The organism is Caulobacter sp. 05L422, assembly GCF_056397765.1.
Genome location: NZ_JBFTOB010000014.1, coordinates 1 through 57671, shown reverse-complemented (window position 1 = coordinate 57671; position 57671 = coordinate 1). Strand labels below are relative to the sequence as shown.

Annotated in this window: 45 protein-coding genes and 1 pseudogene (1 of these 46 running past the window's edge); 12 read left to right on the top strand and 34 right to left on the bottom strand. The window is 67.9% G+C overall.

What is annotated here, in order from left to right; genetic code table 11:
* The 5 genes from AC1DMQ_RS14500 to AC1DMQ_RS14480 form a co-directional block, all read left to right on the top strand.
* Positions 1–3908: the 3' portion of a hypothetical protein gene (locus AC1DMQ_RS14500; RefSeq protein WP_477034261.1), read on the top strand. 466 nt of this gene lie to the left of the window's left edge; 3908 of the gene's 4374 nt are visible here — the last part of the coding sequence; its start codon lies off the left edge, out of view; it ends in the stop codon at positions 3906–3908.
* Positions 3909–4017: 109 nt separating this feature from the next.
* Positions 4018–5286: a phospholipase D-like domain-containing protein gene (locus AC1DMQ_RS14495; protein WP_477034260.1), complete on the top strand. Its 1269-nt coding sequence runs from the start codon at positions 4018–4020 to the stop codon at positions 5284–5286.
* A gap of 238 nt (positions 5287–5524) precedes the next feature.
* Positions 5525–6925 (top strand): hypothetical protein, encoded by a 1401-nt coding sequence (locus AC1DMQ_RS14490; RefSeq protein WP_477034259.1) that lies wholly within the window; start codon positions 5525–5527, stop codon positions 6923–6925.
* The gene (locus AC1DMQ_RS14485) at positions 6922–7437 is read left to right on the top strand and encodes a hypothetical protein (RefSeq protein WP_477034258.1); all 516 of its coding nucleotides are present in this window, start codon (positions 6922–6924) and stop codon (positions 7435–7437) included. The genes AC1DMQ_RS14490 and AC1DMQ_RS14485 overlap by 4 nt, the downstream gene beginning before the upstream one ends.
* A 105-nt stretch (positions 7438–7542) precedes the next feature.
* A complete protein-coding gene (locus AC1DMQ_RS14480) occupies positions 7543–8430 on the top strand; it encodes a hypothetical protein (protein WP_477034257.1) in 888 nt (295 codons plus the stop codon).
* A gap of 79 nt (positions 8431–8509) precedes the next feature.
* Here AC1DMQ_RS14480 and AC1DMQ_RS14475 read toward each other — a convergent pair whose 3' ends face one another.
* The 3 genes and pseudogenes from AC1DMQ_RS14475 to AC1DMQ_RS14465 all read right to left on the bottom strand — a co-directional run bounded on the left by AC1DMQ_RS14475 (position 8510) and on the right by AC1DMQ_RS14465 (position 10834).
* On the bottom strand, positions 8510–8923 hold the full coding sequence (locus tag AC1DMQ_RS14475) for a ribbon-helix-helix protein, CopG family (protein WP_477034256.1): 414 nt from the start codon (positions 8921–8923) through the stop codon (positions 8510–8512).
* A pseudogene (gene traG, locus AC1DMQ_RS14470) lies at positions 8920–10188 on the bottom strand (IncP-type conjugal transfer protein TraG); the annotation flags it as partial. The pseudogene traG and the gene AC1DMQ_RS14475, both read right to left, overlap by 4 nt.
* Before the next feature lie 277 nt (positions 10189–10465).
* Positions 10466–10834 (bottom strand): MmcQ/YjbR family DNA-binding protein, encoded by a 369-nt coding sequence (locus AC1DMQ_RS14465; RefSeq protein WP_477034255.1) that lies wholly within the window; start codon positions 10832–10834, stop codon positions 10466–10468.
* Between the two features lie 409 nt (positions 10835–11243).
* Here AC1DMQ_RS14465 and AC1DMQ_RS14460 point away from each other — a divergent pair, with 409 nt between their 5' ends.
* Positions 11244–13328: a hybrid sensor histidine kinase/response regulator gene (locus AC1DMQ_RS14460; RefSeq protein ID WP_477034254.1), complete on the top strand. Its 2085-nt coding sequence runs from the start codon at positions 11244–11246 to the stop codon at positions 13326–13328.
* Positions 13329–13474: 146 nt separating this feature from the next.
* Positions 13475–15457, top strand: a complete 1983-nt coding sequence (locus tag AC1DMQ_RS14455; protein WP_477034253.1) for a methyl-accepting chemotaxis protein — start codon at positions 13475–13477, stop codon at positions 15455–15457.
* 112 nt (positions 15458–15569) lie between these two features.
* Here the strand turns inward: AC1DMQ_RS14455 and AC1DMQ_RS14450 are convergent, their stop codons facing one another.
* The 23 genes from AC1DMQ_RS14450 to AC1DMQ_RS14340 all read right to left on the bottom strand — a co-directional run bounded on the left by AC1DMQ_RS14450 (position 15570) and on the right by AC1DMQ_RS14340 (position 39214).
* Positions 15570–16589 (bottom strand): YncE family protein, encoded by a 1020-nt coding sequence (locus AC1DMQ_RS14450; RefSeq protein WP_477034252.1) that lies wholly within the window; start codon positions 16587–16589, stop codon positions 15570–15572.
* Positions 16590–16630: 41 nt separating this feature from the next.
* Entirely contained in the window at positions 16631–19726 is a 3096-nt protein-coding gene (locus AC1DMQ_RS14445) for an efflux RND transporter permease subunit (RefSeq protein ID WP_477034251.1), read from the bottom strand.
* 3 nt (positions 19727–19729) lie between these two features.
* Positions 19730–20623 carry an efflux RND transporter periplasmic adaptor subunit gene (locus tag AC1DMQ_RS14440; RefSeq protein ID WP_477034250.1) on the bottom strand — a complete coding sequence of 298 codons (894 nt, stop codon included), beginning with the start codon at positions 20621–20623 and terminating at the stop codon, positions 19730–19732.
* Positions 20620–21978 carry a TolC family protein gene (locus tag AC1DMQ_RS14435; protein ID WP_477034249.1) on the bottom strand — a complete coding sequence of 453 codons (1359 nt, stop codon included), beginning with the start codon at positions 21976–21978 and terminating at the stop codon, positions 20620–20622. The genes AC1DMQ_RS14440 and AC1DMQ_RS14435 overlap by 4 nt, the downstream gene beginning before the upstream one ends.
* 92 nt (positions 21979–22070) lie before the next feature.
* Positions 22071–23393 carry a sensor histidine kinase gene (locus tag AC1DMQ_RS14430; protein WP_477034248.1) on the bottom strand — a complete coding sequence of 441 codons (1323 nt, stop codon included), beginning with the start codon at positions 23391–23393 and terminating at the stop codon, positions 22071–22073.
* A complete protein-coding gene (locus tag AC1DMQ_RS14425; protein WP_477034247.1) occupies positions 23394–24071 on the bottom strand; it encodes a winged helix-turn-helix domain-containing protein in 678 nt (225 codons plus the stop codon).
* A gap of 38 nt (positions 24072–24109) precedes the next feature.
* Complete coding sequence (locus tag AC1DMQ_RS14420; protein ID WP_477034246.1) at positions 24110–24418, bottom strand: PepSY domain-containing protein; 309 nt, start codon at positions 24416–24418, stop codon at positions 24110–24112.
* Positions 24419–24490: 72 nt separating this feature from the next.
* The gene (locus AC1DMQ_RS14415) at positions 24491–25747 is read right to left on the bottom strand and encodes a class I SAM-dependent methyltransferase (RefSeq protein ID WP_477034245.1); all 1257 of its coding nucleotides are present in this window, start codon (positions 25745–25747) and stop codon (positions 24491–24493) included.
* Positions 25744–26865, bottom strand: coding sequence for a glycosyltransferase family 4 protein (locus tag AC1DMQ_RS14410; protein ID WP_477034244.1), 1122 nt, complete (start codon positions 26863–26865; stop codon positions 25744–25746). The genes AC1DMQ_RS14415 and AC1DMQ_RS14410 overlap by 4 nt, the downstream gene beginning before the upstream one ends.
* On the bottom strand, positions 26865–28097 hold the full coding sequence (locus AC1DMQ_RS14405; RefSeq protein WP_477034243.1) for a hypothetical protein: 1233 nt from the start codon (positions 28095–28097) through the stop codon (positions 26865–26867). Before AC1DMQ_RS14405 ends, AC1DMQ_RS14410 begins: the two co-directional genes overlap by 1 nt.
* A 62-nt stretch (positions 28098–28159) precedes the next feature.
* Positions 28160–28447, bottom strand: coding sequence for a hypothetical protein (locus AC1DMQ_RS14400; protein ID WP_477034242.1), 288 nt, complete (start codon positions 28445–28447; stop codon positions 28160–28162).
* 74 nt (positions 28448–28521) lie between these two features.
* Entirely contained in the window at positions 28522–29196 is a 675-nt protein-coding gene (locus tag AC1DMQ_RS14395) for an ABC transporter ATP-binding protein (protein ID WP_477034241.1), read from the bottom strand.
* Positions 29193–30377: a TolC family protein gene (locus AC1DMQ_RS14390; RefSeq protein WP_477034240.1), complete on the bottom strand. Its 1185-nt coding sequence runs from the start codon at positions 30375–30377 to the stop codon at positions 29193–29195. The genes AC1DMQ_RS14395 and AC1DMQ_RS14390 overlap by 4 nt, the downstream gene beginning before the upstream one ends.
* Before the next feature lie 137 nt (positions 30378–30514).
* On the bottom strand, positions 30515–31414 hold the full coding sequence (locus AC1DMQ_RS14385; protein WP_477034239.1) for an HlyD family secretion protein: 900 nt from the start codon (positions 31412–31414) through the stop codon (positions 30515–30517).
* An 8-nt stretch (positions 31415–31422) separates the two neighbouring features.
* On the bottom strand, positions 31423–32553 hold the full coding sequence (locus AC1DMQ_RS14380) for an ABC transporter permease (protein ID WP_477034238.1): 1131 nt from the start codon (positions 32551–32553) through the stop codon (positions 31423–31425).
* Positions 32550–32966 carry a DMT family transporter gene (locus tag AC1DMQ_RS14375; protein ID WP_477034237.1) on the bottom strand — a complete coding sequence of 139 codons (417 nt, stop codon included), beginning with the start codon at positions 32964–32966 and terminating at the stop codon, positions 32550–32552. Before AC1DMQ_RS14375 ends, AC1DMQ_RS14380 begins: the two co-directional genes overlap by 4 nt.
* On the bottom strand, positions 32963–34075 hold the full coding sequence (locus AC1DMQ_RS14370) for a GNAT family N-acetyltransferase (protein WP_477034236.1): 1113 nt from the start codon (positions 34073–34075) through the stop codon (positions 32963–32965). The genes AC1DMQ_RS14375 and AC1DMQ_RS14370 overlap by 4 nt, the downstream gene beginning before the upstream one ends.
* Positions 34068–34904 carry an alpha/beta hydrolase gene (locus AC1DMQ_RS14365; protein ID WP_477034235.1) on the bottom strand — a complete coding sequence of 279 codons (837 nt, stop codon included), beginning with the start codon at positions 34902–34904 and terminating at the stop codon, positions 34068–34070. Before AC1DMQ_RS14365 ends, AC1DMQ_RS14370 begins: the two co-directional genes overlap by 8 nt.
* On the bottom strand, positions 34901–35821 hold the full coding sequence (locus AC1DMQ_RS14360; RefSeq protein ID WP_477034234.1) for a fatty acid desaturase family protein: 921 nt from the start codon (positions 35819–35821) through the stop codon (positions 34901–34903). Before AC1DMQ_RS14360 ends, AC1DMQ_RS14365 begins: the two co-directional genes overlap by 4 nt.
* Positions 35822–35847: 26 nt before the next feature.
* On the bottom strand, positions 35848–36216 hold the full coding sequence (locus AC1DMQ_RS14355; RefSeq protein ID WP_477034233.1) for a DMT family transporter: 369 nt from the start codon (positions 36214–36216) through the stop codon (positions 35848–35850).
* On the bottom strand, positions 36213–37121 hold the full coding sequence (locus AC1DMQ_RS14350; RefSeq protein ID WP_477034232.1) for an arginase family protein: 909 nt from the start codon (positions 37119–37121) through the stop codon (positions 36213–36215). The genes AC1DMQ_RS14355 and AC1DMQ_RS14350 overlap by 4 nt, the downstream gene beginning before the upstream one ends.
* A gap of 7 nt (positions 37122–37128) precedes the next feature.
* Positions 37129–38520: an aspartate aminotransferase family protein gene (locus AC1DMQ_RS14345; RefSeq protein WP_477034231.1), complete on the bottom strand. Its 1392-nt coding sequence runs from the start codon at positions 38518–38520 to the stop codon at positions 37129–37131.
* A 16-nt stretch (positions 38521–38536) separates the two neighbouring features.
* Positions 38537–39214: an MtnX-like HAD-IB family phosphatase gene (locus AC1DMQ_RS14340; RefSeq protein ID WP_477034230.1), complete on the bottom strand. Its 678-nt coding sequence runs from the start codon at positions 39212–39214 to the stop codon at positions 38537–38539.
* A gap of 283 nt (positions 39215–39497) precedes the next feature.
* On the opposite strand from AC1DMQ_RS14340, the gene AC1DMQ_RS14335 reads away from it, so the two are divergent.
* The 3 genes from AC1DMQ_RS14335 to AC1DMQ_RS14325 all read left to right on the top strand — a co-directional run bounded on the left by AC1DMQ_RS14335 (position 39498) and on the right by AC1DMQ_RS14325 (position 43511).
* Entirely contained in the window at positions 39498–39995 is a 498-nt protein-coding gene (locus AC1DMQ_RS14335) for an RNA polymerase sigma factor (protein WP_477034229.1), read from the top strand.
* A gap of 112 nt (positions 39996–40107) precedes the next feature.
* Positions 40108–41082 (top strand): FecR family protein, encoded by a 975-nt coding sequence (locus AC1DMQ_RS14330; protein WP_477034228.1) that lies wholly within the window; start codon positions 40108–40110, stop codon positions 41080–41082.
* A gap of 2 nt (positions 41083–41084) precedes the next feature.
* Complete coding sequence (locus tag AC1DMQ_RS14325; RefSeq protein WP_477034227.1) at positions 41085–43511, top strand: TonB-dependent receptor; 2427 nt, start codon at positions 41085–41087, stop codon at positions 43509–43511.
* Between the two features lie 9 nt (positions 43512–43520).
* Here the strand turns inward: AC1DMQ_RS14325 and AC1DMQ_RS14320 are convergent, their stop codons facing one another.
* A complete protein-coding gene (locus tag AC1DMQ_RS14320) occupies positions 43521–44363 on the bottom strand; it encodes a phosphatase PAP2 family protein (RefSeq protein ID WP_477034226.1) in 843 nt (280 codons plus the stop codon).
* Between the two features lie 350 nt (positions 44364–44713).
* Positions 44714–45115: a VOC family protein gene (locus tag AC1DMQ_RS14315; RefSeq protein WP_477034225.1), complete on the bottom strand. Its 402-nt coding sequence runs from the start codon at positions 45113–45115 to the stop codon at positions 44714–44716.
* A 456-nt stretch (positions 45116–45571) separates the two neighbouring features.
* Between AC1DMQ_RS14315 and AC1DMQ_RS14310 the strand changes: the two genes are divergently transcribed.
* Positions 45572–46396, top strand: coding sequence for an alpha/beta fold hydrolase (locus AC1DMQ_RS14310; protein ID WP_477034224.1), 825 nt, complete (start codon positions 45572–45574; stop codon positions 46394–46396).
* On the top strand, positions 46389–47537 hold the full coding sequence (locus AC1DMQ_RS14305; protein ID WP_477034223.1) for a PAS domain-containing sensor histidine kinase: 1149 nt from the start codon (positions 46389–46391) through the stop codon (positions 47535–47537). The genes AC1DMQ_RS14310 and AC1DMQ_RS14305 overlap by 8 nt, the downstream gene beginning before the upstream one ends.
* 1108 nt (positions 47538–48645) lie before the next feature.
* On the opposite strand, the gene AC1DMQ_RS14300 is transcribed toward AC1DMQ_RS14305, so the two are convergent.
* From AC1DMQ_RS14300 to AC1DMQ_RS14275, 6 genes are all read right to left on the bottom strand, one after another.
* Positions 48646–50187, bottom strand: a complete 1542-nt coding sequence (locus tag AC1DMQ_RS14300; RefSeq protein WP_477034222.1) for an arylsulfatase — start codon at positions 50185–50187, stop codon at positions 48646–48648.
* A gap of 448 nt (positions 50188–50635) precedes the next feature.
* A complete protein-coding gene (locus AC1DMQ_RS14295) occupies positions 50636–52132 on the bottom strand; it encodes a tyrosine-type recombinase/integrase (RefSeq protein ID WP_477034221.1) in 1497 nt (498 codons plus the stop codon).
* 452 nt (positions 52133–52584) lie between these two features.
* Complete coding sequence (locus AC1DMQ_RS14290; RefSeq protein WP_477034220.1) at positions 52585–52872, bottom strand: hypothetical protein; 288 nt, start codon at positions 52870–52872, stop codon at positions 52585–52587.
* A gap of 86 nt (positions 52873–52958) precedes the next feature.
* The gene (locus AC1DMQ_RS14285) at positions 52959–53993 is read right to left on the bottom strand and encodes a family 8 glycosyl hydrolase (protein WP_477034219.1); all 1035 of its coding nucleotides are present in this window, start codon (positions 53991–53993) and stop codon (positions 52959–52961) included.
* 13 nt (positions 53994–54006) lie between these two features.
* On the bottom strand, positions 54007–54498 hold the full coding sequence (gene bcsD, locus AC1DMQ_RS14280; protein WP_477034218.1) for a cellulose biosynthesis protein BcsD: 492 nt from the start codon (positions 54496–54498) through the stop codon (positions 54007–54009).
* A partial coding sequence (locus tag AC1DMQ_RS14275; protein ID WP_477034217.1) for a cellulose synthase subunit BcsC-related outer membrane protein occupies positions 54495–57671 on the bottom strand: 3177 nt, incomplete at its 5' end. The genes AC1DMQ_RS14275 and bcsD, both read right to left, overlap by 4 nt.

Here is a 57671-nt window from a genome sequence, read left to right as displayed (position 1 = left end):
CAGCCTTTCCCTTGCCATTGCAACTACAAGGCTTCGATGAGCCGCTGACCACTGAGGCACTGGCCAAGGCCGGAACTGCCCTCCAGGACATGATCCTGGTCGCGCCGCCCGGCATGGGCAAGACGACAACCCTGCTGCAGATCGCCGAGGGCCTGCTTGCCAACGCCACTGGCACGCCGCTCTTCGTTGCCCTCGGCGAATGGGCCGCCCAGAACGAGACACTGCTGGAATCGATCCTGCGGCGCGGCGCTTTCGCTGGCCTATCCGACCAAGAACTGCGCGAGGCGGCCGGCGCCCAAGGCGTGTGGCTGTTGCTGGACGGCTGGAACGAGCTGGATGCCGCTGCCGCTAAACGCGCCCGGATTCAGGTCGAAGACCTTAAGGCCGAACTCCCCGCTCTGGGCCTCGTCGTCTCGACCCGTCGCCAGGCCCTGGACGTACCGTTCTCGGGCGCTCTCCTCGACATCCTGCCGCTCAATGAGGACCTGCAGGCCAATATCGCCCGAGCCATGCGCGGCCAAGTCGGCGTGGACCTCGTCGATCGCGCCTGGCGCACCGCCGGCGTCCGCGACCTGATCACGATCCCGCTCTATCTGACCGCTTTGCTCTCGCTGCCCGATGGCGCGCCGTTTCCCGAGACCAAGGAGGCCGTCATTGGCCTCTTCGTCACGGCGCACGAGCGCCAGCCCCAGCACGCCGAGACCCTGCGCGCCGTGCTCGACGGTTTCCAGTCGGACTATCTGGAAGCCCTTGCCGTCCAGGCCACCACGACCGGTAACACCACCCTGGCCGAGACCGACGCGCGGCCCTGCATCACCCGGACGGCCAAGGCGCTGGAAGACGACGGACAGATCGGGGCACGGCCCGCGCCCCACCTTGTCCTCGACACCCTCGTCAGCGACCACCTGCTGACCCGCAGTGGCGACAGCGCCGGCTTCACCTTTCAACACCAGCAATTCCAGGAATGGTACGCCGCGCGCTGGGTGCAGCGCCGAATTCTGGACGATCTGGAGGACGCCGCGCGGCGGGCCGATCTTCTCGCCCGAGTCTTCGACCTGCCGGTTTGGGAAGAAGCCATCCTCTTCTCCGTCGACCGACTGGCGCGCGGCGACGAGGCCCACCGCCGCGCCTGCGCCAGCGCGATCCTGGCCGCGTGGGACGTCGACCCGATGCTCGCTGCCGAGATGATCTACCGGGCGACCGACGCGGTTTGGGCCCTGGTGGCGCCCACCCTCGAGCCGCGTGTCAGGCGCTGGCGTCGGCCAGGCCGGCCCGACCGCGCGCTGCTCTTCATGTTGGCGTCGGGCCGCCCGGATTTCCGGGACATCCTTTGGCCAGTGTTGGCGAGCGAGGATCAGCAGGATGCTCTTTGGGCCATGCGGCAACGGGTTCGATTCAGGCCTGGTGTCCTGGGCCCGGGCGCCGCCGCCGGGGTAGCCGCGCTTCCCGTCGAACAGCGCACTATCCTACTTTACGAACTGGCGGCGCGCAGCGGCGTGGATGGCATGGATTTGGCGACCGAAATCGCCGTCGCCGACACCGACCCGCAGGTGAAGATCCGGGTAATCGAGGCCCTGTCGTTTCGCCGGGGCGACAACCACGTCGCGCGCATTCTGGGCAGCGCCAATGACGAAACCATCGCCATGGCCGCCGATCGGGACATCATCGACATCGTCGAACATGAGGGCGTTCGCGAGATGGTCKCACGGGCTCGCGAGCGCTTGCCGGTCGAACCGCAAAGCCTGGTCAGCCGGCTGCGCGCGATCGTCAACCCATTGCCTGGCGTGGACCTCACCGAGGACCTGATCGCGATCATCGCTACCGAGGATCTGGGCGCAAACGATTTCGCCGCCTCGCTCGTTCACGACGCCATCCGCATGTATCCGAAGGCTGCGGCAGCCGGGCTCCTGGCGCGAGTGCGGGCCGGACTTCCCTTGCCGTACGGCAGCGACGACACCCTGGCCGCCGCCCAGCTGAGCATCGACGATGACGATGCGCTGCTGACGCTCGCGCTGAGCCCGACGCGCGACCACGGGCGCGACGCCCATGCGGCGACGTCGGTGCTCGGCCCGGCGGGCGTGGCGCGCCTCGTCGATGCCTACCTGGAAACCGTTCCAACTGTGCGGACCGAAATAGAGGCATCGCGACGGTACAGCGACCTGCAGGGGCGGCTCGGTTGGGCGTCGATCGATCACCTATTAGCGTCGGTCATTGCTCGCGCCCACGGCGCGGACAACGAAATCCTCTTTCGTCTGGCCGATCTGCTCCGACACAGGCTGTCCCAGCCGGGGCAGCGCGGGCAAGCTCTGACTACCGACGTCCCGGCGACGGTCGCGGCGTTGATCGCGGCATGGGCCGAACAGATGCTCGCCACCGACGCCAGCCGCCAACAAACCGCGAGCCTGGCCCGGCTCGCGACGGTCGAGCCATCGCCAGCGCTTTTGCCGATCGTCAAACGCCTGCTCGACGACGAACTGCGGCGCTACCGGGGATTCCGCGAGGCCGCGATCGCGCTGCACTGGCGTCCATCGCAGGCCGTGCAGGAAGCCCAAAGCCCGCTGTCTCATGACTATCAGGCCGCGCTTACGGCCATTGGAACGCCGGACGTCGTCACCCTCTTGGCCGAATACCTCACCGATGGCGAGTTCGGCGACAAAGCGGCGCTGATCCTCGCCGACCTTTGGCGCCGGGCCAACGATCCGCCCCGGCCACATCACTTTGGCCTTGATATCTCGCGCGTAGCCGAACGGCGGGCTGAGCGCGCGGCCCGGCCCGATGCGACATGCCCGGAAGCTGAGACCATCCTGGCGGTCGTCGAACAGATCTTGACCTCCGCGCCCGACGAGGCCCAGCAGCAACGGGCGGTCAGGCTCGCCGCAACCGCACTGCGCCTTCCTCACGGCCAACGGCCCGCACTGCTTCGGACGCTCATCGATCTGGCGCCGCGCGAACACCGCGCCAACCTGCTGCTGAGTCTGGTGCTATCGGGAGAGATCATCGCTTTTGACGATGTCGCCACGGGCGTGGCTGAGACCTACGAGGCGGCCAAGACACAGACCTGGATCCTGATCGACGGCAACGGCTGGGCGCTGCGCGACTGGCTTCGCCTCCTGCCTTTCGTTGATCGACCGCTCGAGATTTTGGGCCTGGTTGCGGGCCTGCCCGAAGCGCAACGCCGTCCCCGGTTCCTTGAAGAGGTCGTCGGCGGACTTGCACAAGCGCCTTCGCTCGACACCGAGACGGTACTTTTTGCCCTCCCGCAGCAGGACCCGGCCTTCTACGAGGAGCGCCACTGGCGCGACACTGTTCTTGCCTTGGACACCCACTCGTCCCGTTGCCGCCTCATCGACCTGATCGCCGACGGAACCTACCTGCGCGACGCTGGCGACCATTGGCACATGGTGCGCACCATCGCGGGCCTTGTCGCGGAGGCGCCGGATCTGCGCGCCTATATCTATCAGCTGCTCGATGGGCTCCCGCAGTTTCCCGGACTGCCCAGCCTGGCGGCGATCGTGGCCGCATGCGCCGACGACAACGGCGTACTGATCCTAGTTCGGCTGGAAAACGCGCTCGGGCGTCGGTTCCTCGACCAGCGCGCGATCGAGGAAGCCGTCACCGAGCGTCGTCCGCACGAAGGCATGCAGAACGCGTATGACATCGTCCCTCGGCCGGCCGCGGCGCTGCGCGCCAACCTGCTGGCGATGGTCGCCGACGGCGGGTCGCGCGATGCGGCGGCCCGGCGCCTGGCCGATATCGACCTGGTCCGCGACGAGTACGGCTGGCCCGAGTACGATCCCCGTCACCCCGATCTCGCTTCAGGTCGCGCTTGGCCGATCATTCCCGCCCCGGCTGTTCTGGGCGCAGACGCCCTGTCCGGTGCGCCGGCCAAAGATGATCTGTCACAGTAGCCCGTTCGACAGCATTGAGTTGCGTACCTTCGACACCTCCGGGTGGGACAGAACAGTCGGCCCGTTCGGTCATCACCGGAACTCAACCAGACACGAAAGAGGGGGCAACATGCGGCGGGTGTTTTCCAATGGCGGCAAGTTCGACTACGTCCGCAATCCGTTCGAACGTCTGGCCGGCAAGGCCTCACGCCTGCATCTGGCAGCCCCCTATTTCACGGCGTCCGATCCAGTCGTCGAAGCGGCCTCGGCGGGCAAAACCGTGCAGCTTCTCGTGGGCTTGAATAGCGCGACCCATCCGGAAGCCCTGGCCGCCGTGCTCAAGGCGCCGAACGTGGCGGTCCGGTTTCTGACGCATCGTTTCCACGCCAAGATCTACATCTTCGACGATTGCGCTCTTCTCGGCTCTGCCAACCTCACCGACGGCGGCCTCAGCTCCAACCGCGAGGCAGCGATTTGCCTTGATCAGGCGGAGGACTTCCAGGCCATCGAAGAAGTGCGCGCACTGTTCCTGGAACTCTGGGAGCAGGCCAAGGTTCTGACGCCAGCGATCCACGAAGCCTTTGCCCGCGCCTGGCGCGCCGGCCAGCCCAAGGGTCCTGGTCCCGACGAACTGATCGAAGAGGCTGTGGGGCGGGCCCAGCCCCGCAGCATCACCGTCGGCAGCGAGTCCAAGTCCAAGGAGCGCCTGTTCCAGGATGGTCTCCAGCGCCAGATCTACGAGCAGTACCGGCCAGCCTTCTCCGAGGTCAGCGACGTCCTGTCCGAAAATGGCTTCCGACGTCCCGAACTCGAGGTCATCGGCCTCGCGAACGAAGCCAACCGTTTTCTGAACTGGGTGAGGCTGAGCTACGTCATCGGAGATGAAGCGTGGCGAGCTGCTCCCCAGCTGCCGGCCGCTGAGCGCCGCGAGCGCCTTCTCCACCTTGGCGCCGAATGGGCCAAGACCACCGACAACATGGTGCCGGCGACCTACGTCGGCTGGCTGCGGACCGTGGACCAGACTTTCGGCTCCTCTGCAGCCTTGGAGGCCGCCTCCAAGGAGCAGATTACCCAGGGCCTGCTCTCGCTGCACGCCTTCACCGAACAACTCAGGTTCGTCAAAGGCGGCCTCGCCGCCCTGCCCGCAGCCTTTTGGGCGGCCAATAACGACGACGTCGAGCGGGTGCGGCGCACCCTTGCGCACCTCATCCACGGTCCGGGCGATTTCGTCCCGCGCCTGCATGACGTGCTGTATGACCCTCGAATGAAGCTCGGCAATTTCGGTTTCTTCAGCGCCTTGGAGCTGTTCGGCACCGTGAAACCGGAGGTGTCGCCGCCGATGAACGGTCGCATGGCCAAGGCGCTGCGCTATCTGGGTTTTGATGTGAAGGCCGCCTGAGGGCCTGAAACCGTGTCAAACCAGCGGGCTGATCGCCGGGGCGCGGCCGCGCAAAGCGACAGCTAGGCGGATCACTGCGCGGCCATAGTCGGTAGCCAGAAAGCCCTGCCAGCCGTGTTGGCTGTGTGTGTTTACTTGGTACCTGACCCCGCGCGCACTTAGCACGAGTTCCAAGGGCCAACTTTGCGCCTTAGGGTGGAACTTTGCTCCCGTCCTCGTCGTCTACTGCTAGGCCGCCATGAAGCTCGATCCCCGCTTTAAGAAGATACTCGCCGAGAAGCTGGAAGGCGTGCTTGCTGGGATCACGGTCTATGGCGGCATTCTCGGCTATCAGGACACCGATACGATCGACGGGATTGATCGGTCTTTCGCGAGTGGCGATGTGGCTTCTCTCAAGGAGTATATCTCCGAGAACCCGTTCGCCGATTTCCTGGACGACTACCTGCGGAAAAAGGTCAGCGCGGAGGGCTTTCTCTACGCCGATGGTTGTGCGCTATCGGCCATCAACGGGTTCAGTGACCTCGCTGCTCTTTCCGGCGAGATCATCGACGCCATTGAAGCCGTCCCGCATACCTACGCATTTTCCATTCCCCTGCCGCAAACCCTGAACAGCCAGTTTCAGTCGAGTGGCCTTTGGGAGCTGAGCGAACGCATCCATATCGGTAAGGGGGAGCATCTTCACCGCGCCTATGACGTTCCATCACTCACCAATGGGAAAGGGCAAAACTTCGGCAAAGGCCACGCCATTATGGTGGTCAACAATGCCCATCTAGTTGTGCGCGGAACCGGGTACGTTCTGGGCAGAGAGATGAGCCATCCGTATCATCGCGCCTTGGAGGACATTCGCGCGATGTTCGGCCTCATGTTGGCGCTTGGTTTGGTTAGACTGAACTACTTGCCAGCCACCTCCGATAACGAAATGTGGATCACTCTCAATCGGCAGGTTGGCGGCGTATTTCGCTACGAGGGCACGTTCCGTCTAGACTCGGCTTGGAGCCATGTGCTCAGCCGCTTAGTCTTTCCACCGACCAATCCCGCAGTCCCTCCGCAGTGGGCTTATGCTGTCGGTCGGCACCTCACGACCTTGGAATATATCCTGGCTAGCGAAAAGCATGGCAGGCGGCTCAAGCTCGCCGCGCAGTGGTTCTTCGACAGCTACGCGGGCGACAATCAGTTGCTTCAATATGTCCAGGCCATGGTCGCTTTGGAAATCCTTGTCGGAGGCACAAAGGACGAGAATGCCGACGTTGGCATTGGCAAGCTCATGCGAAATCGGATCGCATATCTGATCGGACGCAGCATCGAAGAGCGCGAGCAGATTATGAAGACCTTCGATGCGATTTACGCCGTGCGATCTAACATTGTCCACGCGGGCTACAGCCGTCTCACTGGCGAGCAGCTGGACCAACTCGTTGTGCTTCAGGAGTACGTCGCGCGGGTCATCGCCGCTGAGGCTAAACTCATCACGCCTGACGACGCTTACGAGATGACATTTTGGGTCAAGGCGACGGCCGATCTGGAAGAGCCTGAGGAGCCAGAGGTAGCGCCCGCGCCAAAGTGGGAGCCAGGACCTCCAGGGCCGGTGCCTGAATGGGTGACGAAGCATTCCAAGCCAGCAACAGACGAGGCTGCGTCATGATGGGCTATCCCGATCCTGATTTCGATGACGAATACGATATTCCCTCGGCTGACCCTGCTATCAGGCAGAATTACGAAGCCGCTCTTGGGAGGTTCATTCTCGCTCACAACGAGATTGATCGGCACCTTACGCTCTTGCTTGAGAAGTGCGTCGCGGAACTCGGCAATCCAATTGCCCTCAAGGATTTCACCAAGGGTATGTTCAAGGTGCGACTTGATCGCCTCGCAGTCCTACAAGCGATGCCAGTTGACCTTCGCCTAAATGGCCTGGACCTCGCGGAGATCACCGACCTAAACGAGGAACGCAATAAAGTCGCGCATGGTCATTTTGAGCAGAATATCTACGACGGCAGCTACGAGCTGATAACCAACAAGGCGCATTTCGCACACTACACGATTGAGCGGCTTGAGGCCCTTTCGGCTCGAATGATGACGCAGATTATGCAGCTCCGTCCGACCGTCATGTTCTACGAGCGCTACGAACTTCCACCGGGTGCCAAGCTGCTAAGCTAGTACAGAGAGGTAGCGATGGCGGTAGCTCGGTCTCAGTATGTCGGACCTCATCGTGGCCCGCTCCGCCCACTTGAGGCGGCTGTCCTAAAGTATCGCACCTACCAGATGATGCTCGTGCTCTTCCACGCGGAAGACCTACGGAACCAGATACAGGACGCGCACGAGGCTCACGAGCGCATCAAGCGAGCTTTGGCCGGAAGGCAAGGTGACGACCCGAAGGCACAGGCAGAACTGGAGTCGGAACCTGGACCGAACAAGCGGCTCAGCCGGGCTTTCAAGGCGCTGATACGGGACGGTGTGATCACCGAGGAGGAGCGTAAGGGCATTGAGCCCGCAATCGCCTTCAGGAACGATATCGCTCACGATCTCCACATCCTAACCGCAGACCTTAGCAACGAGCGGTGGGCGCGGGATTTGGTGCGAGTCAGGGAGTTTCAGAAGACGGAGGACCAGCGTCCGCTTAGCGGCCTGTCCAAGCTGAAGCCGCTTCACCTTCCCCAACATGATTACGATGCCCTGGATAAAATCCGAGCATTCAGCAAGCTCCTCTCTCAGCGAGTCCGTGAGCAGCAGCGCGCAAGCTCGATCAGAATGGAGTCGATGGCATTTTCGGCGGCGGAGCGTGTCTACGACGCAGAGTTAAAACGGCTAGATCGGATCATCGGCCGATTGATGAACGAGCGTGACGCTGAGGACGAGGCCTTGCGCCGGGAAGTAGACTTGCGCGGTACAGGGCTGGAGGATTTCGACAGTCCTGGCCATCCCTACTCGTCCTATGACGATGGTCGGCTGACGAAGCGCGGCGTCGAAATCTGCTACCGCCTTTTCGACCTAGGAAAGTCACCGCTCGCCGTGGCGAACCTGTTCAGGATTTCCTTGGTGTCCGCGCGTAAGCGCCTTGGGATGTGGAAGGCCCTTGGAGGCAATGAGCGTCCGGCAGTCGATCTAGATGCGCTACCGCGCAGAGTATTTTACCTCGACTACGACGATTGAGGATCCGCGTTCGCAGTACCGACGTCGCTAGCGCCTCGACCGTTGCCAGGAAGCGGACGTTCCGAAGGTCGGAGAAGAGTCAGGGTTGCTCCTCCGGGACGTCAGCAACAACCTCCCGCTTCAGCAGTCGGCCGTCCGTAAGGCGCTTGGCCAGGAGGTCGACAAACGCCGCGTAGCGTTCCTGTCCTTTTGATGCCGCTGCACGATCCTCAGCGGAAGACATCACCGGCGTGATCTTGAGCCAGGTCTTCACATGAAGCGCCACGGCTTCGGTGACGATCGTGACGTCGCGCTCAATGCGATCGAGTTGCCGAGATAGTCGATCGATCCGACGGGTCAGCGCCGCCTCTGCCGCTTCTGCGGAGTCCGGAGACAGGTACGACTCGATCGCCGCCCGGGCGATCTCCGACTTGCCCCGTCCCGAGCGCTCCGACAGGACCTCGAGCCTGCGGATAGTGTCGGGGGGAAGGAAGACCTTGGTGGGGATCTTCATGAGTCACCGCCCAGCGGAATGCCGTCGTCTTGGTCCATAGCGGTCTGCCGGGCGACGCCGGCAAACCGACGCTGCATCTCCCGCCCCTGCTGCGCCTCGTCACCGTCCCCATCCGACTCCAGATCAACCGGGTCCACGATCGGATCTGCCGCATTGTGCTCATGGCCCGCCAGCTCCGGCTCCTGCTTCAACCCGCCATCGTCGGCGCTTGATTTAATCGGCGGCGTCGCCGCCTCTGACGGCGTCGGCGCGATCACCCAAGCAGATGGACCGCTGGCGAGGGGGCGTCGTTCGACGCCGGCGATCGGTCGCAGACGTCCAGCGAGCCGCGTGTCGGCATAGTAGCGGATCTTCCGCGCCCGAATGGGCGGCGCTCCGGCGACCAGGACGATGGCGTCTTGCGATGGAAGCTGCATGACCTCGCCCGGCGTCAGCAGCGCCCGCGCCGTTTCCTGGCGCGAAACCATCAAATGTCCGAGCCAAGGTGAGAGCCTGTGGCCCGCATAATTCTTCATCGCCCTCATCTCTGTGGCCGTGCCCAGGCTGTCGCTGATCCGGCGCGCCGTGCGCTCATCGTTGGTCGCGAACGCCACGCGGACGTGGCAATTGTCCAAAATGGCGTTATTCGGCCCGTAGGCTTTTTCAATCTGGTTCAGCGACTGGGCTATTAGAAAAGCCCGAATTTTGTAGCCGGCCATGAACGCCAGCGAGGCTTCGAAGAAGTCCAGGCGCCCCAAGGCCGGAAACTCGTCGAGCATCAGCAGCAGAGGCCGACGCGCGCGCGACGCTTCCAGACCTTCGGTCAGTCGCCGGCCGATCTGGTTGAGGATCAGACGGATCAGCGGCTTGGTCCGGCTGATGTCCGACGGCGGCACCACGAGATAGAGGCTGACAGGCTTGTCGGCCTCGACCAAGTCGGTGATGCGCCAATCGCACCGCGAGGTGACTGCCGCGACCACCGGATCGCGATAGAGCCCCAAGAAGCTCATCGCGGTCGAGAGCACCCCGCTGCGCTCGTTGTCGCTCTTATTCAGAAGCTCTCGGGCTGCGCTGGCGACGACGGGGTGGACGCGGTCTCCAAGGTGCCGTGTCGCCATCATCACCCGCAGCGTCGCCTCGATCGACCGCGCCGGGTCGGCCAGGAAGTTGGCGACACCGGCCAAGGTCTTGTCCGGTTCGGCGTAGAGCACGTGCAGGATCACGCCAACGAGCAGGCTGTGGGACGTTTTCTCCCAGTGATTTCGGCGCTCGAGCGCCCCTTCGGGGGGTGCAAACGGAGTGGCGGTTTCGCGGGGACCCGGCTGCAGCCGTCGCCGCGCTCGAGATCCTCGAGGCCCTCACGCCCGCGAAGCTGGGCGGAAACCGATACGAAGTGCGCCAGGGGGCAGCGCCCCCAAGCGCGCGGTCGCGCCAGCGACCGCCCACAAGGAAGGGCCCCTCGCCGATCGTCCTTCAGGAACGCGTGGGGCGAGCTCAGAGAATGAGGCTGTGGCGGATGAAGGACGGGGCGTGACGAGACGCGCCCGCGCGTCGGTCCAGGTCTCAGCCGGCGTCGAGCTGCGCGCCGCTCGCGGCGTGCGCCGCGCCGGCCCGGCCACATCCAAGATAGGCCTGGCGCCAGGCCGCGCCGAGCACCTCGGCGAGCAGGGCGCGGTCGACCGTCTTGAGATGGATGAGCGTGACCCCGGAATTGCGCCGCCGGCCCGGCTCGCGCGCGAAGGCGTTGGAGGCGGCCAGGGCCCTTCGCTGGTCGCCGGCGTTCAGCTTGACCACCGCCCAACCCTCGGCGGGCCAGCCCAGGGTGGCGAAAACCTTCGCGCCCACGCGGTACTGGACCGTGTCGAGCACGGGCTTGCGCTGCACGTCGGGACCGATGCCAGCGGCCAGGTCCATGAATTCGTCCGGCGTCATCCCAAGCCCTCGCACGTCCGTCCCCTCCTGAGGCCCCGAGTCGGGGACAGGGAGCAAGATGGCGGCGGACGGCGTCAGGGGCGGTCGTAGGCGGGCAGGACCGCGTCGTAGCCGCAGCGGCGGGGGAGGACAGGCTGGTCAGGGGCGGTTCGGGCCCGCTTCATCGAGCCCGAACCGGAATGGCGAAATCCCCCTGCCGAAATCGGGCTTAGGAACCTGCATCGCGCCCCGTGTCCGCCGGCTCAGGCGGCCTCGACGGGGCGTGCATGGCCTGGGCGGCCCAGCGCCCGAAGCGCAGGCTACGGAACGCTTTTCGGTCGATGCCTTCGGCCGGGAGTGCTTGCGGCAGATGGCCTCATGACCGCCATTGCCGCTTTAAGATAACCAGCCGGGCGCTAAGAGCGTCCGCATGACTGTTCGTCCCAGCCAAGACGCTCATATCGTTATCCGGCAAGACGTACGCCTGCTGCTGACGCTGGCGGCCGTTGTGCTTGTTGTCGTGATCGCCAGCTGCGCAGCGCTGTTGACCTTTTCCGTCGCCTCGGTGAACGAACTTCAGGCCCGGCAGGAGCAAGCCCTGGCCGAGCGGACCTTGCAGCGCTGGACAGGCAAGCTCAGCGCCGATTTGACCACGGCCACCGTGTGGGACCAAGCCTACCGCCAATTCCACCCAGGCGGTGACCAGGCATGGGCAGACGCCGAGATAGGCACCTTCTTCGTCAACAATCGAGGCGTTGATCTGGCCTTGGCTTTCGACGCCAACGACCGTCCTTTTTATGCCTACGACCGACAAGGGACACGCTCGATCGACCAGCTTGCTGATTTTAGCGTCCAGGTGCGTCCCATGCTGGCGCAGCTCAGGCGAACCGCACTTGCGAGCCACCTCGAGCGGCCCAACGCTCCGCCCACCGCGCCGGAATTGTCCAGCACCCTCAGCAGCGTCATGCGCTGGCGCGGCGCGGTGTATTTCGTTTCTGGATCCACGGTGGTCCCCGAGGACGCCGCCGACGCCCTAAGGGCGGGTCGAACGGTCGTGCTTTTCACGGCCGTCCGGGCCGACCCCGGCTTTCTAGGGGCTTTGAAGAGCGACCTTCATCTAAATGACGTGGGGATCGTCCCCGCAGGCGCCAAAGCCGGGCTGCAACTGCGCGACTTCGCCAATCAACCCGTCGCGGGCGTGAAGTGGACGCCCAGGCGACCAGGCTTTCAGGTCTTCCGGGAAGCGGGGGTCCTGATCGGGCTTGCGGTGGCCCTGCTCGCCCTTGTGGGGTGGGCGCTGATCGCGCGCATCGGCAAGATCGTCCGCCGCGTGGATCGTAACGGCGCCGAACTTCAGGCCGCCCTTGAGGCTCAGGTGCATGCGCACCAGGCGGCGGAAGCGGCCAACCGGAGCAAGAGCGAGTTCCTCGCGAATATGAGCCACGAGATTCGCACGCCTCTGAACGGCGTCCTTGGCATGCTGCAAGTGATCGAACGTGATGGGCTGCCCCGGCAACAAGCCCAGAGGATCGCCATCGCCCGAGAGTCGGGCGAGATGCTTTTGGTGTTGCTCAACGACCTGCTTGACCTGGCCAAGATCGAGGCGGGCGGCCTGGCCCTCGATCAGCGCGACTTTGATCTTGAGAACACGCTCACCATGACGTGCAGGACCTACGCCGATCTCGCCGCACAAAAGCGGCTGCGGCTGGATCTCGACGTCGAAGACGACCTTGGCGGCTATTGGTTGGGCGACGAGCTTCGCCTGCGCCAAGTCATCGGCAACCTGGTGTCCAACGCGGTGAAATTCACTGAAGCTGGCAGCGTTGAAGTCAGCGCCCGTCGCCTTGGTGCTGCGATCCGCTTCACCGTAGCCGACACCGGCGTGGGCATGATCTCCGAAGCCTTGCCGCGCATTTTCGAGAGCTTCGTCCAGGGCGACGCGTCGACCACGCGGGTTTATGGCGGCACCGGCCTTGGCCTTGCGATCAGCCGCCGCCTGGTGAACGCCATGGGCGGCGAACTTCACGTTAAAAGCTGGCCAGACCAAGGCTCCTGCTTCTGGTTTGACCTGACCTTGGAACGCGGCGCGGCTCCTGAAACGGCGCCTCCAGCCATCGAAGCACCTGTTCGGGCTGCCCGACTCCTGGCGGTCGATGACAACCGCACCAATCGTGTTCTCATCCAGGCGCTGCTTGAACCGCTGGGTCTGGATATCACCTTGGCGACTAACGGCCGCGAAGCGGTGGAAGTGTTCGCCGCAGAGGCGTTCGACATCGTGCTGATGGATATCCAAATGCCGATCATGGACGGCGTGGCCGCGACCAAGGCGTTCAGGACGCTCGAAGCGCGTCAGGACAGATCTCGCACGCCGATCCTTGCCCTGACCGCCAACGTCATGCCGCACCAGATCGAGAGCTACCTCGCGGCCGGCATGGATGGATATGTCGCCAAGCCCTTCAAAGCCGAAGCCTTGGTCCAGGCGATGGTCGAAGCGCTGGATCGCGACGTCTCCTAGCCGCGCGCCAGTCGTTGCCGCCTTCGATCGGTCATAGACGTCCGCCGTGGAAGCCCTGCGACCAAACGCCACGCGCCCTGGCCTTAACCACGCTTTAGCCGGCCGCCCGCACAATGGCGCGGTAGTTTTCGGCGTGAGGCGCGGTGATGAAGCTCGATGATCTGAAGATCTCCACCAAAGTCGTGCTGCCGGCGTTGCTGCTCGTGGCCGTGGCGATGGCGTGCGTGGCCGGCGGTGTTTGGCAGGCGCGCCGGATCGAATCCTCGGCGCAGATCCTGGTCGATGCTCGCGCGCCCGCCGAGCTGGCGACCTCACGGTTCAACCGGCAGGTGACGTCGATCGGCTACTCGGCCTATCGCACGATCGCCTATGACGGCGCCTCTCAGACCGCTCAAGAAGCTTCCGCCGACATCGAAACGGCGTACGGCAAGGGCAACGCCTTTCTCGACAAGGTCATCGCCGCCGATCCGACTTCCGCACAGCAGATCAACGGCTTCCGCGCCCGTTTCAAGTCGATCCACGCCAGCGCCCGGCAAGGGGCCGACATGGGCCTGCAGAACGCCGACGACGCGGCCAAGATGATGATGGGCGATATCGATCCGCAGATCGTCGGCTTGAACAAGGATGTCGCCAATTGGATCGACCACCACGGCGCCGAAACTCAAGCAATGGTCGCGCAGTCCAAGGCCGACGCCAACCGCGGCGCCGTCTTGACGGTGGCGCTCAGCATCGCCGCCGCAGCAGCCGCCCTGGCCTTCGCTGTCTGGATCGGCCGTTCCAAGATCGCCGGCCCGCTGCTGGCCACGTCCAAGACCATGGAAGTGCTGGCCCAAGGCAGCGTCGACGTCGAGGTCAAGGGCGCCGAGCGCAAAGACGAGGTCGGCGCCATGGCCCGCTCGGTCCAGGTGTTCAAGGACAACGCCCTGGCCCTGCGCACCGCCGAGGCCGCCCAGCAACGCGCCAGCGCCGAGACCGAAGCCGAACGCGCCCGCAACCAGGACGCGGCCGAAGCCGCCGCCCGCGAGCAGGCCTTCGTCATGGAACACATCGCCACGGGCCTGACCCGCCTGGCGGACGGCGACCTGACCTATCGCGTCGACGCCGACTTCCCGCAGGCCTACCAGCGCCTGCAGAGCGACTTCAACGGCGCCATCACCCAGATGGAAGACGCCATGCGCACCATCGTCCACGCCGCCAACAGCATCGGTTCGGGTTCGGACGAGATCGCCTCGGCCGCCGACGACCTGTCGCGCCGCAGCGAGCAGCAGGCCGCCAGCCTGGAAGAGACCGCCGCCGCCCTGGACGAGATCACCGCCACGGTGAAGCGCTCGTCGGCCGGCGCCGTCGAGGCCTCGCGCGTCGTCACCTCGACCCGTTCGGACGCCGAACGTTCGGCCGTGGTGGTGCGCGGCGCCGTCGACGCCATGAACCAGATCGAGAAGTCGTCGCAGGAGATCAGCCAGATCATCGGCGTGATCGACGAGATCGCCTTCCAGACCAACCTGCTGGCCCTGAACGCCGGCGTCGAAGCGGCTCGCGCCGGTGACGCCGGCCGAGGCTTCGCGGTCGTCGCCCAGGAAGTCCGGGCCCTGGCCCAGCGCTCGGCCGACGCCGCCAAGGAGATCAAGACCCTGATCTCGTCCTCGACCCAGCAAGTGGGCCAAGGCGTGTCGATGGTCGGCCAGACAGGCGAGGCCCTGCAGGCCATCGTCGGCAAGGTCAGTGAGATCGACGCCCTGGTCAGCGAGATCGCCGCTGGCGGCGCCGAGCAGGCCACCGGCCTCAATGAGGTCAACGCCGCAGTCAACCAGATGGATCAGACCGTCCAGCAGAACGCCGCCATGGTCGAGCAATCGACGGCCGCCAGCCACGCCCTGAAGGGCGAGGCCAATAGCCTGATGCAGATGATCGGCAGGTTCCAGGTCAGCGGCGCTCAAACCGCCCGCACGACCACGACACGCCGCGCTCCTCCGGCCACCCAGGTGTCGCGTCTGGCTCCGCGCCCGGCCGTGGCTCCGGCCAGCTCGGCCAGCCGCCCCGGCGCCAACCCGGTCCGCGCGGCCCAGGCCAAGCTGGCCGCCTTCGCCGGCTCGGCTCAGCCGGCCAGCGAAGGCTGGGAAGAGTTCTAGGCCATCTGCAACGGGATCGCAGGACGGCAAGCTGTCTCGGAGGCGCGAAGCCTAGGTCGCGCCAGGAGGACTCTCACGCCTATGCTGAAAGCGGACGTTCAGTCTGCGAGCCTCAGCGTCCCAGGACGAGCACCGCGAACGTCCCGTTCTTGGCGCTCCGCCGGCCGCCCGGCTGGGCCGGCGGATCGTAATCGGCGGACGGCAGATAGACCTTGCCGGTCTGCGGATCGAACGTTCCCGTCCGGGCGCCGGGCTTGGTCGCCACCGTCTCGATCACCGCGACGTCGGTCGGGCCGCGTACGGCGATCACCGACAGGGTCCCCGCCCCGCCGCTCGGCACATAGGCCAAGTAACGGTGGGCGTCATAGAAGGCCGCGTCGGGCTCCTCGCCGACCGGCAGGCTGGCCACGACCTTGCCCGAGGTCGATGACACCACCTCTGCCTTGCCGTTGGCGCAGGCGGCGATCAGCAGACGGAGGTCGCCGGCGTAGGTCAGACCGCTGGGCTCTTCGCAACCGGCCATGGCCCAGTGGGCCACCACCTTGCGCGCGGCGGTGTCGATGACGGCGATCTCGCCCTTGTCCTCGACATTGACGAACACCCGGCCCTGGCCGTCGGCAACGCCGAACTCCAACTTGCCGCCGACCGGGATCGCTCCCACCGCCTTGGCGGTCTTGACGTCGATCAGGGTGATGTCGCCGCTGCGGCCGTTCATCACGAAGGCCAGGCCGCTGGCGGGGTCGAACAGGGCCGCGTCCGGGTTCTGGCCGGTCTGGACCGTGGCGCGGACGATGCCGGTCATGGCGTCGACGAGGGTCGCGGTGTCGGCGCCGCCGTTGGTGACCAGAAGCTCGTCGCCGCCGGGCAGCGGCAGAGCGATATGCGCCCGTTGGGCCGCGACGAGGGCCGGCGTGACCTTGCCCGTGTCGACGTCGACGGCCGTGACCGCAGCCCCACGCGCCACGTAGAGGCGGCGGTGGACGGGGTCGAAATTGGCGTAGTCCCAGCCGCCGTCCGGACCGGCGATGCGGTCGACGATCTTCATCGGCGCGGGCCCGGCGGCGGCCAGGGCTTGAGCAGCCGTCACGACGGTCAGGGCCAGGATGGAGGCGGCCAGGAACTTGGTCTTCATGGGGAAATCCTGCTGAGACGAGCCGAACGACAAAGGGTGAACTAGTGGACTTCCGCCGCGTCGATCGGGCGCGGCGCGCGGCCGTAGCGCCAGATCAGGGAGGGCAGAACGACGAGGCTTGCGATGGTCGAGGTGATCAGGCCGCCCAGGATGACGATCGCCATCGGCCCCTGGATCTCGCGCCCGGCCTGGCCGGTCTGGATGGCGAGCGGCAGGACGCCCAGGGCCGTGACCAGGGCGGTCATCAGGATCGGCGTCACCCGCTCGCGGGTCGCTTGGGCCAGGGTAGCCAGCGACCAGTCGTGGCCCTCGACCGTGACCAGGTGATCCAGGTGCGAGACCAGCAGGATGGCGTTGCGGGCCGCCACCCCGAACAGGGTCACGAAACCGACCAGCGAGCCAAGCGACAGGCTGGCGCCGGTCAAGGCCACGGCGATCACGCCGCCGACCAGAGCGAACGGCGCGGAGGCTAGAATTAGGCAAACCGCGCGGCCGTCGCCGAAGGTGATCAGCAGCACGGCCACCACGGCGACCAGGGCGATGGCGACGTTGAACAGCAGCTGGCGCTGAGCGGCCTGGGTTCCGGCGGCCGTGCCGACATAGTCGACATAGACGCCGGGCGGCAGATGGACCTGCTGGGCGATGGCGGCCTGGACGGCCTTGGTCACCTTGGCGGCGTCCTTGGGCGGCGGATTGGTGGTGACCACCTGCCGCTGGCGTCCGCCCTCGTGCGACACGCTGGTGCGGCCGTCGGTCAGATAGACGTGGGCCACCGCCGTCAACGGCACGACCTGGCCGCTGGCCGAGCGGATCAGCAGCTCGCCCAGCGCCTCGGGATCCTGGCGGCTGTCGGGCGTCGTGGTCACCGCGATGTCGAGGGCGCGGCTCTCCTGGTAGACCTGGGCGGCGACCGAGCCTTGATAGGCGGTCTGCACCGCGTCCAGCACCTCGGCCGGCGCCAGGCCGTAGCGGGCCATGGCCGGCAGGTCGAGATCGGCGCGGACCACCGGCGTCCTGGGCGGCGTCTGGATCTTCACATCGACCGCGCCCGGGACCTTCTCCATGACGGCGGCGATTTGGGCGGCGGTCTTGTCCAGGGTGTCGAGGTCGGCGCCGTAGACGCCGACGGCCAGGGCGGCGGTCTCGCCCGACAGGGACTCGCCGATCCGGTCGCCCAGGAAGGTCAACACTTCGGTCTCGAGCCCCGGATAGGCGTCCAGGGTCTTGTGGATCCCGTCCTGGATGCGATCCTGGTCCCGGCCCGACAGCTTGGGCCTCAGCTCGACATGGAACTCGCTCCGTTCCGTGCCCCAGGTGTCCTCGCCCCCCGAGGCGCGGCCGATGGTCTCCTCAACGCTCTGGACGCCGTCGATGGCCAGCAGGTCGTGGGTGATGCCCTCGCCGTACTTGCGCATCACCGACAGCGACGTGCCGGGCGGCCCGGCGACGCCGAGCACGAAATGGCTTTCGCGGAAGCTGGGCAGCAGCTCGGAATTGAACAGCATCAGGCCGGCGACCGTGATGATCGTCGCCAGGACCGCGCCGATCACGGCCAGCATCGGACGTCCGGCCGCACGGACCAGCACGGTCTCGTGCCAGGCCTTGGCCCGCAGGATCACGCCAGGCTCGTCCGGGAGGCGGGTGTTGGACAGCATCAGCAGGCACAGCGGCGGGGTGACGACAATGGCCACGGCCAGCGAGGCGACGGTGGCCAGGATGAACGAGGCCGCCAGGGGCGAGAAGAACGCCCCCTGCAGCCCGCCCAGCATCAGCACCGGGGTCAGCACCAGGGCGACGACCAGGGTCGCGTAGATCACCGGCGCGCGCACCTCCAGCGAGGCGGCCAGCACCGTGGCGGCGGCGGGCTCGTCGCCGCGCGAGCGCAGGCGGCGCACGATGTTTTCGACGTCGATGACCGCGTCGTCGACCACCACCCCCAAGGCCACGGCCAGGCCGCCCAGGGTCATGGTGTTGACGGTCCAGCCCATGGCGTCCAGCACGATCACCGCAGTCAGCAGCGACAATGGGATCGAGACGAACGACACCAGCACCGTGCGCAGGTTCCGCATGAACAGCAGCAGCACCACGGCGATCAGCACCGCGCCGATCACCAGGTCGTCGACGATGCCGCCGAGCGCGGCGGCGATGAAGTTGGCCGGGCGGTGCAGGTTGCCCTCGACCTTGACGCCCTGGGCGTCCAGGGCCGGCTTCAGCTCGGCCAGGGCGGCCTCGACCGCGTGGGTGGCGTCCAGGGTGTTGGCCCCGTACTGGCTGGACAGATTCACCAGCACGCCGGGCTTGCCCATGATCAGCGCCGTGCCCGTGTCGGGGGCCGGGGCGTCGACCACGTCGGCCACGTCGCCCACCCGCACCGGCGCGCCGCCAGTAGTGTTAGGGATCGGGGCTGCCGCGATGTCGGCGGCGCTCATGGCCTGGCCGCGGGCGTCGATCAGGATCCGCTGCTCGGGCGTGTCGATATAGCCGCCGCCGCTGATCCCGGTCGACGCCTTGACCGCCGCCACCATGTCGGCCAGCGACAGATCGCGCGCCGCCAGGTCGTCGGGCCGCACACGAACCTCGAACCGGCGGACCTCGCCGCCATAGACCGTGGCCCGGGCGACGCCGGCGGCGGCCAGCAGGCGCGGCCGCACCGTCCATTGCACCAGGTCGCGCAACTGCATGGGAGTCAGCTTGTCGGAGGTGAAGCCGATTTTCAGCAGGTCCATGGTCGAGGAGGTCAGGGGCGCGACCTTGGGCGGCAGAACGCCGGCCGGCAGGGCGCCCTGCACTTCGGCCAACGCCTCGGCGACCACTTGACGGGCGCGGTAGGGCTCGGCCCCTTGCGCGAAGGTGACGCTGACAATCGAGATGCCCTGGATCGATTCCGAGCGCACTTTGTCCACGCCCGACGCGCCGTTCACGGCCTGCTCGACCGGCCGGGTGACCAATTGCTCGACCTGCTCGGCGGTCAGGCCCGGGGCCTCGGTCTGGATCTCGGCCTGGGCCGGTACAAACTCGGGAAAGACGTCGAACTTGGCATGCGCCAGGACGATGCAGCCGTAGAGGAACAGCAGCAGGGCGGCGATGGCGACCAGGCGCGGCCGGGCCAGAGACCAGCGGACAACAGCGCTGAGCATCGCCTAGTCCTCGGCCTTGGGCGCGGTCTCGGCGGCCAGCAGGGCCGAGGCCCCGGACACCACCACCAGCTCGCCGGGCGCAAAGCCGCCGGCCGAGAACAGACCCTCCGGCTGCGAGGCCGGGGCGACCAGCGCCCGCCGCTCGAAATGGGCGGCGTCCTTGCGGACATAGGCGAAGGTCTGGCCCGCCGTGCGGATCAGGGCCGAGCGGGGAACCAGCACCCCTGTCCCGCCGGCCGCGCCCGACAGCGTGACCGGCGCCGACATGCCCACGCCCAGGCGCGCGGCGACCGGGCCGCGCACGACGCCGATCAGCCCGCCCGTCTGGACGCGCGGGTCGGCCGTCCGGGCGACCCCGAGGATCGCGACATCGACCGCCTCGCCGCCGCTCAGTAGCATCCTCGCGCTGCGAGCCCCGCCGGTCCCTGCCGGAGCGTCGATTCGAACAAGCACGGTCCGTCCCGCGACGAGTTCGGCGATCAGCCGCGAGCGGCTGGCGTCATTGGCGAAGGCGGCGCCCCATTCCAGACCGACGCGGCGGCGCAGCAGCACCAGCTTGGCGGCGTCGGCGCTGGCCTGGGCCTGAGCGGCCTGGGCGACCTTCAGCGAGACGGTGGCGTCGGCCGCGGCCAGGGTCTTGGTCCGGGCGGCCTCGGCGCGCGAGGCGGCGGCGGCCGTGGCGGCGGTGACGAGATCGCCGTCCAGCGTGGCCAGCGGCACGGGATCCAGCACCCGAGCGAAACCGGTCGCGACCGCCTGCCGCCGAGCTGCGACAAGGGGCGCGGTCGTAACGCCGAGCCGCTTCTGGGTGGCTGCATCGAGCTGGACCTCAGTCGCCTGGACGATACCGGCCCAGCTCACGCCAGCGATGAGGGCGAATATCGCGAGCTTGTTCATTGTTGGCCTCCAAGCGCGCGGGACGCGGTCTGCAGCAGGGCGGTCTCGGCCGGATCGAACGGGACGCGCAGGGCGTCCTCCAGGTCAACGCCGGCTGTGGTGGCGGCGCGCCGCGCGTCGAGCACCGCCAACTCGGCCTCGATCAGGGTCGCCTGGGCGCCCAGCTCGTCGACGCGGTCGGCCTCGCCCGCCCTCGCGCTGCGGGCGGTCGCTTCGGCCAGGCGCCGAGCGACGGGCAGGTCGCGCTCACGGGTGGAGGCCTCGGTGATCCGCGCCGCGCCCAGGGCCGCCCACGCCTGGTCCACCGCGCCCAAGGCGGCGGCCTGCACGGCCTCCAGCGAGCGGCCCGCCTCGGCCCGCTTGGCCTCGGCCTGGGCGATGGCGGCGCGGTTCAGGTCCATCGGCGGCAGGACCAGGCCCAGGTTGAAGGGCAGCTTGGCGACGCCGTGATCATAGGTATAGCCCGGCCCCACATGGATCTCCGGATACTGCTTGACGACCTCCAGCCTCAGGGCGCTTTCGGCCAGGTCGTAGTCGACCACGGCCTTGAGGACGTCACGCCGGGTCAGGGCGGCGTCGCGGCGGGCCCGGGTCAGGTCCAGCCCTTCCGGCGGCGGCGCGACGGGCGCCAGCGACAGGTCGGCGACGGCGGCGCCCGGCACGCCCAGAGCCTGGGCCAGGGCGGCGTCGGCCTGGACACGGCGCGCGCGGGCGTCAGCGACGCGACGGTGGGCGACGGCCAGGTCGGTTCGAGCGACCAGCGCCAGGCTGCGGTCGTCCTCACCAGCCGCGACCCGGCGGTCCAGGCGATCGACGCGAGCTTGGCGAACAGCCTCGAGGCGCTGGGCCAAGGCCATCTCGGCGTCGGCCGACAGGCGATCGGCCCGGGCCCGCGTCAAGGCGGCGCGGACGGTCCAGACCGCCTCGCCATAGTTGTAGAGCGCCTGCACGGCGGCCAGGTCGGCGGCGTTGAGCCGTTCGCCGCGCCGCGCGCCGATGTCCAGCGGAATGTCGGAACCCACACCGTACAGCCACTGTTTCGGCTCGCTCTTGGCGTATTCGGCCGTGAGCGTCAGGGTGATGCTGGGGGCGACCCGCGAAGTCTTGGCTGCCGCCACCGCCGTCCGGTATTTGGCCGCGACCTCGGCGACGGAGGCGTTACGCGGTAGGGCGGCGGCTAGCAAGTCGCCGCCGGTCCAGGTGGCGCCGGCTGGCTTCTCATCCAGCCGGCGGGCTTCCAGCGCGGCGGGATAGGCTTCCAGATGCACCGGCTCGGCGACGTAGGGCGTGCAGCCGACCACCACCAAGGCGACCCAAGCGAACCCGGCTGTGACGACGGCGAAGCGGGCGTGCATGCAAGGCTCCTGAACGGATCCGACTTAGCGGCGGCGAACTGACGACGTCATGACGGGCAGATTGCGAATTCCCAACCTGACGAAGGCTCTTCTCACGAACCGGGGAAGCTGACCCGCGCTTCCAGGCCCGGCTGGGCGTCATGCAGCCGCACCTCCGCGCCGTGCAGGCGGGCCACCGCAGCCACCAAGGCCAGGCCCAGTCCGCTGCCCGGGGCCGAGCGGCTGCGCTCCAGACGGTAGAAGCGGTCGAACAGCTTCTCACGCTCGCCCGCCGGCACGCCGGGGCCATCGTCGGCCACCCACAGGACCGGCGCGCCCTGAGCTCGCTCGACTCCGACCCGAATTGCCGCCCCTTCTCCCGTGTGACGAAGCGCGTTCTCGACCAGATTGACCAGCATCTGGGTCAGAAGCTCCGGGTCGCCGTCGATGACCACCTCCACCTCGCGCTCCAGCCGCAAGGTCTGGCGCGCATCCTCGGCAGAGGGCGCAAAGGCGTCGACGACCGTGCGAGCCAGCTGGGCAAGATCGATGGCGCGGAACGCCGCCCGCCGGGCCCCGCCCTCGATCTGGGCGATGCGCAGCAGGGCCGCGAAGGTCTCGAGAATGGTGTCCAGGTCGCCCAGCGCGCCCTCGATGGCCTCGCCGCGCTCAGCCTCGCGAGCTAGGCCGACCTCGAGACGCTGGCGCAGCCGCGTCAGCGGCGTGCGCAGGTCGTGGGCGATGTCGTTGGACACTTGGCGCAGGCTCTCCATCAGGGTCGTGATCCGGTCGAGCATGCGGTTGATGGTCTCGGCCAGGCGGTCCAGATCGTCCTGCGAGCCGCGCACCGGAACTCTCCGGCTCAGGTCGCCGTCGATGATTGCCTCGGCCGTGCCCGAGATCGCCGCCAGTCTCCGGTGGACGTCACGGCTGAGCGCGAAGCCGCCGGCCACGCCCAGGATCACCACCCCCGCGAAGGCCCAGCCGAAGCCGCGCAGCACCGCGCCGTCCAGCGCCTCGATCCGCTCCTCGTCGTCACCGACCAGCAGGCGATAGCCGCCCGGCAACGCCACGGTTAGCACGCGGATCGGCTCGACCTCACCATCGCGTTGGCGGGTCTGGACCGTCGACCAGCCCGACGCCGCGCCGCTCACGGCCAGACGGCCGGCCAGGGGCTTTGCGTCGGGGCCCACCAGGCCGTAGTCCAGCGCGCCGGGCGTGCGGTCGCGCTCGCGGACGGCCTGGACGACGCCCTCCAGACCCTCGCTGTAGAACTCCTGGGTCAGGGCCACGGATTCGGACTGGATGCGGGCGTTGAACTGTTCGGACAGCGCGCCCCGCGTCGTCAGCAGGGTGATCGCCCCCAGCGCCACCACCGACAGCGCGAAGACGGCGGTGTAGAGGGCCGCCAGGCGCAGGCTGGTCGAGCGGAACATCTAGTCGGGCTCGCGCAGGCAGTAGCCCGCGCCGCGCACCGTATGGATCAGCTCATGGCGCTGGCCGCGATCGACCTTGGACCGCAGCCGGCTCATATGAGTCTCGACGATGTTGGTCTTGGGGTCGAAGTGGAAGTCCCAGACGCTCTCCAACAGCATCGTCCGGGTCACCACCCGGCCGGCGTGGCGCATCAGATATTCCAACAGCTGGAACTCCCGCGGCTGCAGCTCGATGCGAGCGCCGGCCCGCGTGACGGTGCGCTTGAGCAGATCCAGCGTCAGGTCCGAAATCCGCAGGTTGGTGGGCACATCCTGCGGCGGCGGCCGCCGCGCCAGGGCGTTGACCCGGGCCTGCAGCTCGGCGAAGGCGAACGGCTTGACCAGATAGTCGTCGCCGCCGGCCTCCAGGCCCTCAACCCGGTCGTCGATGCCGCCCAGGGCGGTCAACAGCAGAACCGGCGTCTTGACCCCCGACGCGCGGATCGTCCGCAGGATCGCCAGGCCGTCGATCTGGGGCAGCATGCGGTCCAGGACGATGACGTCATAGGTCTCGGCGGCCGCGAGCATCAGGCCCTCGCGGCCGGTCGCGGCGTAGTCGACCGTATGACCGGCCTCTGACAAGGCCCGCTTAAGGTAGGCCGCGGCTTCCTTGTCGTCCTCGACCAGCAACAGTTTCATGCGGCCAACCTGCCTCGATTTGCCGGGAGAAGAAATCGCTAGTCGGGGTTCTTTCCCTCGGCCACGTTCTCCAGGACCTTGCCGTCGGCCGCGTCGATCCCGACCTCGTAGGTCTTGCCGCTGGCGACGATGTCGAAGCTGTAGCGCAGGCCGCTGCCGCCGGCTTCCTTCTCCAGTTCCTTGTCGGTGACCTTGCCCGGCCGCGCCTTCAGGGCGATGACCTGGGCCTGTTCGATGGTGATGTGCGCCGACTTGGCCAGTTCGTGGCCCGTATAGGGCTTGGCCGCGGCCAGGACGGCGACGGGCGTGGCGGCCATCAGGGCGACGGCGATGATCAGGCGTTTCATGGTGTTCTCCAGTTGGCTGCCCCACCGGCGACACCTTGCCCGTCGCGACCTTTTGGGACGATGGCCGCGCGATTACCGATCGCCAATCGAGATGGCGTTTTCACGCGCCCGCAGGTCGGCCTCAGCGGCGGCGAGATAATCGCGGGTCACCGGCGCGCTCCCCTGCCGGCGGACCAGTTGCAATTGGAACACAACGACCTGCTCATAGCGGAAGGCCGTCTCCGACATAGCCAGGTAATATTCCCACATCCGGCAGAAGCGCTCGTCGAACATCGCCACGGCCTCGTCGCGGCGGGCCATGAAGGCTGTGCGCCAGGCCCGCAGGGTCTCGGCGTAGTGCAGGCGCAACACCTCGATATCGGCGACGACCAGCCCCGCGCGCTCCACGGCCTTGAGAATATCCGACAGCGACGGCAGGTGCCCGCCGGGGAAGACGTAGCGGGTGATCCAGGGATTGGTGACGCTGGGCGCGTCCGAGCAGCCGATGGTGTGCAGCAGCATCACCCCGTCGTCGGCCAAACGCTCGCGGCAGGTTTTGAAGAAGGTCTCGTAGGCGCCGAGACCCACATGCTCGAACATCCCCACCGAGACGATGCGGTCAAACCGGCCCTCGACCGCCCGATAGTCGGTCAGGGCGAACCGCGCCCGGTCCGCCAGCCCGGCCGCTTGGGACCGGCTCCGCGCGCGGACGATCTGTTCCTCGGACAGGGTGACGCCCAACACCTCGGCGACGCCGGCCACTCCGGCGAGGTACAGCGCCAACCCGCCCCAGCCACAACCGATGTCCAGCACGCGATGGTCCTGCTCCAACAGCAGCTTGGCGGCGATGTGGCGTTTCTTGGCCCGTTGGGCCTCGGCCAGGCTCTGGCCCGGATGTTCGAAATAGGCGCAGGAATATTGCCAGTCCGGGTCCAGGAACAGGGCGTAGAAGGCGTCGCCGAGGTCGTAGTGATGAGCGACGTTGCGGCGCGATCGACCCGGATCGTTGCGCTGGCGCCAGAGCTGGGTGGCCGTGCGAAAGCGGTCGAAGGCCTGGACGATCGGCGACGGGTTCTCCTCGCCGTCGTTGTCGAGGATCAGACTGAGGAAGTCGTAGATCGACCCTTGCTCCATCACCAGCCGGCCATCGGTGAAGAGCTCGCCGGTGCGCAGGTCAGGATCGAGCAGCAAAGCCCAGACGGCCGCGCCGTCGGTCAGGCGGGCGACGATCGGCTGGCCCGCGCCGTCGCCAAACCTCAGGCGTTGGCCGGAGGGCATGACCAGAGTCAGAGCGTCGCGCCGGACGAGCGGCGTCAGGGCCTTGCGAAGCGCCCAGGCAGCCAGGCTCACGAGGCCGGGCTCGCGACCGCCGAGACCAAAGCCTCTCGCCGCACTGGCAGACGGGCGTAGATCTCCGCGCCCGTGGCGGCGAAGCGCGCCTCGCCGAACCGTTCCAGCACCCGCGTCCGCGCGACCTGACCCATCGTCGCCAGTTTGTCGGGCGCCCGCAGCAGGCATTTCAAGGCTTTGGCCAACTCCTCGTAGTCGCAGGATGGCGCCACCCGTCCCATCAACCCGTCCACCACGCTGTAAGGCATTTCGCCCACGGCGGTGACCAGGACCGGAAGACCGGCCTGCATCGCCTCGTGCACCGCGATGCACAGGCCCTCACGGCGTGACGGCTGCAGATAAAGGTGCAGCCCGGCCAGGAACGCGCGCGGCGTATCGCAGAAGCCGGTGAGGCGGACGTTGTCCAGGCCAGCCAGATGGATCATGGCCTGCAGCCGCTCTCGCTGCGCGCCCTCCCCCGCGATCTCGACCTCGAACGGTGCGGGCGGGATAAAGCCGCTGGCCCGCATATGGGTCAGCGCCTTGATCAGCACGTCGTAGCCCTTGGCGGGATGCAGGCGCCCCAGCGCGCCCAGCCGAAGCGTTTCGCCCGGCCGCCAGGGTTTGGCCTGTGGCGCGGCCGCGTCGGCGGAGAACAGCGGCCAGGTGGTCAGGCGGTCGGCCTTGACCTTCAGCCGCGCGGCGGTCAGGGCGGTGACGCTGTGGGAATCACCAATCCACAGGCTCGACAGTCCCTGGGTCGCGCGCAGCAGCAGACGATTGGCGGGCTTGAGAAAGGCGTTGTGCTGCCAGCTGACGACGGGCACGCGGCGGCGCAGGCCGACGATCTGGCCCAGCAAGGTGGCCCGTGTCAGGGAGGTCCACAGCAGGTCCGGCTGCTCCTCGGCGACCATCCGGTCCAGCCAGGCCAGGGCGGCGGCGTGATCCTTTTCGCCGCCCGGACGGACGTGGACCTTGAGCCCTTGGCGCGTCATCGGCGGCAGGGCTCGCCCGTCGCGCCGCGTCAGGGCCAGGATCTCGACCCTCGCGCCCTGCTCGGCCAGCACCTTGGCCACGGTCGGGATCGGCAAGGCCGCGCCTCCGCCCTCGAGCGAATTGATCACATAAAAGATGCGCATCAGACCGCTCCCGTTCCGGTCCGCGCCCTGTCGCGCGCCTCGACCGTCGGGCGTGCTACAGGGTCCGGCCAGCCCAATCCCGCGAACCGGGCCACGGCGCGCGCGGCGCGCTGCGCCGACGGCTCGTCGGTCAGGTCGAAGCTCTCGTCAAACAGCGCGTCCTGCACAGGCCGCCAGACGGTCTCATGCTCTCGGCGGGACCGGCTCATCGCCTCGCCCAGATCGGCGACGTCCTCGATCACCGGGCCGGCGCGCCAATGGCCGAAGTTGGGATCGCCGGCCCAGGAAAACCGGTGGCTATTGAGGAACACGCACGGCCGGGGCTTGCGTAGGAACTCGTAGACCTGGCTGCTGACGTCGCCGAGATAGAGGTCGGCGCGCTGTGTGTAGGCCATGGTCGTCGAGGCCCGGCTGCCCAGGTCGATGTGGATGTTGGGCGCGCGCAGATACCGCTCCTCGATCCGCCCGGCGCGGTCCAGCCGCAGCTTGTCGATCGTCGCCACGAAGGGACGTTCGAACAGCATGACGTGGGGCGCGAAGATCAGATGGTGGTCGTCGTGCTCGACGAACCAGTCCAGCACCTGCCGGCCGGCCTCGTACCAGGACGACAGGTGAGGCGAGACGTGGGGGTTGTAGAGCACCACCGAACGGGCGTCGTCCACCAGCGGGTGGGTCGTCCCCCCGGTCGGCGCCAGGTCGAACTTGGGATAGCCGACGATCGAGATCTTGTCTGGATCGACGCCGGTCTCGCGGATCAGCCGGTCGCGGATCTTGCGGCCCGAAACCAGCACGTGGTCGAAGACGGCGCTGGCCTTGTCGAAACCGATGGCCCGATCGCCGGCGCCGTGGCGGGTGTGCACGATCTTCAGATCACGCAGGCCGTGGCGGGTCTTGAGGATCAGCGAGGTCTTCTCGGCGACGACCAGGATGTCGAGCGACCGGAAGAAATCGAGGTTGTCGCCATAGACCAGCAGCTTGGTGGCCGGCAGCAGCGCCTCGGTCGTGGCGGCCAGAATCTTGGAAGAGCGCCGCGTCAGACTCAGCTCGACCAGGCTGACGCCGTGGCCGATCAGGCCGCCTCCAAGCCGGATCACCTCGGCGGTCAGCCGCCGGTTGGTGGTGGCGACCACGATCTCCAGATCGCGGCCGCCACGCGCCAGGGCCAGGGCGATCGGCAGGCTGTGCGCCACTTGGTGGACCTGATCGTGATTGAAGAGGAAGCCGATGCGCATGGCTCAACGACGCCATGCCCAGGCGAACCCCTCACCGATTTCTCGACCGGAGGGCTGGGCGCTCAGGCCGCCCGGCGCGGCAGGCCCGCGGGCGACCCAATGCGGGCCTTGAGGCGATCCATCAGCGCGCCGAGCGTGGTGCAGTCGGCGCCGACGAGGTCGTCGATCTCGACGTGAAAATGGTCCTCGATCTCGACCAGGACCGCCATATAGGCCTCAAGCGGAAGGCCCAGATCGCAGATCCGGGTCGGGCGCTGCAGGACGTAGCGAGCAAGGCCCGCCTTGCTGGAGATCAGGTTGGCGACATCGTCGTCGGTCAGGAAGGGGTGGGCGAAAAGGGCGTCGGTCATGGCGCGATGCTCCCATGGATGTCTGGCCCAATGACGCCGCGGCTTCGCCGCTCCCTCACCGATTTGGTCGCCGGTTACGCCAGCATCCGGCCGTCTTCCATCCGAAGCACCTGATCGGCCTGGTCGGCCAGCCGGGCGTCATGGGTCACGCAGACCACGGTGGCGCCGCTGGCGTGGGCCTCGGCGCGCAACAGGGCCGTGATCTGCCGCCCGTTCTCGGAATCCAGGGCCGAGGTCGGCTCGTCGGCGAAGATCAGGGCCGGCCGCTTGGCCAGGGCTCGGGCGATGGCCACGCGCTGCTTCTCGCCGCCTGACAGCTCACCCGGACGGTTGGACATCCTTCGCTCCAGCCCCACCGCCGCCAGGGCCTGGGCGGCCCGCGCCCGCGCCTCCCGCGCCGAAGCGCCCAGCCGCCGCAGCACGATCTCCACCTGCTCGCTGGCGGTCAGGGCGGGCAGCAGGTGAAAGCCCTGGAAGATGAAGCCGGAATGGGCCAGCCGAAAGCGGTCGCGCTGGTCGGCGCTCATCGGGACCAGTGCCCTGCCCAGGGCCTCGACCGATCCCGCGTCGGGCCTCAGCAGGCCTGACAGGATCGCCAACAGGGTCGACTTCCCCGAGCCGGACGGACCGGTGATCATCACCAGCTCGCCAGGCCGCAGGCTCAGGCTGACCGGATGCAGGGCGTCGATCCTCAGAGCGCCCTCGCCGTAATGCTTCCGCACCGCCTCGGCGCGCAGGGAAATGGTCACGTCGCGCGTCCGCCCAAGGCCAGCAGCAGGTCGACATAGGCCTGGGCGCGGGCGGCTTGGGCGTTGGTCAGGGCCACGTCGGCGTCGGCGGCCCTGGCCTCCAGGGCGGCCAGTGTCAGGCCGTCGATGTCGCCGTCATCGTGCCGCGTCTGGCCGGTTCCGAAGGCCCGGACGGCCTGGGTCCAGGAGGCCTTGGCCACGGCCTCGGCGGCGGCGGCGTCCTGCAAGGCCGCCAGATTCAGCCGCGCCTGGCCCCAAGCCTCGCCAACCGTCTTTCGGTAAGCCAGCTCGGCCAATTGCGCCTCGGCCTCGGCGCCGCGTTTGCGAGCCTTGGCCGCGCCGCCGTCCAGCAGTTCGTGGGTCAGCCCGCCGGCGACCGCCCAGGCCAGGGCCCGCACGTCCAGCAGATAGAGGAGGTCGGTGTCGCCGGACCCGACGCCGGCGGTCAGCATGAAGCGCGGGCGCGACGCGGCGACGGCCTCGGCCCTAAGGGCGTCGGCGGCCTGCAGGCGGGCGAACGCGGCCTGAATGTCGGGTCGCGCCTGGACGGCTTCGGACGGGATCGTGGTCATCGATGGTGTGGCCGGAATCTCGTCGCCCGCATAGGCCGGCTCGTCGACGGGCTTGTCCTGTCCCAGCAATAGGCCCAGCCGCATCCGGCCTGCCTCGACGGCGTGCTCGGCGCGCCGGAGCTCGGCGCGGGCCCGCATCCGGGCCGTCCGCGCCGTCGTCAGCTCCTCCTCACGGGCCGTGCCCTCCATCGTCTTGCAGCGAATCAGGTCCTCGATTTGTCCCGCCAGGCTCGCCTGGAGTTCGGCGGCCGCGCGATGCTCCTGATCGGCGCGCAGGCCGACATAGGTCCGAGCCACCTCGGCCAGCACCAGTTGGCGGGCGGCGGCGACGTCCTGCAGGGCGGCGACCTGGTCCGACTTGGCCGCCTCCTGGCCGTGCTTCAAGCGATGTAAGAGATCGACCTCGTAGCCGCCCAGCACGGGCGCCCCGGCCCCGGCGCTGCTCGACGAGAAGTCGGCCCCGCCGATCGCGGCCTCGGCGCCGATCGTCAGGTGCGGCCTGCCGCCCGACCGGGCCAGATCGACATCGGCTCGCGCCTTCTCCAGCCGCGCGAGGCCCATGCGGATGTTGAAGGACCCCAGCTCCGCGCGGGCCAGCAGGTCGGCCAAGACGGGATCGTCGAGGGTCGGCGACCAGGGATTCGCCGCGAGCGACGCGACGCCCGGCGCCGGTGTCGGGGAGCGCGGCAACCCGGTCGACGCCATCGCGGGCGCCACGGCTAGGACGGCGGCGAGAGCAAGCCTGATCATCCGCCGACCCTCGCCAACACGCGCTGGCCCAGGCGCAGGGTGTTGGGCTCGTCGAAGGCCAGGACCAGGCGCAGCACCCGACTATCGGCCCGGCCGCCGGGCTGGTCGTCCAGGGCCGCGGCCTCGAAGGACGGCGAGATGCGGAGCACCCGCGCCTTCAGCACGCGCCCCCCGCCGGCGGCGTCGGTGACCCAGGCGACGGCGCCGGGCCTGACCCGGTCGACGAAGGCCTCGTCCAGTTCGGCGCGGACGATCCGGGGCCCGTCGGGCGCCAGGATGAACAGGGGTGGTCCCGAAGCGGCCACCGCCGCCGCGCCCACCGCCGCCGTGCGGCGCAGGATCAGGCCCGACGCCGGGGCGCGAACCGTGCGGACGGTCCGTTCCAACTCGGCCAGGCGCTGACGCGCTCGCGCCACGTCGACCGCGCGAGCCGCCTCGTCGGTCTGGGCGACAGCCACCGCCGCCGCTTGTTTGGCCTGTTCGGCTTCGCGCCGGGTGGCCGCGTCGGCCAAGGCCAGTCGCGTAAGACGCGCGGCTTCGGACGACGCCGCCGAGGATCGCGCCTGAGCGCCGCGCCAGGCCGCTTCCTGCTGGGCGGTCTCAGCCGCCGCCTGGGCCGCCAGCAACGCGCTGCGCTCGACGTCTAGCCGAGCCAGCACCCCGCCGCGATCGACATGCGCGCCCTCCTCGACATTGACCTGGGCGATCAGGCCGTCGCGGGGTGCGGCGACCGGTATCAGACCGCCCTCGACGGCGACCACGCCTCGGGCCACCGCCGCCGGCGCGGGACGGTTCTGGGCGTCGGCGACGTCAGGCCCCTTCTGGCAGGCGGCCAGCAGGGTGCCGGTCGCCAGCAGGATCAGGACGCGGCCCTTCGGCGCGTGGCGGAGCATCATCGACAACCTCACAAAAGCAGCGCGGCCGGGTCGGCCCGCGCGACACGGCGCAGCGCCCACAGGCCCGAGCCGAAAGCGACGAGCGCCACAAGGCCGATCGCGCCGGCGACCATCGGCGCGGTCATGACCAGAGGCGTAGCCCCCAGCCGCGCTACCGTCGCCAGGATCGCGGCCAAGGCGCCGGCCAACAGCACGCCCGCCGCGGCGATCCAGGCGGTCTGGGCCAGGACGATGGCGCGCAGGGCGCCGATGGTGAAACCCAGGGCGCGCAGGGCCGCGTAGTCCTTGAGCGAGGCGGCGACAGCGGCGGCCAGGGTCTGGCTGGTAACGATCACCGCCACCAGGATCGCCACGGCGCTGCCGAACACGAAGGCCACGCCCGCCCCGGACTCGGCCAGCCAGTAACGGACGCTGCGGTCGGCGAAGGTCTGGCTGGTCATCGGCTCGAAGCCGCGTTGACGACCCACCTCGCGCAGGCCGGCGGCGACGGCGCGGGCTTGCAGCGGATCGTTCAGCCGGGCGGTGAAATAGGCCGCGCCGTCCCCCGTGCCGATCGCGGGGTCGAGGCGCCGGGCCGTGGCGGCCGAGGCGATGACATTGACGCCGCCCAAAGCGCGCAAGCCCTCGGTCACCCCGACGATCCGCACCCGCCGGCCGTTGATCTCGGCCAGGCCGCCGACGCCGGTCTCCAGCTTGCCGAGGTCGGCGCGGTCGACCAGCACCGCGTCCGGTTCTCCCAAGGCGATGCGCAGGTCGGCCGGCAGGACGTCCGACAGCACCATGGCGCCGGGCGTCGGATCCAGGCCGACGATGTAGACATTGACCATGCCGTGACGGCTGGTGCGCCACTCGCCCGAGCCCCAATAGAAGGGCTCGACCTGGGCGATGCGCGGGTCGGCGCGCAGGAAGAGCTCGGTCGCCCCGCCGATCGGCCGGCCCAGGTCGATGCTCTGCACGCCCGGAAACCCGACCCAAAGATCGGCGGAGGACTTGGTGACATAGACGCTGGCCAGCGAGAACACGCCCAGGATCAGCCCGGCCTGCAGCAGCACCAGCAGTCCCGAAAAGCCGACGGCCACGGCGGCCGGCGCGAACCGGCGCCAGTCGAACAGCAGGGTCTTGAGCGCGATGCCGGTCATGCGACGGGCCCCGGAGGCGTCTCGCGCCCTCCCCGCCCGATCAGCCAGACGCCGACCAGTATGGCCAGGCTGCCCGCGATCTGCAGCAGACCGACGGGCTCGCGGAAAACCACCGCGCTGGCGGCGATGATCAGCACATAGCTGGCCGCCGACAGCGGGAAGGCCGCGCTCAGGGGCATCTCGGACAACACCGTCATCCAGGCGACGAAGCTGGCCACCTCGCAGGCCAGCAGGATCTGGACCGTCGGCAGACGGATGGCGGCCAGCAGCCAGTCGGCGTCGAAGCGGACGTGGGCCAGATGACCGGCCGAAGCCTTGGCCGCGATCTGATAGCCCAGGGTCAGCAGCGGAAGGATGGCGAACAGCACCATGGGCGCGAGGCGGCGGCGGGGCGCGGGAGCGACAGCGGTCATGCGGCCAGCCCTTCCATCGGGTCGCCCATGACCAGCGGCGCCAGGGCGCGCAGGGCGCCGTTCAGCAGGCCGTTGCGATGGCGGAAATACATGGTCGCTGGGGTCAACCGGCTGCCCAGCCGCACCTTGTCGCCGAGATTGGCCTGGCCGCTGCGATAAAGCTTCAGGCCCCGCGCCAGGCAGCGCTCGAGATTGTAGAACCAGCTGAGGAAATAGAGATTATGGGCGCGGCCCCGCTCGGCCTCCATGCAGAAGAACTTGTCGAGCAGGACCTCGCCGTCCTCCAGCAGCAGGTTGAAGGCCAGCAGGTCGTCGCCGGCGTAGTACAGCGCGAAGACCGCCCGGCCGGGCATGCGCGACGCCACCTCGGTGAAGAAGGCCGGGGTTAAGGTCTCCAGCTGAGCCGAGGCGCGAGCCAGGGTCTGGTGGTAGAGCGCCATGGCCCGGGGCAGATCGGCGCCGAGCGAAGACCGCAACTCCACCCGCACGGCGGACCGCGACCTCAGCTTGCGCCGCATGTCGCGCCGCGCGCCGCTGGAGAGGCCGGCGAGATAAGCCTCGAGGTCGGAGAAATCGATGGGCAGGTCGGCGATCGGCTGGCCGGGCACGGGGCTGTAGCCGGCGGCGGCGGCAGCCCGCGACCAGAGCTCGGCCTGGGCATGGTCGACGTCCTTCACCCCCGTCAGGACGCATCCTGCCCTCGCAGCCTCGTGCTCGAAGGCCCGAACAAGGGCCGCCAAGACGGCGGGGCGGTCGCTCTGCGGCAGGTCCTGCGGCAAGCCTACGGTGGCGGTCTCGGTGCAGGGCGAGCCCAGGCAGGCCAGCTTGGGCGTCATCAGGCCCGGGGCCAGGTTGCGGACCTGTTCGGCGATCCGGCGGCCCGTCCCCTCGAAGGTGGTCTCAAGTCGATAGTCGGTGATGAAGGCCGGCGCCGCCCCGACCAACCGGCCGTCGCGATGGACCAGCACATAGCGCCAGGCGAAGCCCGCGAGACCCGCGCCCTCGATGGCGCGCAGGTAGTCGAAGCCTTCCAGAGCGCCGCCGAACAACGCGTCCCACTGGCCGCGCGGCAGGTCGTCCAGCGTGGTCAGGACCCGGGTCTCAAACATGGGACCTCATCTCGAGACTCGCGACGGCATATGGGGCGTCCTCGCCGAAGAAGGCCGCCGTCAGCGCCGCCACGCGGTCGCGTTCCTGGTCGACATGGATCATGTGGTAGCTGTCGTCGAGCAGGTGCAGTCGCGTGGGGCCGCCCAGCGCCTTCTCCAGGCGATAGGCGTTGCGCGGGTGGCTCATGTCGTCGTCGCTGGCGTGCAAGATCAGGGTCGGCGTCCGAATGGTCTTGCCGATGCGCTCCAGTCGCCGGCTCATCCGGTACATCTGGTAGAGGGCGCCCAGCGGCAGGCGGTCGATGGCGCCCTCGATCAGTCCGCCCGGCGCCCGCTCGGCCAGACTCCGCAGGCGCTCGTCCTTGAGACCGAACGGGTGGGTCTCGGCCCAGGCCAACTGGCGAACCCCTGGCAGGTTGGCGACCAACTGGATCACCGGCGCGGCGACGGCGAAGCGCGGCATGTTCCAGCCGTCGTATTCGAACGTCATCGAATAGACCGCCGCGGCGCGGACGCTGGGCCGTTCGGCGGCCAGCATCAGGCCCAGGGCCCCGCCCACGCAGATCCCGGCCACCGACACCGTGTCGACGTCGGCCGCGAACCGATCATAGGCCTCGACCAACCCGTCCCGCCAATCGCGCCAAGTCGTCTTCAGCAGGGTCGCCTCGTCGGCGCCGTGACCTGCCAGCAGCGGCGCATGAACTTCGAAGCCCCGCCGCGCCAGGCGCTTGGCCAGGGGCTTCATCTCGGCCGGCGCACCGGTCAGGCCGTGGACCAGCATGACGCCGTGGCCCGAACGGCCCGCCAGTCGCAGGGGCTGGACGCTCACGAGCGCGCCGCCTTTTCAGCGCCACGCGGTCGGCGGTTGGCGCGGGCCAGGAAGCCCAGAGCGTGGGCGGGACCAATGACATGGACGCCCTTGGCCGCCTGCTGCTCGACCAATGCCCGTCGCAGGGCCGGTAGCCGCGTCCAGTGCACGGCCGGGCGATAGTGGTGCTCGGCGTGGTGGCCGTTGTTGAACCAGGTGACGTTGTAGAGCGGATCATAGCTGGAGACGCCCCAGGCGATCGGCGTCTCCGGATCGCCGTTGAAGTGCTCGTAGTAGCCGTTCAGCTGCGAGAGGCATTCGCCCAGATAGTAGAACGGCAGCAGGAACAGCACCGCGCGCCAGTCGATCACCGCCATGCCGATCGCGAAGGCCGCCGCCGCGCCAATCTCGATGCGGCCCCAGCGGGCGTCGGCGTCGCGACCTCGCGCTTTGAGGGCCTGGTAGACCGAGCCGCCGCTGTCGCGGAAGAAGCCGAGAAACACATAGGACCAGACGTTCTCGGGCTGGCCGCCCTTGCCGTGGCGGTAGATCGACAGCCAGTCGCGGGTCTCGCCGTCCGGGCCGGGCCGATCGCTGTTGCCCTCGTGATGGCGCAGGTGGACCCAGGTGTAGAAGGTCTGGGAGAAGCCGATCGCCACCGACTCCAGCAGCGAGAACGCACGGTTCAGGGCCTTGGACCGGAAGTACGGCGTGTGCAGGAAGTTGTGCGAGACGCCGTTGACGTTCCAGCTGATCCCCAGGGCGTAGCCGAAGCCGCACAGCAACTGGCCCCACCAGGGACGGTTGGCCGAGCCGACCACGATCCAAACCACGAAGGCCATGTGCGCCACGGCCGCGGCGACGGGAATCAGGTCCCAGGCGGTCCAGGCCATCAGGCCCTTGGCCCGCTTCGGAAGACGGAAATCTCGCGGCGTCATCGCGCTCGCTCCAGGGTTCGAAGAGGTCACAGTCCCGACAGCCCCACGCAGGTGACGCCGGCGGCGACCAGGGCCGCGCCCGCGATCTGGATAGGGGTGAGGCGCTCCTTGAGGATCAGCGTGCCGGCCAGGGGCACGCCGGCGTAGGTCAGGGTCATGATCGGAAAAGCCAGCCCCAGCGGCGTGGTCTCCAGCACCACCACCCAGGCGACCATCTCGACGAACCAGAAGACGATCCCGGCCCACAGCAGCGGCTGGGTCGCCAGGGCGGCCAGATAGGCGGGCTTGCCGTCGGCCCCGTCGGAGGCGGCCTTGAAGCTCAGCTCGCGGCCGATCTCGGTGATGATGCAGAAAGCCAGCAGGCCGGCGCTGGAGGCGGTCAGGGTCGGACTCACCGTGCGAGCTCCGCAAACAGCGAGAGCAGGCGCAGGTTGGTCGCCTCGTTGATGCGCGACAGGTCGCCCGGAACGCCGCCGCGCGGTTGATCGAGGAAGGCTTCGCCGCGTTTCAGCAGGTTCGAAAGCAGGTCCGGTCCGTAGCGCGGCGGCGACCAGTCGCCGACCACATCGGCCCCGATCACCCGCGCCCGCTCCGCCACGGCCCGGACCAGGCGCTCCAGCCCATCCAGGCTCAATCGGCCCTGGTCCCAGTTGGTGAAGGCGTCGTCGTCGCAGAGCACGTCCTTGTCGACCGTGACGTAGACGGCGTCGGTTTCGATCCGCGAGGCCAGCAGGTTGAGAAACCCGTCCTGGCCCATCGCCTCCATCGACGGCCAGCTGCGGTCGCCGATCCGCAGGATCGGGCCGCCGCCCGGCGCGCGATAGGGATAGAGCTCGACCCGCCCTTCGGCGACGAGGCTCAAGTCAGCCCGCTTGGTCTCGGGGCGATCGATGTCGCCGCTGCAGACGCCCACGGTGATCACCTTGGCCACGCCCGCCAGCCGCGCGGCGCGCCCGACCCAGGACCCGCAGTGCAGCCCGTTGTCGAACCGAACCCAGTCGGGGTGGTTGTCGAAATGGACAACCGTCACCGGTCCGGCGCCGGATGCGGCGATCGCCCGCTCGATCAGCAGCGGCGTGACGTGGTGAAAGTCGCCCGAGCCGGCGAACACCAGGTCGGGAGCCCCGCCCGCCGGCGCGCGGTCGCGCAGGCGGGCCGTAAGGGAAGCCAGGGCGGCAGGCCGGCTCCACAGGCGCAGCGCCGGTCCCAGATCTTGGGCCTCGACCGTCAACCCACCCTGGTCCCGCAACACCGGTTGCGTGTCCAAGGCGCTGTCGAGGCTGAGGAACACCGGGCGCATCGGACGATCAGTCGACGCAGCGACGCAAGACGGCGTCGAGCAGCTTCAGGGCTAGGTCGATCTCGCCCTTGGTGATCTCCAGCGAGGGCGCCAGCGTGATGACGTTCTTGTAGTAGCCGCCGACGTCGAGGATCAGGCCATAGCGCTTGCCGTCGATCTCGATGTCGCCCTTCATCCCCTCGGCTTCCATGCGGTTGAGCAGGGCCTTATTGGGGGTGAAGCCGTCGGCCTCACAGATCTCGGCGCGCAGGGCCAGGCCCAGGCCGTCGACGTCGCCGATCTGCGGCCAACGCGTCTGCAGGTCCTTCAGGCCGTCGAGGAAGTAGGCGCCCTTCTCCATGACCTGGGCGCCATAATCGACCTCGTGCGTCATCCGCAGAGTCTCGAGCGCCACGGCCGTGCCCATCGGGTTGGAGTTGAAGGTCGAGTGGGTCGAGCCGGGCGGGAAGATCTCGGGGTTGATCAGCTCTTCACGGGCCCAGACGCCCGACAACGGATTGAGGCCGTTGGTCAGGGCCTTGCCAAACACCAGCACGTCGGGCTGCACGCCGAAATGCTCGATCGACCACAGCTTGCCCGTCCGCCACATGCCCATCTGGATCTCGTCGACCACCAGCAGGATGCCGTGCTGGTCGAGGACCTTCTTCAACTCGATGAAGAAGTTGGGCGGCGGGATCACATAGCCGCCGGTGCCTTGGATGGGCTCGATATAGAAGGCCGCGTACTCGGCCTGGCCGGTCTTGGTGTCGAGCACGCCGTTATATTCGGTCTCGAACAGGCGGGCGAACTTGGCCACGCAGGCCTCGCCGTACTCTTCCTTGCTCATGCCCTTGGGGCCGCGGAAATGGTAGGGGAACTCGATGAACTGGGCGCGGTCGCTGAAGTGGCCAAAGCGGCGACGATAGCGGTAGGACGAGGTGATCGCCGAGGCGCCCAGCGTGCGGCCGTGATAGCCGCCCTCGAAGGCGAACATCAGTTGCTTGCCGCCCGAGGCGTTGCGGACCAGCTTCAGCGAGTCCTCGACCGCCTGGGCGCCGCCGACGTTGAAGTGGACGCGGCCCTTGCGGCCGAACTTCTTCTCGGCGTCCTGGGCGATCATCGCCGCCAGTTCCACCTTCTCTCTGTGCAGGTACTGGCTGGCCACCTGCGGCAGGGTGTCGAGCTGGCGGTGGGCGACGGCGTTCAGGCGCGGGTTGCGGTAGCCGAAATTGACGGCCGAGTACCACATCTGCAGGTCGAGGAACTGGCGGCCCTCGGCGTCGTACATGAACGAGCCCTCGCAGCCGTCGAAGAACTTGGGATCGGGCAGGTAGTGGACGGTGTCGCCATAGGAGCAGTACTGGGCCTCCAGCTCGCGCAGGGCGGCCTCGTCGAGGGCGGTGTGTTCGGCGTCATACATTCGGGGAGAACTCCGGTCAGATGGCGGCGCGGCGCGCCAAGCGGCCGTGGGCGGCCGCGAGCGTCGTCGTGATGGTGTGGAAGTCGGAGAATTCGTGATGCGGCACGGCGCGCGAGCGGGCGTAGGCGGCCAGCTTGTCGCGGGCGAACAGCAGGTCGGCGCGATTGGAGACGCAGAAGTCCGAGCGCCCGTCGCCGATGAAGACCATCAGGTCGCCGGGATCGTTGGCCCGCTCGTCAGACTTGGTGGCGACTTGGCACTTGCAGACCCCCGAGCCAGCCGCGCAGCCGGCGCGCGACCAGGGCTGCTCCAGCCTGCGCCCCACCTCGGCGTTGCCGACCAGGTGGTTGGCGATCACCGGCAGATGGCCCAGCCCGTGGCGGTCCAGGATCCGCGCGATGAAGCGATCGACGCCGTCGCTGACCACCATCAGCGGCACGGCGGCGGTCTGGCACCAGGCGACGAACTCGGCGAAGCCGTCGGCCAGTTCCACGCTGTCGAGCACGGCGTCCAGCGCCGCGTCGTCGCCGCCGATCAGGGCGACCTGGCCGCGCATGCACTCGGCGGCGGTGATCTCGCCCCGGGTCCAGCGCTCTTCCAGGTCTTCCCAGGCCGGGTCGGCCAGACGGGTCAGGACCAGGTCGGTCGTGTCGACCCTGGCGATCGTCCCATCGAAATCGCAGAATATCCGCATCGTACCGACTTGGCTCCAGACGCCCCCGCGCCGTTCGAGCCAATGACGCCGCGTCTGTTGCGCCCCCTCACCGATTTTTCCGAGGCTGTCGGCAAGCGTTTGCGAGCCTTGCCTTGATGGCGCCGTCGAGCGATGTCTCTTACCTCCACCGAGTCCTTCCAACCGGGCCGATCGTCCTTGTGATGACCACCGACGCATCTCGTCCGTTCCGCAACGTCCCGCCGGTCCGACGCCGGGGGCGAACGCGCGGCTGATCATGGAGGACCTGCAGGATCTCTCCCCGTTGGCGAGCGCCTACCTGGAGCGGCGCGAGGACATGCGGCGGTTCTTCCAGGCCCGGCTAGGCGGCCGGGCCGAAGTCGAGGACCTGGTCCAGGAACTGTATCTGAAGGTCCAGGCGGTCACGGGCGAGGCGATCGACAATCCGCCGGCCTATCTTTACCGCCTGGCCTCCAACCTGATGCTCGATCGCCTGCGGCGCGCCAAGCGGGCCGGCGCGCGAGACGGCGAGTGGCGCCGGACTCACCACACCTCGATCGGCGCCCTGGATGTCGCCGAGGAGCCCGACGCCGAGAGCGCGGTCATCGCCCGCCAGCGCCTGGAGAAGATCACCGAGGCGCTGAAGACCTTGTCGCCGGTGACCCAGCAGGTCTTCCGCCTGCACAAGTTCGAAGGCCTGACGCACGTCGAGACGGCGACCCGGATGGGCATCTCACGCAGCGCGGTCGAGAAGCACGTCAGCCTGGCGCTGGGCCACCTGCTCAAGAGGGTCGGGCGATGATCCGTGTCATTCTTGCATCAGCCGCCGATATCCGGGGAGGGACTTCTCCGGTCATGGCGTCATTGTGGCAAGCGCCCTCCCCGGCCCGGCGCGAAGGAAGCGCAACCCGTCGATGACCGACACCGCCAACACAGATCCGATCCAGCAGGCCGCGGTCGATTGGTTCGTGCGCCTGCAGGACGATGCGGCCCTTGAGGACTGGACGGGTTTCCAGGCCTGGCTCGAGGCCGACCCCGCCCACGCCGCGGCGTACGATGCGGTCGAGGCCCTGTGGGTCGATCTGGAGGAGGCGCCGGCCGCCGAAGACCCCGCGCCGATCTCGACCGACAACGTGGTCGCGCTCCGCCGTCCGTCTCCTCGGCCCACGCGGCGCTGGGTGTGGGCCGGCGTGGCGACTGCCGTGGCGGCCGCCATCGTGGTCGCCGTGCTGCCGCAACTGACCCGCCCCACCTTCACCGACTACACGACCAGGCGCGGCGAGACCCGCGAGGTGGCCCTGGACGACGGCTCGCGCCTGACCCTGGGCGGCGCCACGACCCTGCGCGTGCGCATGACCCGCGCCCAGCGTGACGTCACCTTGGTGGACGGCGAAGCCAGCTTCGATGTCGCCCATCTGAAAGACCGGCCCTTCGTGGTCGCCGTGGCTGATCGCGAGGTCCGCGTGCTGGGGACTGAGTTCAACATTCTCAGCCACGACGAGCGCCTGGCGGTCACCGTGCGACGCGGCCTGGTCTCGGTGTCCGGCGGGCCGGGCGGCGCGGTGCGTTTGGCCAAGGGTCAGCAGCTGATCAGCACGCCGGACTCGGCCTCGGTGGTCCGCACGACCGATCTGGACGCGGCCTTCGCCTGGAAGTCGGGCAAGCTGGTCTATCGCGAGGCGCCCCTGGCCGAGGTCGTCGCCGACCTGAATCGCTACGTCGCCACGCCCATACGGGTTGATCCCAACGCCGCCTCGGTCAAAGTCTCCGGCGTGCTGTTGGTTGACGAGGAAGCGGCGATGATCCGGCGTCTTGAACTGTTCGCACCGATTGTCAGCCAGCGGAGCGGCGGCGAGATCGTTTTCAAGGCCAAGGCGACCCGACCCTGACCATGCGACGCAGGTCGTCGACCCAGCGTGGCCGCGATTGGGCCTGGCCTGTCGCGCTGGTGGCCGGCGTGGCGGCCAGCGCGGCCCACGCCGCGCCGGCCGATCGGCCATCCCCCTCCGTGCGCCTGCAGATCCCCGCCAAGCCCGTCCACGCCGCCCTGATCGACTTCGCCCTGCAAGCGGACCTGTCGCTAGGCGGCGACCTGGAGGCCTGCGCCGGCGCCGCGCCCGCCCTCTATGGCAGAATGACGCTCCAGACTGCGCTGGACCGGATCCTGGCCCATAGCGGCTGCGACTACGTCACGGCCGATCCGCGCACGGTGCTGATCCGCAAGGCCGCGCAGCCCAGGCCTCGCCATGCTCCTGTCGTCACGCCGCCCGCCAGCTTGGGTCTGGGCGAGGTGGTGGTGACGGCCCAGCGCTATCCCAACCTCCCGGGCCGAACGCCCTACGCGATCTCGGTCGTCTCGGGCTCGACGCTCGCCCGCGAAACCCTGACCAGCTTGGCCGATCTCACAGGTCAGGTCGCCGGCATGACGGTGACCAACCTGGGACCCGGGCGCGACAAGATCCTGCTGCGCGGCCTGTCGGACGGGGCCTTCACGGGGCAGGCCCAGTCGATGGTCGCACTCTACCTCGACGACGTGCCGATCACCTACAGCGCGCCGGACCCCGACCTGCGCCTGGCCGATGTCGAGCGTGTCGAGGTCATGCGCGGTCCGCAGGGCACGCTCTACGGCGGCGGGTCTCTCGGCGGCGTCCTGCGCGTCGCCACCCGTAAGCCGGACCTCGACCGCTACCAGGCCAGCATCATGGGCGGCCTGTCCTATACTTGGAATGGCGGCGGCGGCGACGAGATGGAGGCGATGGCCAATATCCCGCTGGCGCCGGGCCGACTGGCCCTGCGGGTCGTGGCCTACAGCGACGGCCAGGACGGCTACATCGCCAATCCGACCTTGGGGCTCAAGCGCGTCAACGGCTCGCAGCGGGACGGGGTGCGCGCCAGTCTCCGCGCGGCCCTCTCGCCCCATTGGACGGCGACCCTGGGCGTCACCACCCAGTGGATCAACAACGCCGACACCCAATATGGCTTGCGGCGACTGGGACCCTATCTGCGCGACAACCCGGTGCGCGAACCCCACGACAACGATTTCGAACACGTCTCGCTGACCCTGGCCGGCGAGGGCGCCTGGGGCCGGGTGACCGGCTCGGTCGCGCGTCTGTCGCACCATTTCAGCAGCCGGTACGACGCCACCACGGTATCGACGCTCTACGGCCTGGCCGCCGCGCCCGCCGCCCTTGACGACGAAAAGGCCATCGACCTGACGGTGGCGGAGGTCACCTACGCCAGTCCCAGCGATCGTCGCCTGCACGGCCTGGTCGGCGCGTTCGGCTCGACGGGAACGACCCAGCTGCAAAGCCAGCTGCACGATCTCCAGCCCGTCGGCCAGACCGCCTATGCCGAGCGGCGACGCGACAAGATCAACGAGACCGCGCTCTATGGCGAGGTCACCTTCGACGCCACCCAGCGCCTGTCGGCGACCGCGGGCCTGCGCTGGTTCGACTTCCGGTTCGACACCGACTCCGTCGTCATCCAGGCCGCCCGACAGCGGGTGTTCAGCGAGGCGGACGACGCCACCGGCCTGTCCCCGAAGGTGCTGGTCAGCTACGACGCCCGGCCGGGGCTGCTGTTCTACGCCCAGGCCGCCGAGGGCTACCGGCCCGGCGGGTTCAACACCGCAGGCCGGATCGGCCAAATCTTCGACGTTCCCGGCTCGCCAGCCCGCCGCTACCGGGCCGACGAGCTGTGGAACTACGAGATCGGCGCCAAGCTGCGCGCCTGGGACGATCGCCTCCAGGGTCGGGTTGCTGTCTTCTACGCGACCTGGGAGTCGGTGCAGAGCGACCAGTACCTGGCCGACGGCACGGCCTACACCGCCAATATCGGCAATGGTGACAATCGCGGCGTAGAGGTCGAAGGCGCCCTTCGCCTGAGCGATCAGGTCGACCTGCGGGCCGCCGCCCTGCTGAACGATCCCGAGATCACCCGCCAGAATCTCGACTTCAACTCGCGCGACGACGCGCGCCTGCCGGGCGTGTCACGGGTCTCGGCCAGCTTCGGCGTCGATTATCACCGCGCCTTGCCCGGCGACCGGACTCTGCGCCTGCAAGGCCAGGCGACCTATGTCGGAGCCTCGTACGTGACCTTCGACGCCAGCACCATGCACGAGATGGGCGAATATCTGGGACTGCGCGGGGTCGCGAGCCTGGAAGCTGGGCGCTGGACCCTGGCCGCGTCGCTGGACAATCCGTTCGGGGCCCACCCCAACAGCTTCTCGTTCGGCAACCCGTTCCTGATCACCCGCGACCAGATCATCACCCCGCCTCGCCCGCGCACCCTGTCCGTGCGCTTGTCCAGCCGGTTCTAGCGGCCGACGTCAGACACCGGGCGGCGGCGCGATCGGGCGACCCGGTCCGCCCAGATGGCCGGGATCAACGACCCGGTCGATCGATCGCGCCAGATAGGGTCCGTAGAGTCGCTCGCCCTTGCGATAGGCCTTGGGCAGCAGGACGGCGGCCACGGCGATCAGGATGATCAGCACCGCCAAGCCATGCCAGGGCTTCGTCGCTTCCGACGGTTCGCGCAGGGCCAGCATGATCGCCGCCAGCCCCAGCGCGCCGCCCAGGGCGACGCCGGCCAGGACGTCGGACAGCCAATGGGCGCCGACATAGATCCGCGACAGCCCCGTTAGCCCGATCATCAGCACGGCCAGTCCGCCGATGATCCACCGCCCACCCGCCGAGGCTCCACGGCCGGCGATGAAGGCCAGCGTGACGAACAAGGCCGCGGCCGAGGCGGCGTGGCCGCTGGGAAAGCTAAAGGCGTCGGCGCCGGAGTAGAGCAAGGAGGGCCGCGCGAAGTGGAAGGTGCTCTTCAGGCTCGGGACCAGGATCGCCGAGGCGGCCATGACCAGCGCCAGGGCTAGGGCGGCGCGCGGGCGCCGCCGCCAGAGCAGGAACACCACGATCAGCACCGTCGCCGTCGTGCGCTCCAAGCCGTCGCCCGCCGCCGACACGGCGATCATCAGCCGGTCCAGCCACGGCGTTCGAAGAGCGAATGATGTCCGGGCCATGGCGGCATCAAGGCGGACGATCGGTCCGTGGGTGAGGATGCTGATCGCCAGGGCCAGGATGGCCGCGACCAATAGGATCGCGCCGGCCAGCATCCACCAGCGTGGCGAGACGCCCCGATCCATTGCGACGGGACGCTGATGAACCAAGCGCGCTGCTCCGGCCGCGATCGCAGCGAGCAAGGTCATAACCAGACCAGCCTGACACAGGGGAAGCATCGGGATCACGCGGCGCGTGTCCGAAGGAAGTTGATCACGGAAGCACTCGCGGCGTCCCGGCCACGAAGGATCGGCCGGCCCAAGAGCCTGGAAGCCGAGGGGTTCGCTCCCGATGGCCGGATCTATACGATTTCCCAATCCCGAAACTTGGTGTCCGGCGTGCTGCTCGACAGGGCAACACCAGTCAGCAATAGGTCGGGTGCGGAAATCGGGCCGCCGCCCTAAACCGGACGTGGACTTTCAGCTGCAAGCGGACGCCGCCAAGGTCAGAGGGGGCGGGCTTAGGATCCGCGCTCGAAGCGCGCCTTCGCGGCACTCGATACGGGCGTGAAAAGGTTGACCAGCGTCCCCTCCGGGTCGCGGAACTGTGCCGACTGATTGCCCCACGGCATCAGCTTGGGCCCATGGACGACGTCCACCTTGTCCTTGAGCCGCTGAAACTCGGCATCCACATCGGCGACGATAAACTCGATGATTGCCGTCCGATTGGCCCCACCTTGGGCGATCCCCTCCGCAAAAAGGGAGACGGTTTGCTCACTGGCAATGGCCAGGGTCACGCCGGGCGTGGCTATCTCAGCGAAGACGGGGGCGAGCCACTCGGCCTTGATGCCCGTGACGAGTTCATAAAATGCGACCATGGCCGCGAGGTCCTTGGCGATCAAACGAGTCGATACGAATTTCATTCTTCCAATCCCAGAGCCATTTAAGCGGGGCCATTGGGGTGGGTGGTCCCACACTCCTGCTGACAGCATGGCGCCAGCAGGAGTCACGACCATTCACAGCGTTTCGAAACCTCCGCTTGCGAGCGAGCCACAGTCGCGGCTCCGGGGTAGCTCTGGGAAAGCCTGGCCTAAAATAGCGTAGGTGCGCTGATACGGACGCCCATGAGAACTATGAGTGACCGTTGGCGATCTGAGGCGCAAGTCGGGCGCCGTCAACGACACCCTGCGGCTATCAAAGGGAACGCCCGAGCCGGTCTGGAAAACTGCGAGTCAGATACGGATGCCGCCTCGACTGATGAATTGCCCGCTTGCGATCTGATCCGCGTCGCCGCCATCCATGACCATCAGCGGCCGCCGAAAGGTCCGTCACAGGCATAACGCCACCCAACCTTCTTTTTCAGTGAGCGAGGCGCGATATTGCGCATCGGTGATCTCCAGCGCTACCGTCCCGCCATGTCAGCCTTGAAGCGAAACAACGTGACCGTACGAGGCAACGGCGAGCGCTGCATCGTGTTCGCCCACGGCTTCGGCTGCGACCAGAACATGTGGCGCTTGGTGGCCCCGGCGTTTGAGGCGCAATTTCGGACTGTCCTCTTCGATCATGTCGGCGCGGGCCATTCGGACCTGGCCGCCTACGACTACCTAAAATACAGCGACCTCTCCGGCTATGCCGACGACCTGGTCGAGATCGGCCGGGAACTTGGCCTGAGCAACGCCGTGCTCGTGGGTCATTCGGTCAGCGGGATGATCGGCGTGCTGGCCGCCAACAAGGCGCCAGGCCTTTTTGAGAAGCTGGTCCTGGTCGGCCCCTCCCCGCGCTACATCGACGATGACGGCTATGTCGGCGGCTTCGAGCCGCAACAGATTGAAGAGCTCCTGGAATTTCTGGCCGACAATCACCTTGGATGGTCGGCGACTATGGCGCCGGCAATCATGGGCAATGCCGAGCGCCCTGAGCTCGGCGAGGAACTGGCCGCCAGCTTCTGCACGACCGATCCCAAGATCGCGGCACATTTCGCCAGGGTAACGTTCACGAGCGACAACCGCGCCGACTTGGCGGCCTGCACGATCCCATGCCTGATCCTCCAGTGCAGCGACGACATCATCGCCCCGCTCGCGGTCGGCGATTATCTTCAGGAGCGCCTAGCCGGAAGCACCCTGAAGGTCATGAAGGCCACGGGTCATTGTCCCAACCTCAGCGCGCCCGCCGAGGTCATCGAGGCCATGCGAAGCTTTGTCTGAGCTAGCCCAGGACAATGACTTCGAGGATCTCTTCGAGAACGCCCCGTGCGGCTACCTCTCGCTTGGTCCAAACGGTCGCGTCATCCAGGCGAACAAGACCCTCGGCGGGTGGCTTGGACGAGATTCTGTGTCGGTCCTCGACAAGCCGTTCTATGACCTGCTGCCGATCGCCGGGCGCATGTACTTCGAGACGCACCTCAAGCCGCAGCTGGCGATGCAGGGCTTCTTCAACGAAGTGGCTCTGGAGCTGATCCAGGCGAACGGCAAGCGACTTCCCGTCATCGCCAATGGGCTGGAGCGCCGTGGCGCGGACGGTCAGGCGCAATTTACTCGCATAACCCTGTTCGTGGCGGTCGAGCGCCGGCGCTACGAGCGCAATATTCTGGCCGCGCAAGCTCAAGCCGAAAGCGCCGGCCAGCAGGTCCGCTCCCGGCTGGAGGAAGAACAGGCGACCTCGCAATTGCGCGAGCAGTTCATCGCGGTGCTCGGTCACGACCTGCGCAATCCGCTGGCCGCGATCATGGGCGCCGCTCGCCTGCTGCGCCGCGAACCGCTCAGCGACAAGGGCGCGCACATCCTGTCGCTGATGAACGACAGTGTCATGCGAATGAGCGGCCTGGTGGACAACGTGCTGGATTTCGCGCGCGGCCGGCTGGGCGGCGGCCTGACCCTGTCACGCGACGCCGCCGCGCCCCTAGGGCCCGTGCTTGAGCAGGTGGTCGCCGAGCTGAGGGCTGGGCCTTCAGGCCAAACGATCGAGACTCACTTCGACTTGCTTGAGCCGATCGACTGCGACCGCTCGCGGATCGGCCAGCTCGTCTCCAACCTGCTGGGCAACGCCATCACACATGGCGCTCTGCACCAGCCCGTGCGCGTCTACGCAACCACTGACGGTGGCAGACTTCAGATTTCCGTCGCCAACGGCGGCGAGCCGATTGCCGAGGCCGCTCGCCAGCGCCTGTTCCAGCCGTTCTTCCGTGGCGAGGTCCGCCCAAGTCAGCAAGGACTTGGCCTGGGATTGCACATCGCCTCGGAGATCGCCAAGGCGCATGGCGGGCAAATCGCCGTGACGTCCGATGTCGAAGAAACCCGATTCACGTTCACGATGCCGCTGCCGGGCCACGCCGCAGAATTGGCGTAACAAGTGCGCCGCTTGCACGAGCTTACACACTCGTCATCGCGCAGACCGTCTAGGTGGACTGGGATCGAAAGGCCGAGGCATATGTTCCCTGCCGTTCGAGATGACGCCTGTTACGTCCCTTCGACAGAGAACAGCCCTGTGTTCGGAGACAACTAACCACCCCTTTCCCGCCGTTGGCGACGTCACCTTTCGGCGCCTGCGGGACAGAATCGGCACCTTCGGGAGGCTCCAGGCAACTCCTGTCATAGGTGCGCTGATACGGACGCCTGTGAGATCTGTGAATGGGCGCTGGCGATCTGAAGCACAATCCAGCCGCCATCAGCGACAACGACCAAGTGCCTAAAGGAAGCGCCGCGAACTTGACGACCGCAATGTCAGGTAAGGGTGCGAGCGGACTCATCGGTAAAGCGCTGCTATCCAGGATGGATGAATAGCAGAACCGATTTTAGGCGACGCTGGAGGCGCACGCAGCTCGCCACGGCGATATTTACAAGCTGTGTTTTCCTAGCTGCACTGTTGAGCCCAAGTTGCTCGTACGGGTCTCTATGTCGGAACTTCAACATATGACGTGCGGCGGCACCAGCCGATCCGTGGGGTATTTGGTCGGGCATGTATGACCCGACGACTGTGGACTTCCGTCGAGCCAAGGCGCGGGCACAGAGACTAGTATCGCGATCTCGCCTCATCAGGATGGAGGCCGAGCAAGCTAGAGCCGACAGCGAAGCAGCGCGAGCCCGAGCAGCCGCAACCATTGCGAGGTCTACCGAGCTGCTCCTGAAGGCCAAGCAGCTCAGGGTGGCGGTTGCGGAAGGGTGACTATCCACCCTTCCCCGCCCTTGCGACGTCCGCTTTCGGCGCCTGCGGGAAACAATCGGCGCCTCTGGGAAGCTCCAGGAAACCTCTGACATAGGTGCGCAGATACGGATGCTCTGGAGAACTATGAGTGGCCGCTCGCGATCTGAAGCGCAATCCCGGGGCCGTGTACGACAAACCTCGACGACCAAACGGAATGCCACGAAGAGGCCGAAGCGCATGCCAGCTTGGTAGTTGGGGAGGTTCGGTCAGCTCGTTACGCCGTCATTGACCGACACGGCGCCCTGCGCGCAGGTCAGTTCTTTCGCCCCCCCTCCTGCAACGCCTGCAACGCCTTTTCCACCCCAAGCGAGCCGGAGACCTGGCTTGGCGGGTAGTCTTTGAAGGTGGAGAGGAACTGACCCATGATGACGGTGGCGGGCATCATGACCCACAGCTTTTCGCCCCACCATTGGCCGTAGGAGGTCGACTCGCTCTGATATCGCTCCCAGGGATCGACACGCAGGTTGGTCACGAGCGGGACGTTCGTGGAGTCTTCCTTGCCGCTGAACAGATTGCCGACGATCGTTTTGAAGGTGATCTTCCACTGGTCGTAGCGCAGGGCCATCAGATCGGCGTTGTCGCTGAAATAGAAGAACTCCCGGCGCGGGCCGTCGGCGACCTTGCCTTCGAAGAACGGCTTGAAGTCGTAACCGTCGAGGTGGCTCCGGAAGGTCTTTTCGCCTGCCTTGTGGCCGGTGAGCAGCTTCTCCTTGATCCCGGTCTCGCCAGCGGCGGCGACCAGGGTCGGCAGCCAGTCTTCCGCCGACATGACGTCGTTGATGATTACGCCGGGCTCGATGACGCCAGGCCACTTGGCTAGCATCGGCACGCGGAAGCCGCCTTCGTACACGGTGCCTTTCTCGCCTCGGAATGGATGGTTGCCGCCGTCGGGCCAGCTGAAGATTTCCGCGCCGTTGTCGCTGGTGAACAGCACGATCGTATTGTCGGCGATGCCCAGTTCGTCGAGCTTGGCGAGCAACTCGCCGACGATCCAGTCCAGCTCGGCCATCGCGTCGGCGAACAGACCATAACCGGTTTTGCCGTCCCATTGCTTGGATAGGTGCGTCCAGGAGTGGCACCGCGTCGAGTTGTGCCAGAGGAAAAACGGCTGCCCCGCCTTGACCGAGCGGTCGATGAAATCGCACGAGCGCTTCACCAGATCCGCGTCGATATCTTCCATGCTGACCTTGGCGGCGGGGTCCATTCCTGGGTGCGGCGGGAGGGGGCCGGCGTCGGTGATCTTCTGCTTGCCGACCCGCCCCCAACGCGGATCCTCCGAGGGATCATCGACCTCGGTCGCGACGCTGTGGACGATGTTGCGCGGGCCGAACTTTGTCAGGAATTCCGGGTTCTTGGGGTACTCCGGGTCGTAGGGCTCCTCCATCGCATTGAGGTGGTAGAGGATCCCGTGGAACTCGTCGAAGCCATGGACCGTGGGCAGGTACTCGTTCCGGTCGCCCAGGTGGTTCTTACCGATCTGCGCCGTCGCATAGCCGAGCGGCTTGAGTAATTCCGCAATTGTCGGATCAGTGTCTTGCAGGCCCTGCTTCGCCGCAGGCAGACCGACCTTTAGCAGTCCCGTGCGGAAGGGCGTTTGCCCGGTGATGAACGCGGCGCGCCCGGCCGTGCAGGATTGTTGCCCGTAATAGTCGGTGAAAAGCGCGCCTTCCCGGGCTAGCCGGTCGATGTTCGGCGTGGCGCCGCCCATCATGCCGCGATGGTAGGCGCTGATGTTCCAGATGCCGACGTCATCGGCCATGATCATGATGATGTTGGGCTTGTCCGACGCGGCCATCGGATTCTCCTGCTGATCATGGGCGACGCCCGGGCAAGTCGGATTTAAGGCCCCGGAACCTTAGGGCCGCCATCGGGGATACCCCGCGCCGAACACCGGGAATTGCCTAGGTCCGCCACTTGGAATGGCCGCTTGGGCCCATTCTCGGCCCTTAGCGACCCTCGCCTTGGGCGCCTGCTGGAAAGTCCGGGAAAGTCCGGGAACTTCCGGAAACAGGTGCGCTGATACGGACACCCATGAGAACTATGAGTGGCCGCTGGCGATCTAAACCGCAACACGGGCGCTACTGACAACCATCAATGGCCAGAAAAGAGAACGCCCGGGAAAGCCTGGGAACGTCCGTAAATTGCGGCGCCCGGAACGATTGGAACCCGTAAAACGCAACGCCTGAAGCTGCTGCTGATCGATCGAATTTCAGCTGCTTCATCCCAAGAATGCGCTTCAACGCTCACTCGGTGGCAAGCAGTTTTGCTGCGCCCGCAGTGCGTCTCCACTGATCCACAAGGGCTTCCGAATAAACGACGCGCTTGCCGATCTTCTGGAACGGAGGCCCCACGCCTAGCCAGCGATAGGTCTGCAACGTCTTGACCGTCAGCCCCAGTCGGTCCGATACGGCGATCGTGTCCAACCAGCGGGCCTTGATCACCTCGCCCAAGAGCGTCCGCACCGGCTCGACCTCCGCCTGGGTCAACGCGGCGAAATCGGTGATCTCCTCGGAGCAAGCCGGTGGGCGTCCCAGGAGTTCGGCGATATCCCCGGATATGCGCTGGGCGGCGTCCTTCACCGGCCCTGCCGCAAGGTGCGCATAGCGTTCCGTCGACTTGGCGCTGCGGTGCCCGAGAAGAGCTCCGATGATCAACAGGCTGTCGCCGCCGTTGGCGCCGAAGCTGGCGAACGAGTGGCGCAGGTCGTGGATCCGAACGTCCTCCAGGCCTGCGGCCTTTCGCAGACGATCCCAAGGCTTCTGGATGTTGACCAGCCGCCCTTCTCGTCCCGGCCCCGGCAACACGTAGGGATTGCCCTCGACCACGGGGATGTCGCGCAGCAAGTCCATGACGGCGGCCCCGACATGGACCACCTTCGCGCCCGTCTTGCTATCGAGCAGGCGCAGGCATCGATTGGGATAGTCGATGGACCGGCGCTCAAGTTCCAGGATCTCGTTGCGCCGACACCCCGTCATCACCAGGAGCCGAATGGCGGCGATCGTATAGGGGTTCTCGACACCGACCGCCTCTGCGGCCTGCAACGCCTCGCCCAACCTCACCAGCTCCTCGGGCGACAGGAAGCGATTGAGTTTGCGCTCGGTGTACTTGGTCACGCCGACGCAGGGGTTGTCGGCGCGCACCCCGTTGGCGACGCCGTAGCCGAACGCGGCCGAGAGGGTTCGCACGACGCTGTTGGCAGCGCCCTTCCCGCCCCGCACACGAGAGAGACTTCGTTTCTTGGCGCCCTTGCTCCTCCTGGCCGTCTCGCCGTTGGCGATATCGACGAGGAGCTTTTCGATGTCCGCGCGGACGATGCTCGTCGCCTTGCGGTTTCCGAGCCTTGGCTTGACGTGGTTTTCGAAATCCGAGCGCGCGGCTTCCCGTGAACTTGCCTTCCGGGTGGCGAGACCAAGTTCGAGGTAAAGATCACAAAGCTCGGCGACGGTCGGATCGGACCGACGATCCGTCTTCTCGGTCTGGACGTCGACGTTCGTTACGACCTGGCCCAGGAGCCTGCGGGCTTCGGCGCGAGCCGTCTCCACAGTCCAGGGAGAACCGTTCGGGCCAATGACGTACCGGCGGCTACGGCCTTCGTGCCGGTATTGCAGCACATAGGTCTTGTGGCCAGTAGGCGTGATCTTCAGGCCAAAGCCAGCGACCTCGCTATCCCAGACGAAGTAGTCGGCCTTATGGGCGCCAAGGGCCGCGACCAGCCGCAGGGTGAGCTTGCGTCCGCGCATGATTATGCCCCTCCGATGGAGGAAGCGCCCGCGCGGCCGGTAGTGGGCCCTGGGCCATGGCCCTTGTCACTAGTAAGCGAGGGGTAAGCGACGGGAAGCAATTGGCGGGAAACAGCGGGAACGTCGCGCAACGTTCCGCTTGACAGAACGCTAAGAAAAACAATAGATAGAACTACATGAGAATATTCTCGTAAGTCATTGAAATTGCTTGGTAAGGCTGAGGTCCAGGGTTCGAGTCCCTGTCGTGGCACCATCGGGGCCCAAACCTTTCGGTTTGGGCCCCGACCATTTCTACAGACATCGATATCGGTTCTGCTTCGGTGAGCACGGAGCCGGCGAACCCGCGTCCTGTGGCCTCAGGCCCGCAGCTTCGACAGATGGTCGAAACTGATCCCCACCGGTTCCAGGCACGATGGGCGAAGAACGGCTGGCTCGCGGCGTGGCCGCCGCGTTCAGGCCTTGGTCGCCGCCCGGCACTTTTCGCGCATGCGGTCGAAGATCGGCTTCAGCGGGGTTCCGACGGCGGGCTGGGCCTCGACGTTGACCAGGTATTTCCGGAAGACCTTGCTCCTCGCCGCGCGGGGCGTCGGATGGAGCGGCCAGGTGGTCGGCTCGGGCGCGAGCGCCTCGGGCTCGGCGTGGCCGATGGCCGGCGACGGCACGCTGGGCGGCTCGAAGACCTGATAGGGAAGGCCGGCCTGATTGATGTTGCGGAACAGTCGCTCGACATCCTTGCTCATCACGCCGGTCCTGTTCTGGCTCTTTGGACGTCGGGTTCCATGGCCTGGAGGCGGTGTAACCTTGACGATCGTTAACCTCAATTGGGTCAAGGCCTGACGGGACCTTGTGACGCACCCCGGGATCGTCGCTCCTGGGCGGCCCGTTCGGCCAGCAGACCCAGGGCCGCCGAGTAGTAATCCTCCCGCGCGGGCTTGAGTTTCTGCGCCGGCAGGTCGGCGACCAGGCGCGCCACCGCCTGCCCGCCCGGCGACAGGGGGAACGGCGCCTGGTCCCCGGTCTGAACGTCGACCCAGGCCGGCGGCGGCCAGTTCGCGCCCTCGTACCGTCGCCAGAAGCGCGCGGCGGTCGTCGCCGAAGCCTGACCCGTGACGCCGCCCCAGACCAGGTAGAGCGGTGCGCGAACCGCGTCGAAGCCGAAGCGCGGCTGGCGTCCTGGATCAGGTGTGACAGCGCCCGACGCGTCTATCCGAACCCAGTCGGAGGGAAGGGTCTGCTGACCGAAACCCGCGTCGCGCGCCACGGTGAGGCCGTCGCGGATCAATCGCTCCCAGGGGCCGTCGGGATCGGCTGCGGCGAAATCCTGCAGGGCCGGCAGGACGAAATAGGACGGGTTGTAGATGACGGCGTCCTTCTGCTGGAAGCCATTCATGCCCGGCAGCAGCACCCGGCGACCGCCGATGTCGGCGACCAGCCTCTGGGCGATAGCGGCGCGGATCGCCCGGGAATCGTTGGCGTAGCTCTGCTCCTTCCAGCGCTTGGAGGCGCGCAGAAGCGCCCAGGCGATGAGGATGTCGCCGTCGGTGGCGTTGTTGGGATCGGCGACCGCCGCGCCGGCTTTCGGATCATAGCGCCAGCGGAACAGCCGCACGTCGTCGCGCATCAGGTTGACGCCGGTCCAGCCCCACAGGTGGTCGAACGTGGCGCGGTCGCCGTGCGCCTCGGCCAGCAGCATGCCGTAGCCCTGCCCCTCGCTGTGGCTGATCCCGCCGTTGCCGGTGTCGACCACCCGGCCGTCGGCGGTGACATAGGCGCTCTTGAACGCGCCCCAGTCCTTGTGGTCCTTCACCGCGCACGCCGTCTGGGGCAAGGCGAGCAGCAGCGCCGCCAGAAGGGCGGGCAAGGCCGAGCGCGCCCTAGACCCCGTGGCGGAACACCAGCGGGTCGGTGTGGCCCGCCACCCGGCGGACCCTGGAGAGGGGGCTGCCCTGGGCGAGCATCCATTGGCCATAGACGCCTTCCATGACCGCGGCGGCGCCGTCGGGCCAGACGACGTTGGAGGGATCCGAGAAGGCATTGGGGTAGGCTCCATGCACGATGCGGATGGCGTCGTCTTCGGGGAAAAGCCTGACCCAGCCCCACTCTATGTCGCTCCAGGCCTCGTTCATCGCGGCCTCGAGATTCTCGACCGTGTCGGTCTTGGGCAGGGTCATGTTGTCGGCCATCCGGCGACCGATCTGGCGCAGGAAGCCGCGCACCTCGGCCGGCTCGGCGCCGATGTTCAGCTCCACCGCGAACGCCGAAAGGAACACGCGCCACTGCGGCGAGCAGCTTCGGACCGAGTGATAGGCGTGATCAAGCTTGCGTATGTCTTCCAGGGAGAGCGGGTCGGGTGGGTTGGTGGTCATGGCGCCTGCCGCCCTCCAATCAATTGCTTGAGATAGAGCCTGGCCTTAGCCTCGTCGTAGTCGCCGAAGGTGTCGAAGCTGAGCGCCCCGCCGACCGTCGTCGCCCAGTTCGTCTGGTATTCGGCCGAGACCGACCCGGCCATGCCGAAGCCGCTCTCGCTGCGGGCCGGGAACCGGGTCTTGATGGTGCGGTCGAGCGAGGCCAGCGACACCAGCGTCCCCTGCAGGTCCGGATCGAGCGGAAAGACGTCGGTCGCGTCCTCGCGATAGGTCTGGTAGCCGGGCGCCGCGCGCAGCTCGAAGTTCCAGGAGGCGCGGGTCAGCAGCATCTTGATCGGCAGGCTGACGCTGGTGAACTGCTGCGGGCTGAAATAGCCGCCGTGCCCCAGGGTGAAGAGGTTCTGGTTGTTGTCGTAGGCCTGGTGATTGAGGTTGGCCCCGACCTGGAACTCGGCGGTGCGGGTCCGATAGGGCCGGATATAGCCGCCGATGTTCATCTCCCAGCCGCTGTTGTCGCCGACGTGGCGGCCGTCGTACCGGCTGGCCGAGAGGTCGACGTACAGGCCCGTCGCCTGGTTGTCGTAGGACAGGCCGCCGCCGGCGGTGGACCGCATCACCTGGCCCCATTCCTTGCCGGTCACCGGGTCGACCGTGGCGGCGTAGCTGGTGACGCTGTCGGTGACCGGGCGGCGCTCGACCTTCAGCTTGGCGCGGGCGTTGCCGCCGATCGCCGGCGTCCAGCTCACCCCGCCGGCCGCCTCGACGTTCGAGAAGCCCAGGGGGGTCGTGCCGATGTCGGCGGTCAGGTCGCCGTTCGCGTAGCGCACGGCCACGGCGGCGCCCGAGGCGGTCTGCGGACCGGGATCGGGGACGTCCTCCTCGTCGATGATCGGCGTCCCGCCCGGCGGCACGGGTTCCTCCTGGTCGAGGATCGCGACGGCGGTCGGGATCGGGTTGGCGCCGAAGCGCTGACGGGCGTCCAGCGAGGCCGTGCCCCCGTCGATGGCGATCGGCGCGACCTCGAACGACAACCGCCCTCGCCCCAGCACCGAGGTCGAGAAGCTGGCGACGCCCGCGACCTCGCCCAACTGGCTCAGCCCCGCCTCGCCCGAGCGTTGCCGGAAGGCGGCGGAGACGTCGACCTGCGGGGCGGCGTCGCGGCTGAGATCGGCGATCTGGCGGTCGATGCCGGCGGCCTTGGTCTCCTGGGGCGAGGCCGCGACCGGAGCGGCGCTCCGCTTGCCGACGCCAAAGGACGGGAAACCGAACAACGACGAGGACGAACTCGACGACGGCGGCGGGGCGGCGGGAGCGGCCGTGGCAACCGGAGCGCCCCACGACGGCGCGGTCATGGGCGCGCCCATTGGCGTGGAGCTCGGCGACAGCCAGGCAACAGACGCGGCGGGGCGAGCAGACGGCTGCGGGCTGGATCGATCCAGAAAGGGATTGGCGCCCAGACCACCCACCGGCCCTCGCCCGCCCACGTCACGGCCGCCGAGCGCCTTGGCGGTTTCCAAGGCTTCGAGGGCCGCGCGGCGATCGCCCGCCGCCGTCTCGATCCTGGCCCGCAGCAGATAGAAGTCGGCGTTGTCGGGCGAGCGCGCCATGGCCAGGCGGAGGCTGTCGCGGGCCCGGGGCAGGTCGTTGCGGGCCAGGGCCGCCTCGGCGATCCCCGCCAGGGCCTCGGGGTCGCCCGGCTTGAGACGCAACAGGGCCTCGTAGGTCCGGCTGGCCTCGTCGGGCATCTGGCCGGTCAGGTAGAGCCGCCCCAGGGCCGACAGGATGCGCGGATGGTCGGGCGCGACCACCGAAGCCTGGGAAAGACTGTCGAAGGCGCCGGCCAGGTCGCCGGACAGCCGCAGGCGGTCGGCCCGCTCCGCCGCCAGGGTCGCGGCCAGCCCCGCCACGGCGCGGCGATTCTCGGGCGTGGGCGCGGCCTTGGTCGAGGCCTGGCGGATCAGGGCCGCGGCCTCGGCGTCCCGTCCGGCCTTGGCCAGCACCGAGACGAAGCCGTCATAGGCGGCCGGCGCGGCAGGGACCTCGACCATCAGGGCCTGCTGAGCCGCCGCCAGGGCGGGCTCGACATCGCCGAGGTCGTAGAGCGCCGAAGCCGCCTCCCCGGCGGTCCCCATCGGCAGTCCGGGCTTGGCCAGCAGCCCCCGCAGGCTGCTGGTCGCCTCGTAGCCGCGCCCGGCGGCGGCGGCCTGCCGGGCCTGCAGGATCACCGCGCGATCCTGCAGCGACTGGGCCAGCGCCTGCATCGGGGCGGTGCGCTCGACGGGCGGGATCCGATCCAGGGCGGCCAGGCCGTCGCGCGGCCGATTGCGCTGGTCGGCCCACAGGGCGGCGGCGTGCAGCGGTTCGGCCCCAACGCTGGAGGCCAGGGGCGACATCAGTCCATCCGCCGAGCTGGTTTCGCCGCGCTCCAGCAGGAAGCGGGCGTAGTCGAGCCGCAGCCAGGGCTCGGACGGAAAGTCGGCCAGGGCGGCCTCGAAGGCCGCGCGGGCCCCGGTCAGGTCGCCCGCCGCCCAGGCTTCGTCGGCCTTGGCCTGGGCGATCCGCGCCCGGGTCGAGACCGAGCCCGTCGCGCCGCCGGGCTTGGCGGCCAGGGCTTCGGCCTCGGCGATCTTGCCCTGGGCGACCAGCACCTCGACCAAGCCGGTCCGGATGTCGGGCGAGCCCGGCGCGTTGCGCGCCGCCTGGCGGTAGGCGGTCTCGGCCTCGGCCAGGCGGCCCTGCCGCGCCAGGGCGTCGCCGAGCAGTTGCTGGGCCAGGGCGACGTCGCGGCCGGAGCCGGCGGCGAGCGGCGCGACCAGGCGCTCGGCCTTGACCGCGTCGCCGGCCGCCAGCGCGGCCTGGCCCGCGCGCAGGCCGCCGTAGAACCGCGCCGAAGCCAGGGCCTCGCTCCAACGGGCCCTGGCCTGGGGCGACCCGGCGCTGGCCCTGGCCAGCAGCGGCTCGGCCTCGGCGAACCGCTCCTGGCGCAGGCGCACGACGCCCAGTCCTCCCAGCGCGTCCTGGTCATTGGGACGGACCTTGAGCGCGGCTTCGAAGTCGCGGCCGGCGGCGTCCAGCTGGCCCTTCTCGAGCGCCGCGAAGCCCGCCGCCCGCGAAGATGCGCCGCGGTCGACCGGCGCCGCCGGCCGGGGCGCGGGCTGAGGCGCCGGCGGGGG

Bases quoted from the DNA above. Each gene is read 5' to 3' on its own strand.
- AC1DMQ_RS14495 (WP_477034260.1), top strand. From the start codon at position 4,018: ATGCGGCGGGTGTTTTCCAATGGCGGCAAGTTCGACTACGTCCGCAAT.
- AC1DMQ_RS14490 (WP_477034259.1), top strand. From the start codon at position 5,525: ATGAAGCTCGATCCCCGCTTTAAGAAGATACTCGCCGAGAAGCTGGAA.
- AC1DMQ_RS14485 (WP_477034258.1), top strand. From the start codon at position 6,922: ATGATGGGCTATCCCGATCCTGATTTCGATGACGAATACGATATTCCC.
- AC1DMQ_RS14480 (WP_477034257.1), top strand. From the start codon at position 7,543: ATGATGCTCGTGCTCTTCCACGCGGAAGACCTACGGAACCAGATACAG.
- AC1DMQ_RS14475 (WP_477034256.1), bottom strand. From the start codon at position 8,923: ATGAAGATCCCCACCAAGGTCTTCCTTCCCCCCGACACTATCCGCAGG.
- AC1DMQ_RS14465 (WP_477034255.1), bottom strand. From the start codon at position 10,834: ATGACGCCGGACGAATTCATGGACCTGGCCGCTGGCATCGGTCCCGAC.
- AC1DMQ_RS14460 (WP_477034254.1), top strand. From the start codon at position 11,244: ATGACTGTTCGTCCCAGCCAAGACGCTCATATCGTTATCCGGCAAGAC.
- AC1DMQ_RS14455 (WP_477034253.1), top strand. From the start codon at position 13,475: ATGAAGCTCGATGATCTGAAGATCTCCACCAAAGTCGTGCTGCCGGCG.
- AC1DMQ_RS14450 (WP_477034252.1), bottom strand. From the start codon at position 16,589: ATGAAGACCAAGTTCCTGGCCGCCTCCATCCTGGCCCTGACCGTCGTG.
- AC1DMQ_RS14445 (WP_477034251.1), bottom strand. From the start codon at position 19,726: ATGCTCAGCGCTGTTGTCCGCTGGTCTCTGGCCCGGCCGCGCCTGGTC.
- AC1DMQ_RS14440 (WP_477034250.1), bottom strand. From the start codon at position 20,623: ATGAACAAGCTCGCGATATTCGCCCTCATCGCTGGCGTGAGCTGGGCC.
- AC1DMQ_RS14435 (WP_477034249.1), bottom strand. From the start codon at position 21,978: ATGCACGCCCGCTTCGCCGTCGTCACAGCCGGGTTCGCTTGGGTCGCC.
- AC1DMQ_RS14430 (WP_477034248.1), bottom strand. From the start codon at position 23,393: ATGTTCCGCTCGACCAGCCTGCGCCTGGCGGCCCTCTACACCGCCGTC.
- AC1DMQ_RS14425 (WP_477034247.1), bottom strand. From the start codon at position 24,071: ATGAAACTGTTGCTGGTCGAGGACGACAAGGAAGCCGCGGCCTACCTT.
- AC1DMQ_RS14420 (WP_477034246.1), bottom strand. From the start codon at position 24,418: ATGAAACGCCTGATCATCGCCGTCGCCCTGATGGCCGCCACGCCCGTC.
- AC1DMQ_RS14410 (WP_477034244.1), bottom strand. From the start codon at position 26,865: ATGCGCATCTTTTATGTGATCAATTCGCTCGAGGGCGGAGGCGCGGCC.
- AC1DMQ_RS14405 (WP_477034243.1), bottom strand. From the start codon at position 28,097: ATGCGCATCGGCTTCCTCTTCAATCACGATCAGGTCCACCAAGTGGCG.
- AC1DMQ_RS14400 (WP_477034242.1), bottom strand. From the start codon at position 28,447: ATGACCGACGCCCTTTTCGCCCACCCCTTCCTGACCGACGACGATGTC.
- AC1DMQ_RS14385 (WP_477034239.1), bottom strand. From the start codon at position 31,414: ATGATGCTCCGCCACGCGCCGAAGGGCCGCGTCCTGATCCTGCTGGCG.
- AC1DMQ_RS14380 (WP_477034238.1), bottom strand. From the start codon at position 32,553: ATGACCGGCATCGCGCTCAAGACCCTGCTGTTCGACTGGCGCCGGTTC.
- AC1DMQ_RS14375 (WP_477034237.1), bottom strand. From the start codon at position 32,966: ATGACCGCTGTCGCTCCCGCGCCCCGCCGCCGCCTCGCGCCCATGGTG.
- AC1DMQ_RS14370 (WP_477034236.1), bottom strand. From the start codon at position 34,075: ATGTTTGAGACCCGGGTCCTGACCACGCTGGACGACCTGCCGCGCGGC.
- AC1DMQ_RS14360 (WP_477034234.1), bottom strand. From the start codon at position 35,821: ATGACGCCGCGAGATTTCCGTCTTCCGAAGCGGGCCAAGGGCCTGATG.
- AC1DMQ_RS14350 (WP_477034232.1), bottom strand. From the start codon at position 37,121: ATGCGCCCGGTGTTCCTCAGCCTCGACAGCGCCTTGGACACGCAACCG.
- AC1DMQ_RS14345 (WP_477034231.1), bottom strand. From the start codon at position 38,520: ATGTATGACGCCGAACACACCGCCCTCGACGAGGCCGCCCTGCGCGAG.
- AC1DMQ_RS14340 (WP_477034230.1), bottom strand. From the start codon at position 39,214: ATGCGGATATTCTGCGATTTCGATGGGACGATCGCCAGGGTCGACACG.
- AC1DMQ_RS14330 (WP_477034228.1), top strand. From the start codon at position 40,108: ATGACCGACACCGCCAACACAGATCCGATCCAGCAGGCCGCGGTCGAT.
- AC1DMQ_RS14325 (WP_477034227.1), top strand. From the start codon at position 41,085: ATGCGACGCAGGTCGTCGACCCAGCGTGGCCGCGATTGGGCCTGGCCT.
- AC1DMQ_RS14315 (WP_477034225.1), bottom strand. From the start codon at position 45,115: ATGAAATTCGTATCGACTCGTTTGATCGCCAAGGACCTCGCGGCCATG.
- AC1DMQ_RS14300 (WP_477034222.1), bottom strand. From the start codon at position 50,187: ATGGCCGCGTCGGACAAGCCCAACATCATCATGATCATGGCCGATGAC.
- AC1DMQ_RS14295 (WP_477034221.1), bottom strand. From the start codon at position 52,132: ATGCGCGGACGCAAGCTCACCCTGCGGCTGGTCGCGGCCCTTGGCGCC.
- AC1DMQ_RS14290 (WP_477034220.1), bottom strand. From the start codon at position 52,872: ATGAGCAAGGATGTCGAGCGACTGTTCCGCAACATCAATCAGGCCGGC.
- bcsD (WP_477034218.1), bottom strand. From the start codon at position 54,498: ATGACCACCAACCCACCCGACCCGCTCTCCCTGGAAGACATACGCAAG.